The sequence below is a fragment of the Mycobacterium sp. E740 genome (assembly GCF_001672895.1).
Lineage (GTDB): Bacteria > Actinomycetota > Actinomycetes > Mycobacteriales > Mycobacteriaceae > Mycobacterium.
In genome coordinates this window covers 1-57,481 of record NZ_LZKP01000031.1, presented here as the reverse complement: position 1 = coordinate 57,481, position 57,481 = coordinate 1, and the positions used below count along the sequence as shown (strand labels likewise).

Genomic DNA, 57,481 nt, shown 5'->3' with positions numbered 1-57,481 from the left:
ACGGTCTCGTCGCTCGCGGCCGGGCATCTGACCCTGGTGCCCGCGCTACGCGAGGCGCTCGCCGAAGTCGGTCGGCCCGACATCATGATCGTGGTCGGCGGTGTCATCCCGCCGGGTGACTTCGACGAGCTCTACGCCGCGGGCGCGACGGCGATCTTCCCGCCCGGCACGGTGATCGCCGACGCCGCAATCGGTCTGCTGCACAAGCTGGCCGACCGACTTCGGCGAGCGCCTCGCGTAGCGCGGGCACCAGGGTCAGATGCCCGGCCGCGAGCGACGAGACCCCGACGACGTGCACATCGTTGTCGGCGGCCTGCCGGGCGACCTCTTCGGGGGTGGAGAACAGCGAACCGACGTCGACGTCGAAGCCGATGTCGGCGAACGCGGTCGCGATCACCTTCTGGCCGCGGTCGTGACCGTCCTGGCCCATCTTCGCGATGAGGATGCGGGGTTGGCGGCCGTCGGCCTCGGCGAACTTCTGCACGAGGTCGGTTGCTTGCGTGATGTTGCTGATCCCACTACCCCCCATCTCGTCGCGGTAGACGCCGGCGATCGTCCGGATCTCGGCGACGTGGCGCCCGTAGACCTTCTCCAGCGCATCGGAGATCTCGCCGACGGTGGCCTTGGCCCGCGCGGCGTCGATGGCCAGCGCCAGCAGGTTGTTGCCGAGCCCGTCGGCGCCGGCGGGCTCCTGGGTGCTCGCCGCACGGCTCAACTCGGCGAGCGCGGCGTCGACAGCGGCCTGATCACGTTCTGCCCGAAGCTGTTCGAGCTTGGCGATCTGCTCGGCACGCACGCGGCTGTTCTCGACCTTGAGCACCTCGACCTCGTGGTCCTCGTCGACCTGGTACTTGTTCACGCCGATCACGGTCTGCTGGCCGGAGTCGATGCGGGCCTGCGTGCGGGCCGCCGCCTCCTCGATGCGCAGTTTCGGGATGCCGTCGGAGATCGCCTGCGCCATCCCGCCGTGCTCGACGACCTCGCCGATGTGCATCCGCGCGGCGGTCGCCAACTGATGGGTCAGCCACTCGACGTAGTACGAGCCGCCCCACGGATCGATGGGCCTGGTGGTGCCGGACTCCTGCTGCAGCACCAGCTGGGTGTTGCGGGCGATGCGGGCCGAGAAGTCCGTCGGCAGCGCGAGCGCCTCGTCGAGCGCGTTGGTGTGCAGCGACTGGGTGTGCCCCTGCGTCGCGGCCATCGCCTCGATGCAGGTGCGTGCGACGTTGTTGAACGGGTCCTGCGCGGTCAACGACCAGCCCGAAGTCTGCGAATGAGTGCGCAGCGACCTGGATTTTGGGCTTTCGGGTTCAAATTCCGCGACCAACTCGCTCCACAGCAGCCGGCCCGCGCGCAGCTTGGCGACCTCCATGAAGAAGTTCATGCCGATGCCCCAGAAGAACGACAGCCGCGGCGCGAACTTGTCGACGTCCAACCCGGCTTCCAAACCGGCCTTGATGTACTCCACACCGTCGGCCAGCGTATAGGCCAACTCGAGATCGGCTGTGGCGCCCGCTTCCTGGATGTGGTAGCCCGAGATCGAGATGGAGTTGAACTTGGGCATCTTGGCGCTGGTGTAGCCGAAGATGTCGGAGATGATGCGCATCGACTCCCGTGGCGGGTAGATGTACGTGTTGCGCACCATGAACTCTTTGAGGATGTCGTTCTGGATGGTGCCGGCCAGCTTCTCCGGCGGCACACCCTGCTCCTCGGCGGCGACGACGTAGAGGGCCAGGATCGGCAGCACGGCGCCGTTCATCGTCATCGAGACCGAGACCGTGGAAAGGTCGATGCCGTCGAAGAGCTGGCGCATGTCGAGAATGGAATCGATTGCCACGCCGGCCATTCCGACGTCGCCCTGCACTCTCGGATGATCCGAGTCATAGCCGCGGTGGGTGGCCAGGTCGAACGCCACCGACAGGCCTTTCTGACCCGCCGCCAGATTGCGCCGGTAGAAGGCGTTGGACTCCGCGGCGGTGGAGAAGCCGGCGTACTGCCGGATGGTCCACGGCTGGTTCACATACATCGTCGGGTACGGGCCCCGCACGAAAGGCGGTTCGCCCGGGAACGAGTCGAGCGGATAGCCGCCGGCGACCGCCGCCTCGCGGTCGGCCCCGATGTAGACCGGCTTGACGTCGATGCCCTCCGGCGTCTCCCAGTTCACCTGGTCGGCGCTGTACCCGTGCGCCGTCGCGGCGGCCTCGACATGAGCGGTGACCGCGGCCTCCGTCGGCGCCTCGGCAGCGCCTTCTTCGTTCAGCGGGACGTCGGCGAAGCTGCCGATGTCCTTGCCGATCCCAGCTGTGGCAGTCATCTCAGGCCCCCAATCTGGTGAGCAGGTCCGACAATGTCTCGACCGCATCGATCTTCGCGGTGAGGTAGCCGTCTGGTTTCGAATGCGCCTCTGCGACAGCCTTTTCCGGTCCGGCAAGCAAGATGTAGGAAACGCCGGCCGCGCGGGCAGAGTCGACGGCGGCGGAGGCTTCCGTCGCGTAACGGGCGTCAGTACCGCAGATGACCGCGACCGCCGGAGGGCCGCCGTGCGCTTCGGTCACCGCCTCGATGCCGCCCGACGCGAGCAGGTTGGTGGCGAACGTGGTGCGGATGTTGTGCTCGGCGAGCGGGCCGAGCGGCAGCAGCAGCACCGCCGGCCTGGCGCCGGTCTTCTCGAAGACAGCGTCCGAGCGGTCCCGAAGGGCCTCGAACCCGGCCGCATAGCGCGCCACGCCCGACAGCGGATCCCCTTGTGGCAGAACCGGTTCGGCGAGGTTGGGAAACTCGTTCACGCCCGTCACCGCGGTGCGCCGGTGGGCGATGTCGTCGGCTCGCTTGGCGGCCACCTCGGCGATCTGGTCCGTCACATAGCCGACCGCCTCGGTGAAACCACCGCGGGACTCGATGTCCTGGAAGCGCTTCCACGCCTGCCCGGCGAGCTCCTCGGTGAGGTCTTCGACGTGCCAGGACCCCGCCGCCGGGTCGAGGACTCGACCCAGGTGCGACTCCTCGAGCAGTAACAGTTGGGTGTTTCTGGCCATCCGCCGGGCGAAGCTGGGCGCCGTGCCCGGGAAGCCGCCCTCGATCGCGACGTCGAACGGGTGGACATGGACGGTGTCAGCGCCGCCGATCCCCGCCGAGAACGCCGCCAACGTGGTGCGCAGCATGTTCACCCAGGGATCGCGCTTGGTCATCATCGGCAGTGACGTCACGGCGTGCACGGTCACCGCCCCGTGTTCCGGCGCACCGACCACCTCGGCGACCCGGGCCCACAGCCGCCGCAGAGCGCGCAGCTTGGCGATCGTCATGAACTGGTCGTCATCAGCGGTGACCCGGAAGCTGATCTGGCCCAGGGCATCCGAAAGGGCAATACCGCTTCGCCCGAGCAGCCGCAGATAGTCGACACCGGCGGCCACCACGCCCGCCAATTCCCAGGAAGCGCTGGCGCCGCGGTTGTGGAACGCGGGGCCGTCCACCGTGACGGCTCGCACGCGGCCGTTGTGCTCACCCAGCTTCGACGCAGTCCCGACGACATCATCGATCTCCGGTGCCTGCCGCTCGCTCAGCGGGGCGGTCAGCGGATCGGCCCCGAAGTCGATCGACAACCGGGACCGCTGATCGGCATCCAGGTCGTTCAGCAGGCCGAGCACCCGGTCAGCTGCGGAAACATAGTCCGGCCCGGCGACGTCGAAGACCACCGGAACGAGATCGAGGTAGACGCCCTCCAACAGCCGGTGCAGGTCGGCTGCCGCCACTCCCGAGGGTCCGCCGACGCGGAGTGCGAGCGCGCTGACCCCCTCGGTGAGGCCGAGCAGGATCGCGCCGTTGTGCTCGGCCACGCTTCCCGACCCGTTCGCCGGAAACGCCTCGGCGACTCTCCAACCCACCTTGACGTCGCGCAGTGCGTCGCCACCGCGGACGAACGGCCATCGGCCGGGCAGCGGCGGTTCGGGCAGGGCGTCCAAATCGGTGTACAGGGGCCGGATCGCGAAGCCGTCGTAAGTCGGCGAATCCAGCAGGCGCTCGGGTTCGGCGGGCAGATCGGCGGGATCCGTGCGGGTGCTCTTTGCCAGCACCCCGGCAACCGCTGAGCGCCAACGTTCTCGATCGGCCTCGACCGCAGTGGGTTTCTGCACGATCATCAGGCTAAATGATCGCGATCACACGGTCCTGCGCCGGGCAGCCGACTCGAGCACGCGCGGGCAGGTCTCTTCGGCGCTCGTTCCGTAGTCTGGTTAGACGTGAACACCGTCGTCAGCACCCTGCGCGCGGTCCGCAGCGCAGTGGGTGCGACGCTCGCCGGCGTCTCCCGGCTGCGGCTGGCCGCCTCGCTGGTGGTGATTGTGATTCTCGTCGCAGTGGCGGTACTGGTCCCGCTGCCGACGGCGGTGGAGTTGCGCGACTGGGCCACCTCGGTGGGTCCGTGGTTCCCGCTGGCGTTCCTGGGCGCGCACATCGTGGTGACGGTGTTCCCCTTCCCCCGCACCGCCTTCACCCTTGCCGCGGGCCTGTTGTTCGGTCCCGTGCTCGGCATCCCACTGGCCGTGACGGCCGCGACGATCAGCGCGGTGCTGGCGCTGCTGCTGGTGCGTGCGCTCGGCCTGCAATTCAACCGGGTGCTGCACCACCCGCGGATCGAGTCGCTGGATGCACGGTTGAGCCAACGCGGTTGGCCGACAGTCGTTTCCATGCGGCTGATCCCGGCCGTCCCGTTCTCGGTGCTCAACTACGCGGCGGGAGCCTCATCGGTGCGTGTGGTGCCGTACTCGCTGGCCACCGTCGCCGGGCTGCTGCCCGGCACCGCGGCAGTGGTCATCCTCGGCGACGCGCTCACCGGGAACGTCAGCCCGCTGCTCGTGCTGATCTCGCTGTGCACGGCGGCTGTCGGCGTGGCCGGCCTGAGCTACGAGATCCGGCTGCACCGGCGGCATCACCGGGAGTCTCAGGGCGCATCGAGCTGAGGTGGCGAGTAGCGCGGCCCTTCTACCGGGGTGCGCGCCTCCGCCTCCGCCTTCGCCACCGCCTGCGCGATCGCCGGGTCGGTGTCGGTGGAAAACCAGTCGGCGACTTCGGCTTCGTCGTCGCCCTTGGGCGGGGTGTCGTCGACCGGAGACGGCGTGTAGCGGTACACCCCGTCCTCGCCGGGAGCGCCGAGCAGCTTGGTGAAGCCCTGTAGCGCCGAACCGAAATCGCTGGGCACCAGCCACACCTTGTTCGCCTCGCCCTTGGCCATCTGCGGCAGCGTCTGCAGGTACTGGTAGGCCAGCATCTCCGGCGTCGGCCGGCCCGCCTTGATCGCGGCGAAGGTCTTCTCGATGGCCTTGGCTTGGCCTTGCGCCTGCAGGTAGGCGGCCGCGCGTTCACCCTGTGCGCGCAGCATGCGCGACTGCCGGTCGGCCTCGGCGGCCAGGATCGCGGCCTGCTTGGCGCCTTCGGCCGCCAGGATCTGCGCCTGCTTCTGGCCTTCGGCCTGCTTGATCGAGGCTTCCCGGTTGCCCTCGGCGGTCAGGATCATCGCGCGCTTCTCGCGGTCGGCGCGCATCTGCTTCTCCATCGAGTCCTGGATCGATGGCGGCGGATCGATGCTGCGCAGCTCGACGCGCGCCACCCGCAAACCCCACCGGCCCGTGGCCTCGTCGAGCACGCCGCGCAGCTGGCCGTTGATCGAGTCACGCGATGTCAGCGTCTGCTCGAGTGTCATGCCGCCGACCACGTTGCGCAGCGTCGTGGTGGTCAGCTGTTCGACGCCGACGATGTAGTTGCTGATCTGGTAGACGGCGGCCTGTGGGTTGGTGACCTGGAAGTAGACCACGGTGTCGATGTTGACGGTGAGGTTGTCCTCGGTGATCACCGGCTGGGGCGGGAACGACACCACCCGCTCGCGCAGGTCGACGCGCGCCCGGATCCGGTCGATGAAGGGCAGCAGCAGGGTCAGCTGGCCGGACACGGTCTTGCTGTAGCGACCGAGCCGCTCGATCACCGCCGCTTCGGCCTGCGGTATCAGCGCCACCGACTTGGCGACGATGATGACGGCGAACAGCACGAGCACGCCGAGGAGGACGAGGCCGGCAACGGCACCTTCCATGACGGTTCCTTCCTAGACGACTTTCTGGACGACGGCGGTGGCGCCGTCGATCTGGACGACGGTCACGTGGTCGCCTGGTTCGTAGACATCGTTCTCGTTGAGCGGGCGCGCCGTCCACACCTCGCCGTCGAGTTTGACCTGCCCCTCGTGCCGCGCCACCCGATCGAGCACCAGCGCGCTCTTGCCCTCGAGCGCCTTGGCCGGGTCGGGCAGGCCGGTGCCCGCGCGGAAATGCCTGCGCAGCGCTGGGCGCACCACAACCAGCAGCAGCAGCGAAACCACGGCGAACACCGCGCCGTGAATCCACAGCTCGTCGAACAGCAGGCTCGACCCGGCAGCCGCCAGCGCTCCGCCGCCGAGCATGAGCAAGAACAGGTCCCCGGTCAGGGCTTCGGCACCGGCGAGTGCCAGCGCGGCGACTAACCAGATCAGCGCGGCGGGCATGATTTCACCCTATCGCGTGACCGACCCCATGCGCGCCGAACAACTACACTGCGACCATCATGTGGTGCCCGAGTGTTTCGCTGTCGGTCTGGGCCAACGCCTGGTTGGCGGGCGCGGCCGCCCCTGACGATGTCCTTGACGCCCTATCCCCCTGGGCGCCAAGGCATTCCGTGACCGCCTATGACTCGGTCGCCGCCGCCGAGACCGGTCTGCCGTGGCCGGATCTCCTCGACTCAGCCGCGATGTCGCTGCTGCAGACAGTGCGCAGCGCGGCGGGTCCCGGCATGACGGCACCGGCGATCCGGTTGACCCTGCCGGTCCCCGGCGACGTCCGCGGCCTGCCCGCCGGCACGCAGTTCCAGCGCGACGCGGTGACCGCCGGCGAGGCGATGATCGTCTCCGGTGCCGGATCGATCGGCCTGGTGCCGGAATTCGAGTACGACGAACCCGACCTGATGTCGTGGACGGTGTACTCGGTTCCCACCGGCCTGCCGCCCGCCGAACATCTCGACCTCGGCGAAGCCGAGTACGCCCTGCGGTCAGCGGTCCGTTCCGCGGCCGATGCCCTGGGCGCCCTGCGGGCGGGCGCGGCCGACATCGACGTGGCGGATCCGCGCGCGCTCGTCGAGGAGACGCTGGAATCGACCCGCGCGCACCGGTTTCCCGATCACGCACCGAGCCGGGCGCTGCGGGTGCTGGAGAACGCCGCCCACGTCGATGCGATCATCTCGGTCAGCAGCGAGCTCATTCCGATCGGCCTGCACAGCTCCACCGAGGTGCAGCTCGCCAGCGATGCCCTGCGGCCCCTGTCGTCGGTGGTGCGTTCCGCGCGCCTCGCGGCAGTCGACGTGATCCTGCACTCGCCGTGGGGCGGTTAACGCTCGCAGGCCGGCGTGCATAACGCGCCGTCGACCGAGTAGCCCTGCAGCGGTGGCGCATCGGCTCCCGCCACTCGTTTCGGAGCGCGGCCCTCGCGTAACTCGGCGAGCAGGTCGGCGGCCACTCCCGCCAGGCCGGCGTTGGGTGTCGCAGCTCTGGCGAACGCCAGTCCGGCCTGTTCAGCTTGGCGGCGCAGCTCGTGATCGAGGTCCCAGACCACCTCGATGTGGTCGGCGACGAAACCGATCGGACAGACGATCACGCCCGCGGTCCCGCGTTCGGCGAGCCGCGACAAATGGTCGCCCACATCGGGTTCCAGCCAGGGCACCTGCGGTGGCCCCGAGCGCGACTGCCACACCTGGTCGTATTCTTCGAAGCCCGCCGCGGCCGCGACCAACTTCGAGGCGTACGCCACCTGGCGCTCGTACAGCTCTGTGCCACAACGTGATCGAGCAGAAAGCGGAATCGAGTGAGCGGTGAACACCAGGCGAGCGCCCGCCGGAACCGTCCGCGCGGCCTCGGTGACCGCATCGGCGAACATCTGCACGAACAGCGGATGGTCGAAATATTGGCGCAGTTTGATCAGCTCAGGGGCTGAGGCCCCCGCCGCCTGCCGTCCTCGCGCGATGTCCTCGACGTACTGGGTGCAGCTCGAGTACCCGCCCCACGCCGACGTGGTGAACACCGCTGCGCGGCGCACGCCGTCGTCGCGCATGGCGGCGACGGTGTCCTCGACGTACGGCGCCCAGTTGCGGTTGCCGAAGTACACCGGCAGGTCGACGAGCGTGCGCAACCGCTCGATGACCGCCCGGTTGATGTCGTTGATCGGCGACTTGCCGCCGAAGTGCAGATAGTGTTCGGCGACTGCGGCCAACCGCTCGCGCGGGATTCCGCGGCCCCGAGTCACGTTCTCCAAGAACGGGATCACGTCCTCGGGACGCTCGGGGCCGCCGAACGAGAGCAGCAGGACGGCCTGTATGTCCATGCCTACAGCAGCTGCGTGCTGGCGCCACCGTCGGCGTAGATTACGGTTCCCGTCGTGGCCGGCAGCCATTCCGAGACCAGGGCGAGCACGGTCTTGGCCACCGGGGTCGGATCCTTCATGTTCCAGCCCAGCGGTGCGCGTTGATCCCAGCCCTCTTCCAGCAGCTTGATCTGGTCGCCGGCGTCGTCACCCAGCGCGCCGCCGACGATCGCGCTCATCGCGAGCGTCCGGATCGGTCCGGCGGCAACAAGATTCGAGCGCACGCCGTACGGACCGGCCTCGCGCGCGACGAACCGGTTGACCGACTCCAGCGCGCTCTTGGCCACCGTCATCCAGTTGTAGGCGGGCATCGCCCTCGTCGGGTCGAAGTCCATACCGACGATGCCGCCGCCCCGATTCATGATCGGCAGCAACGCTTTTGCCAACGAGGCGTACGAGTACGCCGAGATGTGGATGCCCTTCGCCACGTCCTCGTAGGGTGCGTCGAAGAACGGGTTGATGCCCATGCCCGACTGCGGCATGTAGCCGATCGAGTGCACTACACCATCGAGCTTGTTGCCCTCGCCGATCACCTCGGTCACCCGGTCGGCCAGGGAGTCCAGGTGCTCGGAGTTCTGCACGTCGAGTTCCAGCAGTGGAGCCGGCTTCGGAAGCCGGTCGGCGATCCGCTGGATCAGCTTCAGCCGGTCGAACCCGGTGAGGACCAGCTCCGCGCCCTCCTCCTGTGCGACTCGCGCGATGTGGAACGCGATCGAGGAGTCGGTGATGATCCCCGTGACGAGGATGCGCTTGCCTTCGAGAAACCCTGCCATGTCTGTCCTATCGCTTGTTTGTCGCTAGTGGCCCATGCCCATGCCGCCGTCGACGGGGATGACGGCGCCGGCGATGTAGGTCGCATCTTCGGAGGCCAGGAAGCTGACCGCCCCGGCGACTTCTTCGGCGGTGCCGACCCGCTTCGCGGGGATGAATTCCAATGCTCCGGCCTGGATCCGCTCGTCGAGCGCGCGGGTCATCTCGGTGTCGATGTAGCCCGGAGCGACGACGTTGGCGGTGACGCCGGCTTTGGACAGTTCCCTTGAGATCGAGCGGGCCATGCCGATCAGCCCGGCCTTGGCGGCCGCGTAGTTCGCCTGGTTGCCGATGCCCCACATGCCGGAGACCGAACCGATGAAGATGATCCGGCCGAACCGCTTGCGCTGCATGCTGCGCGACGCGCGCTGTGCCACTCGGAACGCCCCGGTGAGGTTGGCGTTGATCACCTCGGTGAACCGCTCCTCCGTCATCCGCATGAGGAACGCGTCCTTCGAGATTCCGGCGTTGGACACCAGCACCTCGACCGGGCCCTGGTGTTCCTCGACCTCTGTGAAGGCGCGGTCGACGGCGTCGTTGTCGGTGACGTCGCATTCGACGCCGAACAGCCCCTCGGGTGCGCCGGAACCGCGGTGTGTGACGGCCACCTTGTGACCGTCGGCGGCGAGCCGCTGGGCGATGGCCAGACCGATGCCCCGGTTTCCTCCGGTGACCAGCACCGAGCGCGAGACGAATGGCGGACGAGTCATGCCCGCCAACTTAACGCCTGACATGCTTTCTTAAGAAATCGCCTTAGCCGCGCTCACAGCGGCAGCCGGCGGTTGATCAGCAGGCTCGCCACGGCCGCGACGGCCGCGACGAGAGCGCCGAGCCGCAGCCAGCCGGTCGTGGCCTCGCCGCGGACGGTCTCGTAGCCGATCTGGTCCTGCAGCGTGGTGTAGACCTTGTTCAACTCCTCGAGGTTGGAGGCGGTGTAGGAGTCGCCCCCGGAGAGCTGCGCGATCTTCTTCATGCCCGAGTCGTCGACGGGCACCGGGACGCGCTCGTTGTTGACCTCGACCGACCCGTTCGGAGTTCCGAAGGAGATCGTCGAGATCGGCACGCCTTGGTCTTTGGCGGCCCGCGCCGCGGTGAACGCGCCCTTCGGGTTGTCCGGGTTCGACGGCACCGTTTCCTTGCCGTCGGAGAACAGGACGATGCGCGCGGGCGGTGGCGAGTCGCCGCCGCCGATCACCGCACCGACGGTGGATATCGATGACAGCGCCGTGAAAATGGCCTCTCCCGTCGCGGTGCGGTCGGCCACCTGAAGGTTGTCGATGGCGCGCTTGCTCGCATCGCGGTTGGTGGTCGGAGAGACCAGCACCGTGGCGGTGCCGGCGTAGGCGATCACCCCGAGATTGATACCGGGCGTGAGCTCGTCGACGAACTTCTTCGATGCCTCCTGTGCCGCGGCCAGCCGGGTGGGCTCGATGTCGGTGGCGCGCATGGATTGCGACACATCCATGACGAGCATCACGACCGCGCGGTTTCTCGGCAGCCGTTTGTCGTGGGTCGGGCCGGCCAGCGCAATCGTGAACAGCAGCAACGCAATTGCCAGCAACGCGGCCGGAACGTGCCGCCACCGGCTCGGGCGCCTCGTGGCCACGCTGTCCAGCAGCTCGGTGTTGGCGAACTTCTGCAGTCGCCGGCGCCGGGCTGCTTGCGCAGCGAGGTAGAGCCCGACCAGCACCGCCAGCACGACGACGAACAGCAGGAACCACCAGAGGTGCTGAAATCCGGTCAGCGATACCGGCCCCAGCAGCGGAAGCGTCATCTCGTCATTCCTCGCGAGTCAGTTCGGCAGGCGGCGGTTGATGGCCAGCGCCGCGAGCGTCGCCAACGCCAGCGCCAGCGCCCCCAGCCGCAGCCAACCGACACTGGCGTCGCCCCTGATCGTCTCGTAGCCGATCTGCTGCTGCAGGTTGGCGTAGACCTCGCGCAGCTGTTCGAGGCTGGACGCGCTGAAGGATTCGCCGCCGGACAATTCGGCGATCTTCTTGAGCGTCTCGTCGTCGACGGGCACCGGCTGGCGCTGGTCGTTGATCTCGACGTAGCCGTACGGCGTACCGAACGAGATCGTCGAGATCGGCACACCCTGATCCTTGGCGGTGCGCGCCGCGGTGTAGGCGCCCTTCGGGTTGTCCGGGTTCGACGGCACCGTCTCCTTGCCGTCGGAGAACAACACGATGCGCGCCGGCGGCGGTTCGTCGCCGCCGCCGATCACCGCGCCGACGGTGGCGATCGCCTGCAGCGCGGTGAAAATCCCCTCCCCCGTGGCGGTTCGATCGGCGAACTGGAGTTTGTCGATCGCCGCCTTGGTCGCCTCACGGCCGGTGGTCGGCGAGACCAGCACGGTCGCGGTGCCGGCGTAGGAGATCAGGCCGAGGTTGATACCGGGAGTGAGCTCGTCGGCGAACTGCTTGGATGCCTCCTGCGCCGCCGTCATCCGGTTCGGCGGGACGTCGGTGGCCCGCATCGACTGCGACACGTCGATCACGAGCATCACCACCGCGCGGTTACGCGGGATGCGCACGTCGTGCGTCGGACCGGCCATTGCAACGGTGAAGAACACCAGCGCGAGCACGAGCAGGATCGCGGGCAGATGCCGCCAACGGGTAGGACGTTGCGGCGCAACGCTTTCCAACAACTCCATGTTGGCGAACCGCAGCATCCGCCGGTGCCGGGCCAGCTGGACGGCGACGTAGAGCCCGACGATGCCGAGCACGACGAGCAGGAACAGGAAGAACCAAGCGTTTTCGAAGCCCGACAGTGTGATCGGGCCGAGCAACGGCAATGTCACGCCCGGCCCGCCAGCGCGCCTCGTCTGCGGTTGGCGACGAACCGGACGACGTCGGCGATCCAGTCGCGGTCGGTGCGCAACGTCAGCAGTGGCGCATCGCATCGCCGCAGCGTCCTGGCCACCTCCGCGCGGTGGGCGCTGGCAGCCCGCTCGAAGTCGTCGCGCAACTGCTCGTCGATGGTGAACTCGCGCGTCGCCCCGGTCTCGGCGTCCTGCAGGACGACGTCGCCGACGGGCGGCAGCTCGACGTCGCGCGGGTCGAGAATCTCGATGCCGAGCACCTCGTGGCGGCCGGCGATCGCCCGCAGCGGACGCATCCAGTTGATCGGGCCGAGGAAGTCGCTGATGATCACCGCCATCCCGCGCCGGCGCTCCGGCCTGCGCAGGGCGTCGATGGCGGCGGACAGATCGCCGCGGACGCCGGCCGGCGCCTTGGGCATCGTCGCGATGGCGCGCAGCATCTCCTGCTCGTGCATCCGCCCCGAGAGCGCCGGCACCCGGCGCACGGTGTCGCCGTTGGCGATGATCGCGCCGATCCGGTTGCCGCCGCCGCTGTTGAGGAACGTGATCGCCGCCGCGGCGGCCACCGCGAGATCACGCTTCTCGCAACCGGTGGTGCCGAAATCGAGACTGGCCGACATGTCCACGACCAGCCAGGTCTCGAGCTCACGGTCGGCGATCATCTGCCGCACGTGCGGATGCGTGGTGCGGGCCGTCACCGACCAGTCCATCCTGCGCACGTCGTCGCCGGGCTGGTAGAGCCGCGACTCCCCCGGCTCGGAACCCGGGCCGGGCAGCAGCCCGAGATGGTCGCCGTGCAGCACGCCGTCGAGCTTGCGACGGACCGTCAGCTCGAGCTTGCGCAGCGCCGCGCTCAGCGCGGGATCGCGGATCTCGCCGCGCTTCAGCGACGGCAGATCGACCCTGCGTCGGGAACTGGTCACCGATTGCTGGCCGCACCAGCGGCGGCGGGCACGACGGGCGGCACCGAATGACCTTGCTGCGGAATGGCATTCACCTGCGGGAGGGCCACGGTCTGCAGGATGCGGTTGATCACGGTCTCGGCGGAGATCTCGTCGGCCAACGCGTCGTAGGTCAACACCAACCGGTGCCGCAGCACGTCGGGGATGACCTCGACGACGTCCTGCGGGATCACGTAGTCGCGTCCGCGCACCAGCGCCAGCGCACGCGCCGCCGCGATGATGCCGAGCGATGCGCGCGGTGACGCGCCGTAGGCGATCCAGGCCTTGGCGTCGGGCATCCCGAACTTCTCGGGATGCCGGGTCGCGGTCACCACCCGCACCACGTAGTCGACGAGCGCGTGGTGCACGAAGTTGTTGGCCGCGACGTCCTGCAGGCGCAGCAGGTCACCGGGGGCGAGGATCTGCTTGGGCTCCGGTGGCTTTACGCCCATCCGGTAGATGATCTCGCGCTCTTCTTCCGGCGATGGGTAGTCGATGTTGAGCTTGAACAGGAAGCGGTCGCGCTGGGCCTCGGGCAGCGCGTACACGCCTTCCTGCTCGATCGGGTTCTGGGTTGCCATGACCAGGAACGGCTGGGGCAGCGGGAAGGTCTTGCCGCCGATCGAGATCTTGCGTTCTGCCATGACCTCCAGCAGCGCCGACTGCACTTTGGCCGGGGCGCGGTTGATCTCGTCAGCCAATAGGAAGTTGACCACGACGGGGCCGAGTTCGATGTCGAACTCCTCCTTGCCCTGCCGGTAGATGCGGGTACCGATGATGTCGGTGGGCACCAGGTCGGGGGTGAACTGGATACGCGCGAACGTACCGCCCACGACTTTGGCGAACGTCTCGACCGCCAGCGTCTTGGCCACACCCGGCACGCCCTCGAGCAGCACGTGGCCTTTGGCGAGCAGTCCGACCAGCATGCGCTCGACCAGTTGGTCCTGGCCCACGATGATCCGCTTGACCTCGAAGACGGCCCGTTCGAGCGTGTGGACCTCCTGCTGCAGACCGCCGTTCTGGTACCCCTGTGCCGGTGCCTGGCCCGGATAGCCCGCACCCCCCTGCGGCGGCCCACTCGGTGACGTCATCAACGTTCCTTCCACATAACTCGCTGGTCATAGCGGCGCGGCCCGGTCCGGGCCGCACACACGCCGTCAACTATTCCAGGCACAGGGTGATCCGTCGACGTTGCCCGGAACCTTCAGGGTCGCCTCAGGTTGAGCTCAGGATTCGATGATTCGCGCCACGTAAGGCTGCAGGCCCGACTGCCGCACCGGGCTCGCCGTCACCTTGCCCGCGCTGCCCGAGGCCTCGAGCATCTGGCCGCCGCCGAGATAGAGCGCGACGTGCTGGCTGCCGCCGGGGCCCCAGAACAGGAGGTCGCCGCGCTTGGCCTGCGACGTCGGCACCTTGCGACCGGTGTTGTACTGGTCGCCGGAGTACTTGGGGATCAGCACCCCGACGCCCGCGAACGAGTACTGGGTGAGGCCCGAGCAGTCGAAGCCCACCGTGTTGGCGCCCGACTCTATGCCGCGGGTGGGCCCGGTGGGTTTGCCGCCACCCCACGAATACGGCACGCCCATCTGTGCGGCGCCGCGGCGGATCACGTACTCGATCGCCTGCGGACCGCGGACCCGGCCGGGGGCGACGCTGGCCGCCGCCTCGGGGGGCGGAGCCAGCCCCAGCGTGGCCAGGAACTTGCGGCCCAGGCCCATCGTCGCCTCGGTGGCCTGCGCGGTCGCCGCCAGCGATGCGTTGGCGATCGCGAGCGGGTCGCCCGGCGCGCCCGCGCTGAGCAGCTTCGGCAGCGTGGGGTCCCACTGGCCGTCCTCGGGCGCCGACGCAGCCGGCGTCGCCAGCCCGACCGTCAGCGCCAGGGCGGCGACCAGTAGCGCACAACCACGCAGGAAGCGAGTCAGCTTGGAGCGCAAGGTTTTCCTGTTCCTCCCGTTGATGTCCACCGTCACCATTCGATGAGACGGGTCGCGTACGGAGTCATGCCGCTGGTACGCACCGGGGACACCTTGACCGTCGATCCGGTGTAGGGCGCTTCGAGCATCTGCCCGTCACCGAGGTACAGGGCCACGTGCTGGCTGGCGTTGGGGCCCCAGAACAACATGTCGCCACGCCGCATCTGCGACGACGGGACCTTGCGGCCGGCGTTGTACTGCGAGCCCGAGTAGTGGTCGAGCTTGATTCCGACGCCGGCGAACGCGTAGAGCATCAGGCCGGAGCAGTCGAATCCGACTGTGCCCGCGCCGGAGTCGATGCCCAGACTGGGCCCGGCGGCGTTGCCGCCGCCCCACGAGTACGGCACGCCCATCTGCGACATCGCGCGCTTGATCACGTACTCGGTGGCCTGCCTGCCGTACACCCGGGGAATCGCACCGTTGTTGAAGCCTGTCGAGGCGGCCGCCGGCGGAGGCAGTATCCCCAGCGTCTGCAGGAACTTGCGGCCAAGGTCCTGGGTGACCTGCGTCGAGGTCGAGGCGATCCCGAGCACCGTGTTGATGATCGCGATCGGGTCGCCGCTGACGAACGCGCTGGGAATCGCCGGCAGCGTGGGATCCCAGCCCGTGGCCCAGTTGCCGGGGCCGGCGTCGCGGCCCTGGGGCGCCCGGTCCCAGTTGGGGTTCGCCGGTGTCGCTGCCGCCGCCGGTTGCGCAGGCGGACCTGCCGCCGGCGCGGCCGTCGTGCGCGCCGCGGCCAGCTTGGCCTGGGCGGCGGATCGCTCGGCGGTCAGCTTGTCGAGTTCGACCTGCTGCGTCCGGAACGTCTCCTGGGCGTCGGTGAGCGCCGAAACCGCCGACTTCTGGCTGGCTTCCGCGTCGGCGACGGCCTTGTCGGCGTTCTGCTTGGCCAACCTCGCCGCGGAGTCGCGGTTGACCTGCTCGGTGCGGGCGCGCTGCAGATCGGCGATCACCTTCTGCGAGCTGAGCGACAACGTCTGCCCGGCGGCGGCGGTCTTGACGATCTCCGCGGGATCGCTCGCGGTCAGATACGAGTCGGAGGGCCCGTTGACGTAGGTCGCGGCGGCGAAGGAGTCGAACCTCTTCTGGGCCTGCTCGATCGCGATGTTGGCGTCGGCGACACGCTGGCGGCTCGCGTCGACCTCGCGCTGCGCGGCATCGGCGTTGTCCCGCGCGGTTTGCACGCCCAGGATCGCCTTGTTGACGTTTTCCTGCTGTTGCTGAATCGCTGCGCCGAGGTCTTGCATCTTCTGGTCGGCGTTGGCCACCGCCGCGACCAGCGCGGCGAGGCTGTCCGGGCTGTCCGGTTCCGCCTCGGCCAGACCGGGGGCCGCCGCGACCAGCACTGCCGTTGTGAGCACAGCCGCGCAGAACCGCTCACACGGCCGCGCGGCGGATGCGCCAGGGGTGCGTCTCATCCGACTCAGTTCTCCTATGGCTATCAGGCGAACGTGCGGACACATTCGTCGGGTGACTGTGCGCAATTGTCACAACATGCACATCTACAACACAGTTACCGGTTGCACCGTACGTCACATCTGACGCCAAAGAAACTTATGTCACAAATTACAAGTTTGTAATTGAAAGTCGTGTTATCGCTTCGTGACTCGGCCACCTGCCGAGGGGTTGTGACATCGCGTCAAAACCCTTGTCGCGCTGCGGTTTCAGCCGTTCTGACGGGAAGCGACGCGTTTGCCTCGATTTTGTAAAAGTCGCGTACCGATAACGGCCGCAACCACTCCCAGCACGACGACAATCGTCAACACCGTCCATGGGAAATGCGGCGTGCTCAACTCGCCTAGGAAATTCTTCGAACCCTGCACCGGGCCGCGCCCTTTCGCTACGTCCTGGCCGGCCTCCAGCGTCATCCGGTCGTAGGTCGTGCTGAAGGTGCCCGCCTGACCGGGGCTGAGCACGAGCACCGTCGCCCCGGGGAATGCCTGCCCCACTTCGGTCGCGATGTCGCGCAGCGGCGTGTCGATCGGCGGGTCCTGGTCGACGACGACGATCTTCAGGTCGACGCCCTGCTGCTTGGCCTTGGCCACCACGTCGGTCAGTCCCGCGTTCGCCGGGTTCGGTGAGGCGCTCACGCCGTCGCCGCGCACGTCGTCGATGACCAGGCTCATGCAGGTGTCCACGGGAGTGGTCGCGGGGTCGCGGCCGACCGGCCCGCAGACGACGGGCGGGATATAGGCCGGCATCAACGGCAGCACGTGCGGTCCGATCACAGGAGAACCGTACCCAATTGGGTACTCAGCGGGGTGACACCCTTGGATGTTTGCAGGACAAGCGTACTGTTAGGATCGTCAACGCGGTCGACACAGCCCGTCGGCTGCGAGAACTAGCCGGGAGTTGATGTGAGCAAAGGTAATAACGACAAGACGGACAACTCTTCTTCTGTCAATTCTTTCGATGCGCGCGACTCCCTCCAGGTCGGGGACAAGAGCTACGAGATCTACCGCCTCGACGCGGTGAAGGGCATGGAGAAGCTGCCCTACAGCCTCAAGGTGCTGGCCGAGAACCTGCTGCGCACCGAGGACGGCAAGAACATCACCAAGGACCACATCGAGGCGCTCGCCAACTGGGACCCCGAGGCCGAGCCCAGCGTGGAGATCCAGTTCACCCCGGCCCGCGTGGTCATGCAGGACTTCACCGGTGTGCCGTGCATCGTCGACCTCGCCACCATGCGTGAGGCGATCGGCGATCTGGGCGGCGACCGCGAGAAGGTCAACCCGCTCGCCCCCGCGGACCTGGTGATCGACCACTCGGTCATCGCCGACCTGTTCGGCCGCGAGGACGCGTTCGAGCGCAACGTCGAGATCGAGTACGAGCGCAACGGCGAGCGCTACCAGTTCCTGCGCTGGGGCCAGGGCGCGTTCGACGACTTCAAGGTCGTGCCGCCGGGCACCGGGATCGTGCACCAGGTCAACATCGAGTACCTGGCCCGCGTGGTCTGGGAGCGCGACGGCGTGGCATATCCCGACACCTGCGTGGGCACCGACAGCCACACCACGATGGTCAACGGCCTGGGCGTGCTGGGCTGGGGCGTCGGCGGTATCGAGGCCGAGGCGGCGATGCTCGGCCAGCCGGTGTCGATGCTGATCCCCCGGGTGGTCGGATTCAAGCTGACCGGCGAGCGTCCGGCAGGGGTCACCGCCACGGACATCGTGCTCACCGCCACCGAGATGCTGCGTGAGCACGGCGTGGTCGGCAAGTTCGTCGAGTTCTACGGCGAAGGCGTCGCGGAGGTGCCGCTGGCCAACCGCGCCACGCTGGGCAACATGAGCCCCGAATTCGGTTCGACCGCAGCGATTTTCCCGATCGACGACGTCACGATCGACTACCTGCGGATGACCGGACGCAGCGACGAGCAGCTGGCGCTGGTCGAGGCCTACGCCAAGGAACAGGGCATGTGGCACGACCCGGAGCGGGAGCCCAAGTTCTCGGAGTACATCGAACTCGACCTGTCCGACGTGGTGCCCTCGATCGCGGGGCCGAAGCGCCCGCAGGACCGCATCGCGCTCAACGAGGCCAAGAGCGCCTTCCGCCGCGACATTGCCGACTACGTCGGCGACGACGCCAAGGAACCGGAGTACTCCAAGCTGGACGAGGCCGTCGACGAGACCTTCCCCGCCAGCGATGCCGTGCGCAACACCGAGTTCGCCACCAACGGCGCTTCGGAAGAGCGTGTCGAGACGGCGGCGACCGAGCCCGAGGGCCGCCCGAGCAAGCCGGTGAAGGTCGCCTCCGACGAGCTGGGCGAGTTCGTCCTCGACCATGGCGCGGTCGTGATCGCCGCGATCACGTCGTGCACCAACACGTCCAATCCGGAAGTGATGCTCGGCGCGGCGCTGCTCGCCAAGAACGCCGTCGAGAAGGGCCTGGCCTCCAAGCCATGGGTGAAGACCACGATGGCGCCGGGCTCGCAGGTCGTCACCGACTACTACGAGAACGCCGGGCTGTGGCCGTACCTGGAGAAGCTCGGTTTCTACCTCGTCGGCTACGGCTGCACGACGTGTATCGGCAACTCCGGTCCGCTGCCCGAGGAGATCTCCAAGGCGGTCAACGACGCCGACCTCGCCGTGACCGCGGTGCTGTCGGGTAACCGCAACTTCGAGGGCCGCATCAACCCCGACGTCAAGATGAACTATCTCGCGTCGCCGCCGCTGGTGATCGCCTACGCGCTGGCGGGCACGATGGACTTCGACTTCGAGTCCGACTGCCTGGGCACCGACGAGGACGGCAACGAGGTGTTCCTCAAGGACATCTGGCCGTCGCAGAAGGACATCGACGACACCATCGCCTCGGCGATCAACACCGAGATGTTCACCAAGAACTACGCCGACGTGTTCAAGGGCGACGAACGCTGGCGCAACCTGCCGACGCCGGAGGGCAACACCTTCGAGTGGGCCGAGGACTCGACCTACGTGCGCAAACCGCCGTACTTCGACGGTATGCCGGCCGAGCCGGAGCCGGTGAGCGACATCCAGGGCGCCAGAGTGCTTGCGCTGCTTGGTGATTCGGTCACCACCGACCACATCTCCCCGGCCGGCAGCATCAAGCCGGGCACGCCCGCCGCGCAGTACCTCGAGGAGAACGGCGTCGAGAAGAAGGACTACAACTCCTACGGGTCGCGCCGCGGCAACCACGAAGTGATGATCCGCGGCACGTTCGCGAACATCCGGTTGCGCAACCAGTTGCTCGACGACGTGTCCGGCGGCTACACGCGCGACTTCACCAACGACGGCGAGCAGGCTTTCATCTACGACGCCGCGCAAAACTATGCCGCGCAAGACATTCCGCTGGTTGTACTCGGTGGCAAGGAGTACGGGTCCGGCTCGTCGCGGGACTGGGCGGCCAAGGGCACCCGCCTGCTGGGGGTGCGCGCGGTGATCGCCGAGTCGTTCGAGCGAATCCACCGGTCGAACCTGATCGGCATGGGCGTGATCCCGTTGCAGTTCCCCGAGGGCGAGTCCTCGGAGTCGCTGAACCTCGACGGCAGTGAGACGTTCGACATCACCGGCATCGAGGAACTCAACGAGGGCAAGACGCCGAAGACGGTGAAGGTCAAAGCCACCAAGGAGGGTGGCGACCCGGTCGAGTTCGACGCGGTGGTGCGTATCGACACCCCCGGGGAGGCCGACTACTACCGCAACGGCGGCATCTTGCAGTACGTGCTGCGCAACATGTTGAAGACCCAGTAGAAGGTACGGACACCCCGTGCCCCGGGTCACCGACGACCACCTGGCGGCGCGTCGTCGGCAGATTCTCGACGGTGCCCGGCGGTGTTTCGCCGAGTACGGCTACGACAAGGCGACCGTGCGGCGGCTCGAGCAGACGATCGGGCTGTCGCGCGGCGCCATCTTCCATCACTTCCGCGACAAGGACACGCTGTTCTTCGAGCTGGCGCGTGAGGACGCGGAGCGGATGGCCGATGTCGCCGCGCGTGAGGGACTGGTCCAGGTGATGCGCGACGTGCTCGCCGCGCCGGACCAGTTCGACTGGCTGGCCACGCGCCTGGAGATCGCGCGAAAACTGCGTAACGACCCTGATTTTCACCGTGGCTGGTCGGAGCGGTCGGCTGAACTGTCAGCGGCGACCCATCAACGACTCCGAATGCAGAAGCAAGCGGGACGGTTGCGTGACGACGTACCCAGCGCCGTGCTGCAGACCTACCTCGACCTGGTTCTCGACGGCCTGGTCGCGCGGTTGGCTTCGGGAGACGATCCGCAGAAACTAGGCGCCGTGCTGGACCTCGTCGAGGCGTCCCTGCGCCAGCGGCCGGACTAGCCGGCGCGCCTGCTGCGGTGGTTCGGCCCGCCGCGGCTGCGCATCGTGGTGCCGGACTCGCGCAGCATGCTGTGGATCGAACCGTACGAGCGACCGGTGGATGCGACCAGTGTGCGAATGCTCGCGCCACCCTCGTAAGCACTCCGCAACTCGCTGAGCAACTGGTCTCTCGGCTTGTCCAGCTTCTTCATCAGCATCTCCCCACTTGATGCCCCGTCGCATACCCCGCGTGGGAAGCAGTTACACGCGCGCGGATCAAATTGGCCAGCCGGGTCGCAAACCGGGTCAGGCCAACTCGATCAGGTCGCGGTACTCCTCGGACCAGTAGTCCTCGGTGCCGTCGGGAAGCAGCACCACGCGCTGCGGTTCCAGCGCCTCGGCGGCGCCGGGGTCGTGCGTGACGAGCACGACGGCACCGACATAGCTGCGCAGCGCGTCGAGCACCTGCTCCCGCGAGGCCGGGTCGAGGTTGTTCGTCGGCTCGTCGAGCAGCAGCACATTTGCGGTGGACGCGACCAGGCCGGCGAGCGCCAGTCGGGTTTTCTCGCCGCCGGACAGCGTGCCCGCGGGCTGCTCCAGCTGCGCTCCGCTGAACATGAAGGCGCCCAACAGTCCTCGCAGGTCTTGCTCGCCGGTGTCGGGGGCCGCGTGCCGGATGTTCTCCCACACCGTCGCGGTGTCATCGAGCGTGTCGTGCTCCTGTGCGAAGTAGCCGAGCTTGAGTCCGTGGCCGGGTTCGAGTCCTCCGGCGTCGGGAATCTCCACCCCGGCCAGCAGCCGCAGCAGCGTCGTCTTGCCGGCACCGTTGAGGCCGAGCACGACTACGCGGGAGCCGCGGTCGATGGCGAGGTCGACTCCGGTGAAGACCTCCAGGGACCCGTAGTTCTTCGTCAGTCCCTTGGCGACCAGCGGGGTGCGCCCACACGGGGCCGGGGTGGGGAACTTGATGCGGGCCACCTTGTCGGCGACGCGTTCCTCGTCGAGGGCGGCCATCATCCGGTCCGCCCGGCGCAGCATGTTCTGCGCCGCAACGGCTTTGGTGGCCTTGGCGCCCATCTTGGCGGCCTGGGTGCGCAATGCGGAGGCCTTGCGCTCGGCGTTGGCGCGTTCACGGCGGCGCCGCTGTTCGTCGGTGGCGCGGGCGTCGAGGTACTTCTGCCAGCCCATGTTGTAGACGTCGACCTCGCCGCGCACCGCGTCGAGGAACCAGACGCGGTTCACCACGTCGGCGAGCAGGTCGACGTTATGGCTGATGACGATCAGGCCACCCGGGTGTTGCTGCAGGAAGTCGCGCAGCCAGCCGATGGAATCGGCGTCGAGGTGGTTGGTGGGCTCGTCGAGTAGCAGTGTCGTCCCGGAATTAGCTCCAGCGCCGGCTCCTTCGCTCGCGGCGAACAGGATGCGCGCCAGCTCCACCCGGCGACGCTGACCACCCGACAGCGTGCGCAACGATTGGGTCAGGACTCGTTCCGGCAGCCCGAGACTCGCGCAGATACGGCCCGCCTCGCTCTCGGCGGCATAGCCGCCCAGCGCCGCGAACCGCTCCTCGAGTTGACCGTACTTGCGGACGGCCTTGTCGCGGGCGGCGTCATCGGCGACCTCGGCCATCAGCACCTGCTGCTTCTCGAGGTCGGCCAGCAGGGTGTCGAGCCCACGGGCCGAAAGAACGCGGTCACGAGCCAACACGTCCAGGTCGCCTTCCCTGGGATCCTGTGGCAGATAACCGATTTCGCCGTTGCGGACGATGGTTCCCGCGTAGGGTTCGCCTTCTCCGGCGAGGATGCGCATCGTGGTCGTCTTGCCGGCGCCGTTTCGGCCGACCAGCCCGATCCGGTCGCCGGGCTGCACCCGAAGCGCGGTTCCGTCGGTGGACAGCAGCGTGCGTGCCCCGGCGCGGACCTCGAGGTCCGTTGCGGTGATCACGCTGTCATGTCCTTACTTGTCGTCGGTGAAGACCGGGGCGCGCTTCTCGGCGCGCGACGCCACCGCTTCTTCGAAGTTGGCGGTGAGCAACCGGACGAAGAGTTGTCCGAGGCCCTCGGCTTGCATATGCCCCTCCAGGCTACCGGCGTCCAGTCCACTCCACAGTGTGCGCTTGGTCAACTCGATTCCGGGCCGGGAGAACGTCGCGATCCGCTCCGCCAGCTGATAGCAGGCGTCGAGCAACTGATCGTCGGCGACCGCGCGCGACACCAGCCCGATGCGTTCGGCCTCGGCGGCGTCGACGTCACGGCCGGTCAGCATCAGCTCGAACGCGCGTGAGGTGCCGATCGCGCGCGGCAGCAGGTACGACAGTCCCAGTTCACTGGCCGTCAGGCCGTTGTTGATGCCGGCCGCGCGGAAGTAGGCGCCGTCGGCCGCCACCCGGATGTCGCAGGCCAGCGCCAGGCACAGTCCCCCGCCGATTGCCGCACCGTTGACCGCCGCGATCACCGGCTGGTGCATCTTGCGCAGCGCGAGGATGACGTCGTCGAGCACCTCCATCGACCGCAGCGCGAACGTGGGCCGGGTCAGCCCGTCGATGTGCGGCACCGAACCTGCCGACTTGTGGTCCGCGCCGGAGGAGAACCCGCGCCCGGCGCCGGTCAGCACGACCGCCCGCACGGCGTTGTCGAAGGTGAGCTCCTCGAGCACCTTCTTGAGCGGAACCATCACGTCGAACGCCATGGAGTTCATCCGCTCGGGCCGGTTCAGCGTCACCAGCGCGACGCCGGGTCGCGGCCGGTCGACCAGGACGAAGTTGTCTGTCTGCTCGCTCACGCACTGCACGCTATCGCGTGCGCGGCCTCACTCCGGCTGCCCGTTGTCCTGAGCTGCGATCGCGGCGTCGATGTCGAACTCCTTGACCCGTTGCACAAGTTCCTCGAGAGCGGCCGGGGGCAGAGCGCCGGCCTGGTTGAACACCAGCTTGCCCTTCTTGAAGGCCATCAACGTGGGGATCGACCGGATTTCCGCAGCCGCGGCCAACTCCTGCTCCGCCTCGGTGTCGACCTTGGCGTAGACCACGTCGGGGTGCTGCTCTGACGACGCTGCGAAAGTGGGGGCGAATGCTCTGCAGGGGCCACACCAGGACGCCCAGAAGTCCACCAGCACGATCTCGTTGCCGTTGATGGTGTCGTTGAATTGTTCGGCGGTGATGTCTTGGGTAGCCACGTTGCTTCCTAACGCTGGTGTTCAGCCGGGTGTTCCCAGCCTACGGGGCGGCGGCGGCGTGCGCGTTGGCCAGCAGACGGGCCTGCTGTCGGGGCCACCAGAACATCTCGGCCAGCAGTGCGGCGAGGTAGACGACCGAGACGACCGCGTTGCCCCAGGAACCGAACACGGCATCGGCGACGGCGGCGGCGACGGCGACGATCAGAACGAGCATCAGCAGCCACCGCAGGGGCCGGGCCTCCTCGGCTGCGGCTTTCATGCCTCGGGCGTAGTCGGCCGCCGCGCCGGACAGTCTCGCGTCGGCAAGTCGCTGCCCCCGCCGAGTCGCGCGCGCCACCGCGACGCGGTCGTCCGCGGACAACGTGTCGGCACCGGGCCAGTACCGGGCCATCCGGCGTGCCATCCACACCCCATAGAACGTGCCGACGACGACCGTGACGATGACACCGGTGATCACGAACCCCGAGTCGAGCCACGCCAGCGCACCCACGCAGAGCCCGACGGCGCCGCCCGTCATCAGTGCGCGACCGATGAAGCCCCCTCGCCACACCAAAGCCGGCACCGTGACCATCGCCCTATTGTGGGCACGCCCCGGGGCCGGAAAAGTCAGATTTCCTGTAATGGCGTCGGCCGCAACAGCGCTGTCGCCACCACGCTGATGGTGGCGGTCGCCACGAGGTACGTGCAGGCCAGCCACGGCGCGTTGTCCGCCGCGGCGATCAGCGCGGTGAGGATCAGCGGGGTCAGCCCCGACGAGTAAACGCCCGACAACTGGTAGACCGTGGACAGCCCGGTGTAGCGGATGCGCGCCGGATACAGCGACGCGTAGAGCGTGCCTTGCGCGCCGTAGAACCATGCGTGAATCACACCGAACACCAAAATCATTCCGAGTGTGAACGCGGTCAGGCTGCGGGTGTCGAAGAGTGTGAACACCGGGAACACGGCGACCGCGTACGCGGCGATCCCGGTGGCATACACCACGCGCGGGCTGAACCGGTCGGCCAGCAGCCCCGACACGGGCAGCAACACCGCCATCAGAAGTGCGGCGGCGGTGACCGCGACGAGCACCGGCACCCGCTCGAGCCCGAGGGTCCCCGTCGCGTACGCGATCGCGAACACGCCCCACGTGTTGAACGCCGCGCCCTCACCCCACCGCGACAGCAGTCCGAGCACCGTGCCGCGCAAGGCCGGACGGCGGAACACGTCGCGCAGCGGCACCCGTGAGCGGTCGTCGGAGTCGCGAACCTTCTCGAACGCCGGTGTCTCGGTGGCCTTCCATCGCACCACCAGCCCGAAGACCACCAGCACGATGCTGAACAGGAAGGCGATCCGCCAGCCGTAGGACTCGAAAGCCTCAACGGGAAGGGCTATTTGGAGTAGTGCGAACACGCCGGTGCCCAGCGCGAGGCCCAATGCGAGCCCGACTTGAGGGACACTGCCGGCCAAGCCGCGCCGGTGTGGTGGGCTGTGCTCGACGGCCAGCAGGATCGCGCCTGCCCACTCGCCACCGAGTGCGAAACCTTGCACGACGCGCAGGAGCAACAGCAGGATCGGTGCGAGCAGGCCGATCTGCGCGGCGGTGGGCAGCACACCCATCAGCGCCGTGGCGCCGCCCATTAGGATCATCGTCAGCGCCAACGTCTTCTTCCTGCCGATGCGGTCGCCGACGTGGCCGAACACGAAGCCGCCGATCGGGCGCACCACGAAGCCGACCGCGAAGGTGGCGAACGACAACAGCGTGCCGACGAGCGAGCTCTGGTTGGGAAAGAAAGCATGGTTGAAGACCAGGCTCGCCGCAGTCGCGTAGAGGAAGAAGTCGTACCACTCGATGGTGGTGCCGACGAGGCTGGCGATCAGGGCCGTGCGGACCCTCGACTTCTCCGCCGCCCCGCGCGGGACGGCTTCGTCTACGAGTAACGACACATCAGCCGACGATCCCGGAATCCGGTCGGCGTGAACACCTTTAGGCGCGTACTGATCGGAACGCCGCGCCTAAGCGGTCAGACGGTGAAGCCCAGCGCCCGGAGCTGCTCGCGGCCGTCCTCGGTGATCTTGTCCGGGCCCCACGGCGGATTCCACACCCAGTTGATCCTCAGTTCGTTGACCAGCCCAGCGCCCACCAGGGCGGTTCGCGACTGATCTTCGATCACATCGGTCAGCGGGCAGGCCGCCGACGTCAGTGTCATGTCGATCAGCGCGACCTTTCCCTGCTCCCCCTGCTCGACGTTGATCCCGTAGACGAGACCGAGGTCGACGACGTTGATCCCGAGCTCGGGATCGACGACGTCGCGCATCGCCTCCTCGAGATCGAACAAGAACTCCTCGTTCGGCACTGCGGTGTCACTCATCCTGCCTCCTGAAAATCCTCAGACGCTTGTGCGAGCGCGTCTTTGAAAGCCATCCAACCCAGCAACGCGCACTTCACCCGCGCCGGGTACTTCGCGACACCGGCGAATGCGATGCCGTCCCCGATCACCTCTTCGTCGCCTTCGACCGTTCCCCGCGACGAGATCATCTCGCTGAACGCGGCCACAGTCTTGAGGGCGTCGCCGACGCTTCGGCCGATCAGTTGATCGGTCAGCACCGACGTGGACGCCTGGCTGATAGAACAACCCTGGCCGTCATACGAGATGTCCTCGATCTGCTCACCGTCGCCGGACAGCGCCACCCGCAACGTCACCTCGTCGCCGCACGTGGGGTTGACGTGGCGGACTTCGGCGCCGAACGGCTCACGCAGCCCGCGGTGGTGTGGGTGCTTGTAGTGATCGAGGATCACTTCCTGGTACATCTGCTCGAGCCGCACGTCAGTCCCTGCCGAAGAACTCCACGGCGCGACGCACGCCGGCCACCAGGCGATCGACCTCGTCGAGCGTGTTGTAGACCGCGAACGACGCCCGCGCGGTGGCCGCGATCCCGAATCGGCGATGCAGCGGCCACGCGCAGTGATGTCCGACGCGCACTGCCACGCCGTCGTCGTCGAGCACCTGCCCCACATCGTGGGCGTGGACGCCGTCGACCACGAAACTCACTGGGGAGCCTCGGTTCTCCAGCGAGGTCGGGCCGATGATGCGTACACCGTCGATCGTTGCGAGACCCTCGAGCGCGGCAGCCACCAGTTCGGCCTCATGTGTTTCCACCGCGTCCATGCCGAGCGCGTTCAGATACCGCGCGGCCGCAGCCAAGCCGACGACTTGCGACGTCATCGGGGTGCCGGCCTCGAAACGCTGCGGTGCGGGTGCGTACGTCGTCTCCTGCATCGTGACGGTCTCGATCATCGACCCACCGGTGACGAACGGCGGCATCGCGTTCAGCAGCGCGGCGCGGCCGTACAACGCACCGATTCCGGTTGGTCCGAGCATCTTGTGGCCGGAGAACGCCGCATAGTCGACGTCGAGCGCGTGAAAGTCCACCGACCGGTGCGGCACGGACTGGCAGGCGTCGAGCACGGTCAGCGCACCGACCGCCTTCGCGCGTGCAACCAGTTCGGCGACCGGCGCGAGCGCACCGGTGACATTGGAATGATGGCTGAAAGCAATGACTTTGACGTTCTCGTCGAGCGCGAGCGAGTCCAGGTCGATGCGGCCGTCCTCGGTGACGGAATACCACTTCAGCGTTGCACCGGTACGACGCGCCAGCTCCTGCCACGGGACCAGATTGGCGTGGTGTTCGAGTTCGGTTGTGACGATCACGTCACCCGGACCGACGGCGTGCTCGAAACGCTTGTCGCCCAGCACATAGGACACCAGGTTGAGCGCCTCGGTCGCGTTCTTGGTGAACACCAGCTCGCCGGGGTCGGCGCCGACGAACGCCGCTATGTCCGCTCGCCCGTCCTCGTAGGCGTCGGTGGCCTCCTCCATCAGCTGGTGAGCCCCACGGTGCACCGCGCCGTTCGACGTGATCAGGAAATCGCGCTCAGCGTCGAGCACCTGCAGTGGCCGTTGCGAGGTCGCCCCCGAATCCAGGTACGCCAACGTGCTCCCGCCGCGCATCTGCTTCTTCAGGATCGGGAAGTCCGCGCGGATGGCGGCCAGATCGAGCGGGCGAACGGCGGCGGTCACGGGTTACGCCTCCGCGCCCGCCGTCTGGGTGAACCGGACGTAACCGTTCTCCTCGAGCTCGTCGGCGAGTTCCGGGCCGCCGGAGGTGACGATGCGGCCGTCGACGAACACGTGCACGAACTGCGGCTGGATGTAACGCAGGATGCGGGTGTAGTGGGTGATCAGCAGCACCCCACCGTGTTCGGTCTCGGCGTACCGGTTGACGCCCTCGCTGACCACGCGCAGCGCGTCGACGTCCAAGCCGGAGTCGGTCTCGTCGAGTATCGCGATCTTCGGTTTGAGCAGAGCCAGTTGCAGGATCTCGTGGCGTTTCTTCTCGCCGCCCGAAAACCCTTCGTTGACACTGCGTTCGGAGAACGACGCGTCGATACCGAGCTCGCCCATCGCGGACTTGACCTCTTTGACCCAGTGCCGCAGCTTCGGCGCCTCACCGCGCACGGCCGTCGCTGCGGTGCGCAGGAAGTTCGACATCGACACCCCCGGCACCTCGACCGGGTACTGCATCGCCAGGAACAGGCCCGCGCGCGCACGCTCGTCGATGCTCATCTCCAGTACGTCCTGGCCGTCCAACGTGATCGACCCCGATGTCACCGTGTACTTCGGGTGGCCGGCGATCGCGTACGACAACGTGGACTTGCCGGATCCGTTGGGGCCCATCACCGCGTGCGTCTCCCCCGACTTCACGGTCAGGTTCACACCTTTGAGGATCGGGATCTCGGTCTGCTCGGGAGTGTGGACCGAGACGTGCAGGTCTTTGATTTCCAGTGTGGTCATGGCTGAGCTGTTCTCGATTCCGTGATCGCTAGTTCTCGTTCGATTGCTTCGGTCAGGCGCTCGCGTACCTCGGGGACGGCGATCTTGGCGATGATCTCGTTGAAGAAGCCGCGTACCACCAGGCGCCGCGCTTGATCCTCGGGGATGCCGCGGGCGCGCAGATAGAACAGTTGCTCGTCGTCGAAACGTCCGGTCGCACTGGCGTGCCCGGCGCCGACGATCTCGCCCGTCTCGATCTCGAGGTTGGGCACCGAGTCCGCCCGCGCCCCGTCGGTGAGCAGCAGGTTGCGGTTCACCTCGAAGGTGTCCGTGCCGGTGGCTTCCGCGCGGATCAGCACGTCGCCCACCCACACGGTGTGCGCATCGGGCCGGCCCGAGGTCGGATCTCCTTGCAGCGCACCCTTGTACAGCACATCGGACTTGCAGTTCGGGTGGGCGTGATCGACCAGCAGCCGCGACTCGAAATGCTGACCGTCATCGGCGAAGTAGGTGCCGAGCATCTTGGCGTCGCCACCGGGGCCGGTGAACCGCACCGTCGCCGTGGTGCGCACGACGTCGCCGCCGAGCGTGACGTTGACGTGGCCGAGCACCGCGTCCTTGCCGAGGCGCGCGTGATGCGCGCTGACGTGCACCATGTCGTCGGCCCAGTCGGCAATCCAGATCACTCCGAGTCCGGCTGAATCGCCGACGACGATCTCGACGTTGTCGGCGTAGGTTCCGCTGCCCCGCAGGTCCACCACGACGATGGCACGCGACAGTTCCTCGACCCGGATCTGCAGATGCCCGTAGGCCACCGCCCCCTCGCCCGGGCCGCTGATGTCGATTTCGATCGGCTCGGCGAGCTCGGTGTCGCGGGCGACGGTGACGATCGTCGCGGTATCGAACGATGAGAACGCCTGGGCCGCAATGCGGTCCGAGGGCACGCCTCCGTCACCGAGCCGCTGGTCGTCGCGACGCACCGTCTCCACAGTGACACCGGGCGACTCCACCACGCGGATCTCCGCGGTACCCGTGGTGGTCGCCGACCCGTCGTGCAGACCGCGCAGACGCTTCAGCGGCGTGAAACGCCAGATCTCGTCGCGGCCACCGGGCACCTCGAAAGCGTCCACATCGAAGGAGGTGAAGATCTCGCCCTTGTTGAGTGCCGATCCGGCCGGTGTGCCCTCTACCGCCTCAGTCAGATTCTGTGCCGTCACTATCCGACCGCGCCTTCCATCTGCAGCTCGATCAGCCGGTTGAGCTCCAGCGCATACTCCATCGGAAGCTCCTTGGCGATCGGTTCGACGAAGCCGCGCACCACCATCGCCATGGCCTCGTCCTCGGTCAGGCCGCGGCTCATGAGGTAGAACAGCTGGTCCTCGCTGACCTTGGAGACGGTGGCCTCGTGGCCCATGGTGACGTCGTCCTCGCGGATGTCGACGTATGGGTAGGTGTCGGAGCGGCTGACGGTGTCGACAAGCAGCGCATCGCATTTCACGCTGGACCGCGATCCGTGAGCACCCTTGTTGACCTGGACGAGGCCGCGGTAGGACGCGCGGCCGCCACCGCGGGCGACGGACTTGGACACGATGTTGGACGACGTGTTCGGCGCCAGGTGCAGCATTTTCGCGCCGGTGTCCTGATGCTGACCCTCGCCGGCGAATGCGACCGAAAGCACCTCGCCACGCGCGTGCTCACCGGTCATCCACACGGCCGGGTATTTCATCGTGACCTTCGAGCCGATATTGCCGTCGACCCATTCCATCGTCGCCCCCGCCTCCGCGCGGGCGCGCTTGGTGACGAGGTTGTAGACGTTGTTCGACCAGTTCTGAATGGTCGTGTAACGGCACCGCCCACCGGGTTTCACGATGATCTCGACGACCGCGGAGTGCAGCGAATCCGACTTGTAGATGGGAGCAGTGCACCCCTCGACGTAATGCACGTACGCGCCCTCGTCGACGATGATCAGCGTCCGCTCGAACTGGCCCATGTTCTCGGTGTTGATCCGGAAATAAGCCTGCAATGGAATATCCACATGCACGCCCGGCGGCACATAGATGAACGAGCCCCCCGACCACACGGCAGTATTCAATGCAGAAAACTTATTATCCCCGGCGGGAATTACGGTTCCGAAGTATTGTTTGAATATATCTTCGTGTTCCCGCAAACCAGTATCAGTATCTAAGAATATGACTCCTTGAGCCTCTAAATCCTCTCTGATCTGGTGGTAAACAACTTCTGACTCATATTGAGCCGCTACGCCAGCAACCAATCTTTGCTTTTCAGCTTCGGGAATTCCGAGCCGGTCGTACGTATTTCGAATATCCTCCGGCAAATCCTCCCAAGACGCCGCCTGCTTCTCGGTGGAGCGCACGAAGTACTTGATGTTGTCGAAGTCGATGCCCTCGAGGTTCGATCCCCAGTTCGGCATCGGCTTCTTATCGAACGTGCGCAGGGCCTTGAGCCGTGTGTCGAGCATCCACTCGGGCTCGTTCTTCTTCCCCGAGATGTCGCGCACCACCGCCTCGGACAGTCCGCGCTGGGCGCTGGCGCCCGCAACGTCGGAGTCCACCCAGCCGTAGCCGTACCGGCTCAGCGAGGCGATCGCCTCGTCCTGGCTGAGCGGTTCGCCGACCTTGTGGACCTCGGGTGTCGTCGTCATCTCGACGCTCCTTGCTTGCTCGTGGGGGCTGTGAGGCTGGCTTTCTCTACCAGCGGTACGTGCGTGGTGCAGGCGCAGTCGCCGTTGACGATCGTGGCGAGCCTCTGCACGTGGGTGCCCAGAATCTCCGCGAAGGCTTCCCGCTCGGTCTCACACAGCTCGGGGAACTCCTCGGCGACGTGAGACACCGGACAGTGATGCTGGCACAGCTGGATGCAGTGGACGGAGCCGGGCGCCGGCGTCATCGGCGTGACCGTGGTCACGTAGCCGGCCTTGGTCAGCGCGGTCGCCACCCGGTGGGCCTTCGACTCGACGTCATCGGGACCCTCGGTCACTCCCGCCAGGATCCCGTCGATACGGCGGCGCGCGAACGTGCGCACCGCGTCATCCCCGCCCATCTCGCGCAACTGCCGGATAGCCGCAACGGCGAGGTCGTCGTAGGCGTGGCTCAGTTTGGCCCGGCCCGCCGCGGTGAGCCGGTAACGCTTCGCGGGTCGGCCACGCCCAGTGTGCTGCCACGCGGCGGCGGCGCTGGCCTGGGCGTCGCCCGCGTCCATCAGCGCGTCGAGGTGCCGGCGCACGCCGGCGGCGGAGATGCCGAGCCGATCGCCGATCTCACCGGCCGTGATCGACCCGGATTCCAGGAGCAGCTGCACGATCGCACCACGCGTGTGGCGATCGGCACCCACTTCCGGACTTATTTTCACAACACCATTGTGTCGGAATTCCGAAAGCCGTGTAAAGCAAGGGCACCCTTAGCGTGACCGGAGCCACGGATGTCGGCGGTTACGCTGCTGAGGTGGCAGCCCGCCTCCCGTCGTTCAGCTCGTCGATCGCCCGTTGGCATGCCGACGAACGTCCGGTGGGCTCACCGCTCAACGACGCCGAGGTCATCGCGCTGCGCCGCACCCGGCTGTTCGGCGCGGCCGGCACAGTCCTGATGGCGATCGGCGCGCTCGGTGTCGGGGCCCGGCCGGTGGTGCAGGACCCGACGTTCGGGGTGCGGTTGCTCAACCTGCCGTCGCGGATCCAGACGGTGTCGCTGACCATGACGACCACCGGCGCGGTGATGATGGCGCTCGCCTGGCTGATGCTCGGCCGGTTCACGCTCGGCGACCGGCGCATGTCGCGAAGCCAGTTGGACCGCCTGCTGTGGCTGTGGGTGCTGCCGCTGCTGCTCGCCCCGCCGATGTACAGCCGCGACGTGTACTCCTATCTGGCACAGAGCGAGATCGGCATCAAGGGACTCGACCCGTACCGGGTGGGCCCGGCCACCGGCCTCGGCCTGGACCACGTGTTCACGTTGTCCGTACCGAACATGTGGCGCGAGACCCCAGCTCCGTACGGCCCGCTGTTCCTCTGGATCGGCCAGGGTATCTCCGCGTTGACGGGCGAGAACATCGTGGCGGCGGTGCTGTGCCACCGCTTGGTCGTGCTCGTCGGCGTGGGTCTGATCGTGTGGGCGACCCCCCGACTGGCCCGGCGGTGCGGCGTCGCCGAGGTGAGCGCGCTGTGGCTCGGCGCCGCCAACCCGCTGCTGATCATGCATCTGGTCGCCGGTATCCACAACGAGGCATTGATGCTCGGGCTGATGCTCGCCGGCACCGAGTTCGCCCTGCGCGGCGTCGACGCGGCCACACCACTTCTTCCGCGACCTCTCACCTGGCCGCAGAACAGCGACGAGTGGGAACGGTGGTGGCCGCTGGCCATGCTGCTCGTGGGCGTTGTGCTGATCACCATGTCCTCACAGGTGAAGCTGCCGTCGCTACTGGCGCTGGGTTTCGTGGCGATGGCGTTGGCCTGCCGCTGGGGCGGCACCGTCAAGGCGTTCTTTCTGGCCGGCGGATCGTTGACGGCCGTGTCGGTCGTGGTGATGGCGCTCATCGGGTGGGCCAGCGGCTTGGGTTTCGGCTGGCTGTTCACCCTGGGCACCGCCAACGTGGTGCGCTCGTGGATGTCACTGCCCACGCTGCTGGCCCTGGGCACCGGACAAGTCGGGATCCTGCTGGGGCTCGGCGACCACACCACCGCCGTGCTGGGCCTGACCCGTGCGATCGGCGTGTTGATCATCGCGGTGCTGGTCACCTGGCTGCTGCTGGCGGTGCTTCGCGGGCGGCTGCATCCGGTGGGCGGGCTGGGTGTCGCGCTCGGCATGACCGTGCTGCTGTTCCCCGTGGTCCAGCCCTGGTACGTGCTGTGGGCCGTGCTGCCGCTGGCGGCCTGGGCCACCCGCCCGGCGTTCCGCAGCACGACGATCGTGGTGACACTCGCCGTCGGCATCTTCGGTCCCACCGCCAACGGCGACCGGTTCACCGTCTTCCAGATCCTGCTCGCGACCGCGGCGAGCACCGTGATCGTGATTGCGCTGATCCTGCTCACCTACAAGCGGCTGCCGTGGCGCAGCGCGGCAACCCGGCCTGCCGACGAAGAGTCGCCACCGCCGCCGCAGCCCGTCAGGCCGGACGCCTACGCTGAATCCCCGTGACGCACCTAGGCCCGGGGAACGCTGCTGCCCCTGTGCGCTTGAGCGGGGTCACCAAGCGCTACGGATCGACCACCGCGGTGTCAGGACTCGACCTGCAGGTGCAGACCGCCGAGGTGTTCGCGCTGTTGGGTCCGAACGGCGCAGGCAAGACCACGACGGTGGAGATGTGCGAGGGGTTCATCAAGCCAGACTCCGGCACCATCGAAATACTGGGCCTCGACCCGTCCGCCGACAACGCCCGGCTGCGTTCGCGCATCGGGGTGATGTTGCAGGGCGGTGGTGGCTATCCGGCCGCTCGCGCCGGTGAAATGCTCGACCTCGTCGCGTCCTACGCGGCGAATCCGCTGGACCCCGCGTGGCTGATGGACACCCTCGGGCTGACCGAATCGGCGCGAACCACCTATCGGCGGTTGTCCGGCGGCCAGCAGCAGCGGCTGGCGCTTGCCTGCGCTGTGGTCGGCCGACCCGAGCTCGTCTTCCTCGACGAACCGACCGCCGGCATGGACGCGCATGCCCGGATCGTGGTGTGGGAGTTGATCGATGGCCTCCGCCGCGACGGCGTCACAGTGGTGCTGACGACTCATCAACTGACCGAGGCGGAGGAACTCGCCGACCGGATCATGATCATCGATCACGGTGTGCCCGTGGCCACCGGCACGCCCGAGGAGCTGATGCGCAGCGGCGCCGAGAACCAGTTACGATTCCGCGCCCCGCGCAAGCTGGATCTGTCGTTGCTCGTCTCGGCGTTGCCCGAGAGCTACCGGGCGCTCGAGACGGCGCCGGGCGAATACCTGGTGGAGGGCGCGATCAACCCGCAGGTGCTCGCCACGGTGACGGCGTGGTGCGCGCGGCTCGACGTACTGGCCACCGACATGCGGGTCGAACAGCGCAGTCTCGAGGACGTGTTCTTGGAGTTGACCGGGCGGGAGTTGCGGCCATGACGACGAATCGTTTTGCGCCGGGCACGTTTTCGCCCGACCCGCGACCGGCCACCGTGCAGCGGATGCTCGCCGCGCAGTTCGGCCTGGAGCTCCGGTTGTTGCTGCGCAACGGCGAACAGCTGTTGCTGACGATGTTCATTCCGATCACGCTGCTCATCGGGTTGACGCTGTTGCCGCTCGGCTCGTTCGGCCCGAATCGCGCGGCGACCTTCGTGCCGGCGATCATGGCGCTCGCGGTGATCTCGACGGCGTTCACCGGGCAAGCGATCGCCGTCGCGTTCGACCGACGCTACGGCGCACTGAAGCGTTTGGGCGCGACGGCGCTTCCGGTGTGGGGCATCATCGCGGGCAAGTCGCTGGCCGTGGTCGCCGTCGTATTTTTGCAGTCAATTGTGTTGGGCTCCATTGGTTTTGCGCTGGGCTGGCGCCCGCAGCTGGCCGGTCTGGCACTCGGCGCCGCGATCATCGCATTGGGCACCGCCGGTTTCGCCGCGCTGGGCCTGCTGCTCGGCGGGACGCTTCGTGCCGAGATCGTGCTGGCCCTGGCGAACCTGCTGTGGTTCGTCTTCGCCGGGCTCGGAGCGCTGACACTGGAGGGCGGCATGGTGCCGACCGGCGCGCAGTGGGTGGCGCGGTTGACTCCGTCGGGCGCGCTCACCGAGGCGCTGTCTCAGGCGATGACGATGTCGGTGGACTGGTTCGGCGTGGCGGTGCTCGCGGTGTGGGGCGCCGTCGCCGCGTTGTGCGCCCTGCGCTGGTTCCGGTTCACGTGAGCCGCGTCTTCCTGCGGCTGGTCGACCTGCTGCCGCTGCCGAGCCTGCGGGCGCAGCGCGTCATCGCCCTGCTCGTCATCCTGACCCAGGGCGGTATCGCGGTGACCGGCGCGATCGTCCGCGTCACCGCGTCCGGGCTGGGCTGCCCGACGTGGCCGCAGTGCTTTCCGGGCAGCTTCACACCGGTCCCCCACCCGGAGGTCGCGGGAATCCACCAAGCTGTCGAATTCGGCAATCGGATGATCACCTTCCTCGTGGTGCTCACCGCCGCGGCCGCCGTGCTGGCGGTCACGCGTGCGCGTCGCCGCCGGGAGGTGCTGGTCTATGCGTGGCTGATGCCCGCGTCGACGGTCGTGCAGGCGGTGATCGGCGGGATCACGGTGCTGACGGGCCTGTTGTGGTGGACGGTGGCCATCCACCTGCTGGCGTCGATGACGATGGTCTGGCTGGCGGTGCTGTTGTTCGTAAAGATCGGCGAGCCCGACGATGGTGTGCTCACTCGTCGAGCCCCAAAGCCGTTGCGCCAGTTGACTCTTCTCAGCGGGGTGACGCTGGCTGCCGTATTGATCACCGGCACGTCGGTGACCGGCGCTGGTCCGCACGCCGGCGACAAGAGTCTCGATCGCACGATCCCGCGGCTCGAGGTGCCGATCACGACGCTGGTGCACATGCACTCGTCGCTGCTGGTGGCCTACCTGTCGCTGGTCATCGGCTTGAGCTTCGGTCTGCTGGCGGTCCGCGCGGCCCGGCCGGTGATGCTACGGGTGGGTGTGCTGTTGGCGTTGGTGGTGGCGCAGGGGCTCGTCGGGGTCGTGCAGTTCTACACCGGTGTGCCGGCCGCTCTCGTCGCGGTCCACGTGGCCGGTGCGGCAGCCTGCACGGCGGCCACCTCGGCGCTATGGGCGTCGATGCGGGAGCGGGCCGAGCCCGAGCCGCTCCAGAGCTGACTCCACCTCGACGACGAACGCTCGCTGCTGGCGATCACGGGTGTCCGCGTCCAGTTGGGCCCAGCCCAGCGACGGCTCCACCAATTGCAGCTCGAGTACCCGCGGGTCGGAGCGGTCGCCGACGACGTCGACACGCGCGTACAGCAATTCCTCTGGCGCCATGTCGAGATGCGCCGCGGCGGCAGCCAAAGCGGCGTGGCCGACGTCCCAGAGTTCGAAGTCGGGCTCGGCGGGCGCGAGGATCGGTGCCGTGGTGAACGCGTGAGACTGCTGGCCGCCGAAGAACACCAGCGCGGTCTGGTCGGCCCCGGATCTCCTCGACACGGTCGGGACACCGCGGTCGGCGAGGTCGGCGAGGCAGCGCTTGTCGGTGTTCCACGCCACGACGTTCGGCCCGTTGAGCAGGTTGCGGACCCGCCGCGCCCACTGCAGGAACTCGTCGAGCCGGTCGGCGTAGTCCGATGTCGCCCGCAGGATCACCAGGTCGGCGTCGAGTGTCGCCGGGTCGTCCCAGGACAGCCAGCGGGCGTGCAACCCGTGGCGGCCCAGTGCCGCGACCAAGCCCGCGTCGTCGCCGTCACCCTTCGGCAACGCCGGGCAACCCGCCAGCACGATGCGCGGATGGAACACGTTGGGCCTCGCGAGCTTCACAACCGCAAGGATATTGGCAGGATGTGAACATGTACGCGATCGAAGTCGCCCGGACCGGCGGACCTGAAGTCCTGACCTACGTCGAGAAGCCGCACCCGACGCCCGGCCCCTGTGAGGTGCTGATCAAGGCCGAGGCGATCGGCGTGAACTTCCTCGACACCTACTTCCGGTCCGGGCAGTATCCGCGCGAGACCCCGTTCATTGTCGGCAACGAGGTGTGCGGCACCGTCGAGGCGGTTGGTGACGACGTCGCCGCACTCAAGGTCGGCGACCGCGTCGTCACCGCGCAGGCCTACGGTGCCTACGCCGAATACAGCCTCGCCCCGGCCGATTTCGTCGCCTATGTGCCGGACGCCGTCAGCCCGGAAGCGGCCGCGGCCTCGTTGCTCAAGGGCATGACCGCGCATTACCTGATCAAGTCGCTGTACCCGGTGCAGCAGGGCGACGCCGTGCTGGTGCACGCCGGCGCCGGCGGCGTGGGCCTGATCCTGACCCAATGGGCGACCAGCATGGCGGTCCGTGTCATCACCACGGTGTCGACGGCGGAGAAGGCCGAGCTGTCACGTCAGGCGGGCGCCGTCGAGGTGCTGGAGTATCCGGACGACCCGGCCGAGTTCGGCGCGAGGATCAAGGACATGACCGACGGCGGCGTCGCCGCGGTGTACGACGGCGTCGGTGCCGCCACGTTCGACGCCAGCCTCGCGAGCCTGCGGGTGCGGGGGACGCTCGCGCTGTTCGGCGCGGCCAGCGGGCCCGTGCCCCCGTTGGACCCGCAGCGGCTCAATGCCGCCGGCTCACTGTTCCTGACCCGCCCGACGCTCGTGCACTACACCCGAACGGCCGACGAATTCTCCTGGCGCGCGGGCGAAGTCCTCAACGCGATCGCTTCCGGCACGCTCACGATCACGGTCAGTGAGCGCTATCGGCTCGAAGACGCCGAACAGGCCCATCGCGACCTGCAGGGCCGCATGACCACCGGATCGGTGGTGCTGATTCCCTGACCGACGTCAGAACAGCGTCGGCAGCCCGAGCACCGAGTCGATCGCCAGGGCCAGAAAGACAACTGCAAGGTAGTTGTTCGACTGCAGGAACAGCCGAAGCGGCTTCACCGGCTCGCCGCGACGCACGCCGTTGTAGAGCTGGTGGGCCATCACCACGAACCACGTGCCGGCCAGCACCGCGACCGCCGCGTACAGCCAGCCCGTCGCGGGCACGAGCGCCAGCGTCGCGGCGACCGTCAGCCACGTGTAGATCACGATCTGTCTGGTGACCTGACGCTCGGTGGCCACCACCGGCAGCATCGGCACGCCCGCCGCGCGGTAGTCGTCCTTGTACTTCATGGCCAGCGCCCAGGTATGCGGCGGCGTCCAGAAGAAGATGATCGCGAACATGACCAGCGCGGGCCAGGCGATCGTTCCCGTGACCGCGGACCAGCCGATCATCACCGGCATGCAGCCCGCGGCGCCGCCCCACACCACGTTCTGGGAGGTGCGGCGCTTGAGCAACAGCGTGTAGACCAGCACGTAGAACGCGATCGTCGCGCCCGCGAGATGGGCCGACAGCATGTTGGTCGTCCACCACAGCCAGAAGAACGAACCGACGGACAGGGCCAGGCCGAAGACCAACGCATGGCTGCGTGGCACGGTGGCGCGAGCCAACGGCCGGCGCTCGGTGCGCTTCATGACCTTGTCGATGTCCGCGTCGGCCACGCAGTTCAACGCGTTAGCGCCCGCCGCCGCCAGCAGCCCGCCGAACAGCGTGTTCAGTATCAGCAGCGGGTCGACGCTGCCGCGATGGGCCAACAGCATCGCCGGGATGGTGGTGACGAGAAGCAGCTCGATGACCCGCGGCTTGGTCAGCGACACGTAGCCAAGAAGTCTGTCGCGGATTCGGTTGGTCGCCCCGCCGACGAGGTGGCCTTCGCGAACGCTCACGCAGATAACTCCTGTCGAAAGGTCGAAAACGGGCCGCAGCGCGGGGCTTCTACTACAGACGATGGTAGACCGCGCGCCAACGGCCGCCTAATCCTCCCCGGCATCCTCCCCCAGCAGCCTGCATCGCGTGAGCATCCGGCACTAGGGTGGGTAAACGAGCAGTTGAGAAAAGCTCAACGCCGACCAGGAGTGCGCCTGTGACCACGCTCGAAGAAATCTCCGCGCTGACCCGCCCGAACCACCCCGAGGACTGGACCGACGTGGACACGCTGGCAGTCGACACCGTCCGGGTACTGGCGGCGGATGCGGTACAGAAGGTGGGCAACGGCCACCCCGGCACCGCGATGAGCCTGGCGCCGCTGGCCTACACGCTGTTCCAGCGCCAGATGCGCCACGACCCCAGCGACGTGCACTGGCTGGGCCGCGACCGCTTCATCCTCTCCTGCGGGCACTCGAGTTTGACGCTCTACATCCAGCTCTACCTCGGCGGCTTCGGTCTCGAGCTCTCCGACATCGAGTCCCTGCGCACATGGAAGTCCAAGACGCCCGGCCATCCGGAGTTCCGGCACACCAAGGGCGTGGAAATCACCACCGGCCCGCTCGGCCAGGGGCTGGCCTCCGCGGTGGGCATGGCGATGGCCTCGCGCTACGAGCGCGGCCTGTTCGACCCCGACACCCCCGCCGGCGAGAGCCCGTTCGACCACTACATCTACGTGATCGCCTCCGACGGCGACATCGAGGAAGGCGTCACCAGCGAGGCGTCGTCCCTGGCGGGTACCCAGCAGCTCGGCAACCTGATCGTCTTCTACGACAAGAACCAGATCTCGATCGAGCACGACACCAACATCGCGCTGTCCGAGGACGTCGCTGCCCGCTACCGCGCCTACGGCTGGCACGTGCAGGAGGTCGAGGGCGGGGAGAACGTCGTCGGAATCGAAGAGGCGATCGAAGCCGCTCGCAAGGTCACCGACAAACCGTCGTTCATCGCGCTTCGCACGATCATCGGCTATCCGGCGCCCAACAAGATGAACACCGGCGGCGTGCACGGCTCAGCGCTCGGCGACGACGAGGTGGCCGCCACCAAGAAGATCCTCGGCTTCGATCCGGACAAGACGTTCGAGGTGCGCCCCGAGGTCATCGAGCACACACGCAAGCTGGTCGACCGCGGTCAGGAAGCACATGCCAAGTGGCAGAGCACATTCGACGCCTGGGCCGAGCGTGAGCCGGAACGCAAGGAGCTGCTGGACCGGCTGACCGCAGAGGAACTGCCCGACGGCTGGGACAGCGACATCACCTATTGGGAGCCGGGTTCCAAACCACTGGCGACCCGTGCCGCGTTCGGCCAGGTGCTCAATGACGTCGCTCCGAAACTGCCGGAGCTGTGGGGCGGTTCGGCCGACCTGGCGGGCAGCAACAACACCACCATCAAGGGCGTCAAATCCTTTGGACCGCCGTCGATTTCAACAGACGACTTCACCGCCGACTGGTACGGCCGGGTGCTGCACTTCGGTGTTCGCGAGCACGCGATGGGGTCGATCCTGTCCGGCATCGTGCTGCACGGGCCCACTCGGGCATTCGGCGGCACGTTCCTGCAGTTCTCCGACTACATGCGGCCGGCGGTGCGACTGGCGTCGCTGATGGACATCGACACGATCTACATCTGGACCCACGACTCGATCGGGCTGGGCGAGGACGGGCCGACCCACCAGCCGATCGAGCACCTCGCGGCACTGCGGGCCATCCCGAACCTGTCGGTGGTGCGGCCGGGCGACCCCAACGAGACCGCGTACGCCTGGCGCAGCATCCTGGCCCGCGGCAACGGCAGTGGGCCGGTCGGTTTCATCCTGACGCGCCAAGGCGTGCCGGTGCTGGAGGGCACGGACGCCGACGGGGTGGCTCGCGGCGGCTATGTGCTCGGCGGCGGTAAGCCCGCCGATGACGCCGACGTGATCATCATCGCGACCGGCTCGGAGCTACAGCTCGCGGTCGAGGCCCGAAAGCTGTTGGCGGAGAAGGACATCGCCGCATACGTGGTCTCGATGCCCTGTGTCGAGTGGTTCGAGTCGCAACCGCGGGAGTACCGGGATTCGGTACTGCCCCCGACGGTTTCGGCGCGCGTCGCGGTCGAGGCGGCCGTCGCTCAGAGCTGGTACAAGCTCGTCGGCGACACCGGGGAGATCATCTCGATCGAGCACTACGGCGAGTCCGCCGACGACAAGACGTTGTTCCGCGAGTTCGGGTTCACCCCGGAGGCAGTGGTGGCCGCCGCGGAGCGATCGATAGACAACTAGCGATCGAAAGGCACAGCAATGGCTCAGAATCCGAATCTCGCGGCGCTGTCCGAGGCGGGCGTTTCGGTGTGGCTCGACGACCTGTCGCGCGACCGGCTGCAGACGGGCAATCTGCAGGAGCTCATCGACACCAAGAGCGTGGTCGGGGTGACGACGAACCCGTCGATCTTCCAGGCCGCGCTGTCGAAGGGGCACGCCTACGACGACCAGGTGCGCGAACTGGCCGAGCGCGGTGCGGACGTCGACGCGACGATCCGCACGGTCACGACGGACGACGTCCGTAATGCCTGCGACGTGCTGGCCAAGCAGTACGAGCTGTCCGACGGCGTCGACGGGCGGGTATCGATCGAAGTCGACCCACGCCTCGCGCACGACACCGACAAGACCATCCTGCAGGCGATCGAGCTGTGGAAGATCGTCGACCGGCCCAACCTGCTGATCAAGATTCCGGCGACGATGGCGGGCCTGCCCGCGATCACGGCCGTCATCGCCGAGGGCATTTCGGTCAACGTCACGCTCATCTTCTCGGTCGAGCGGCACCGGCTGGTGATGGACGCGTATCTGGCGGGCTTGGAGAAGGCCAAGGAGGCCGGCCACGACCTGTCCCAGATCCATTCGGTCGCTTCGTTCTTCGTCTCCCGGGTGGACACCGAGATCGACAAGCGGCTGGAAAAGATCGGGTCGGAGGAAGCTTTGAAGCTGCGCGGCAAGGCCGGCGTCGCCAATGCCCGGCTCGCGTACGCCGCCTATGAAGAGGTGTTCGTCGGCGGCCAGCGGTACGGGGCGCTCATAGCTGACGGCGCCCGCGTCCAGCGCCCGCTGTGGGCGTCGACCGGCGTGAAGAACCCGGACTACTCGGACACCTTGTACGTCACCGAGCTGGTTGCGCCGAACACGGTGAACACCATGCCGGAGAAGACGATTGACGCGGTCGCCGAGCACGGAGTCATCACCGGCGACACCGTGACCGGCACGGGCGACGAATCGCAGGCATTGTTCGACAAGCTGTCGTCCGTCGGGATCGACCTGCCCGACGTGTTCCGGCTGCTCGAGGACGAGGGTGTGGAGAAGTTCGAGAAGTCGTGGCTCGAGTTGCTCGAGGCCACCCAGGGCCAGCTCGACGCCGCTGCGAAATGACGGACTGGGTCAATCCGCTGCGCGACAAGCGCGACAAGCGGATGCCCCGTATCGCGGGGCCGTGCGGGATGGTCATCTTCGGCGTCACCGGTGACCTGGCGCGCAAGAAGCTGATGCCCGCGATCTATGACCTCGCCAACCGGGGTCTGTTGCCGGCCTCCTTCTCCCTCGTCGGATTCGCCCGAAGAGACTGGGCCGACGAAGATTTCGGTCAGGTCGTGTACGAAGCGGTCCAGCAGCACGCTCGCACGCAGTTCCGCCAGGAGGTGTGGGACCGCCTCGCCGAGGGATTCCGGTTCGTGCAGGGCACATTCGACGACGATGCGGCGTTCGAACGTCTCGCCGAGACGCTGGAAAAGCTCGACGCCGAACGCGCGACCGGCGGCAACCATGCGTTCTATCTGTCCATTCCGCCCAAGGCATTTCAGCAAGTCTGTGAGCAGCTGCAGAAGTCCGGGCTGGCCCGGGCGCAGGAAGGCCGCTGGAGCCGGGTGGTCATCGAGAAGCCCTTCGGCCACGATCTGCAGAGCGCTCGCGACCTCAACGCCGTCGTCAACAGCGTCTTCCCCGAGGAGTCGGTGTTCCGCATCGACCACTACCTCGGCAAGGAGACCGTCCAGAACATCCTCGCGCTGCGGTTCGCCAACGAACTCTACGAGCCGATCTGGAACAACCACTACGTCGACAGCGTGCAGATCACCATGGCCGAAGACATCGGACTGGGCGGTCGCGCAGGCTATTACGACGGTGTGGGTGCGGCCCGCGACGTCATCCAGAACCATCTGCTGCAGTTGCTGGCCCTGACCGCGATGGAGGATCCGGTCAACTTCGGGCCGCACGAACTGCAGGCCGAGAAGATCAAGGTGCTGTCCGCCACCCGGCTCATGGAGCCGCTCGACCAGACCACCGCGCGCGGCCAGTACGCAGCAGGCTGGCAGGGCAGTCAGAAGGTCGTCGGGCTGCTCGAGGAGGAGGGGTTCTCGAAGGACTCCACGACGGAGACCTACGCCGCGATCACGCTCGAGATCAACACCCGGCGCTGGGCCGGTGTGCCGTTCTTCCTGCGCACCGGAAAACGCCTGGGCCGCAGGGTCACCGAGATCGCGCTGATCTTCAAGCGCGCCCCGCATCTGCCGTTCGACAAGACCATGACCGAGGAGTTGGGGCAGAACGCTCTGGTGATCAGGGTGCAGCCGGACGAAGGCATCACCACCCGGTTCGGGTCCAAGGTGCCCGGCACCGCGATGGAGGTTCGTGATGTCAACATGGACTTCTCCTACGGTTCGGCGTTCGCCGAGGACTCCCCCGAGGCCTACGAACGGCTCATCCTCGACATGCTGCTCGGTGAACCGTCGCTGTTCCCGGTGAACAAAGAGGTCGAATTGTCCTGGGAGATCCTGGATCCGGTGCTCGACTACTGGGCGTCGCACGGGAAGCCGGAGGCATATGAGTCGGGGACGTGGGGTCCGGCCTCGGCCGACGAGATGATGCACCGCCTGGGACGGGAATGGAGGCGGCCATGATTGTCGATCTGCCGGACACCACCACCAACGACATCAACAAGAAGATCACCGGCCTGCGGGAAGAGGGCGGCGCGATCACGTTGAGCCGGGTGCTGACCCTGGTGATCTCGCTGGAATCGGCGGAGCTGCTGGAAGATTCGATCGAGGCGGCCAACTTCGCGAGCCGTGAGCACCCCTGCCGGGTCATCGTCGTCGTGCCCGACGACCGCAGCGCCGCCGAGTCGCGGCTCGATGCGCAGTTGCGGGTCGGCGCGGATGCCGGCGCGGGTGAAATCGTCGCGCTGCGACTGCACGGCGAGCTCGCCGACCACGCGAACAGCGTGGTGCTGCCGTTCCTCCTTCCGGACACCCCGGTGGTCGCCTGGTGGCCCGCCGGCGGGCCGGCGGTTCCCGCGCAAGATCCGCTGGGCCGGTTGGCGCTTCGACGGATCACCAATGCGACGCAGTGTTCGGATCCGCTGGCGGCCATCAAGGGACGCCTAAAGGGCTACAGCGCCGGCGACACCGACCTGGCCTGGGCGCGCATCACCTATTGGCGGGCTCTGCTGACGGCGGCGGTCGATCAGCCGCCGCACGAGCCAATCAGCTCTGCGTTGGTGTCGGGCCTGCGCGACGAACCGTCTCTGGACGTCCTCGCGGGCTGGCTGGCCGCACGGATCGACGGCCCGGTGCACCGTGAGGTCGGTGAGCTGAAAGTGGAATTGGTGCGCGGCGGTGAAACGATCGTCCTGCGGCGGCCCCAGACCGGCATCACCGCGACGTTGAGCCGCACCAGCCGCCCTGAAGCACGAATACCGTTGGCGCGCAGGGAAACCAAGGAGTGTCTCGCCGAGGATTTGCGCAGGCTCGACGCTGACGAGATCTATCACGAAGCCCTGCAGGGAATCGAAAGGGTGCAATACGCGTGAGCCCGATCATCGAACGGTATCCGGACACTGCCGCGTTGGTGGCGGCCGCAGGTGATCGACTTGTCGCCGCGATCCGCGCCGCCGTCGAAAACCGGGACGCGGCCCACATCGCGCTGACGGGCGGCAGCACCGGGATCGGACTTCTCAAGCGGGTCGCCGAGCACAGCGACGGCATCGACTGGTCGAAGGTTCACATCTACTGGGGTGATGAGCGCTTCGTCCCGGCTGACGACGACGAGCGCAACGACAAGCAGGCCCGTGAGGCGCTGCTGGACCACGTGGACATTCCGGCCGGCAACGTCCACCCGATGGCGGCCAGCGGCGCGCAGTTCGGCGACGACCTGGACGCCGCGGCGGCAGACTATGAGCGGGTGCTCGCCACCAACGCCGACGACGGCGAGCCCTCGCCGGACTTCGACGTGCACCTACTCGGGATGGGGCCTGAAGGGCATATCAATTCGCTTTTCCCTCACACCCCCGCGGTACGGGAGACGGAGCGGCTGGTCGTCGGAGTCGAGGACTCCCCCAAGCCGCCGCCGCGCCGAATCACGCTGACGTTGCCCGCGGTTCGACGGTCGCAAGAAGTGTGGCTGGTCGTCTCCGGAGAGGGAAAGGCCGATGCTGTGGCCGCCGCGGTCGGCGGCGCGGACGCCGACGATTGGCCTGCGGCGGGCGCCAAGGGCCGCGAGGCGACCGTCTGGCTGCTCGACGAGGCCGCCGCAAGCAAGCTCTGAACACCTGTCGGTCGGAGCGGGTAGTATCGAACACGTGTTCGAGACTGTCGCGGATGCTGAGGTGGTCGAGGCCATCACCAGTGCTTGGCGGGATCAGAACGCCGCGTGCGGCCGGGAGATGCTGGCGATCGGTGAGTTGTATGCCCGGCACATCCCCGACGACGGCGATGAGCGCGACACCTGGGCCATCGACGGGCACGCCAACGTCGTCGCCGAGATTTCGGCGGCGCTGAACATCAGCCGCGGCCGCGCTGCCGGTCGGCTCAACTACGCCATCGACCTCCGAGAACGGCTGCCCCGGGTGGGTGCGGCCTTCGCCGCCGGCGACATCGACTTCCGGATGATGGCCGCGCTGGTCAGTCGCAGTCAGAACGTCGAAGATCCCGACCGCCTGGCCCGCCTCGACGAGGCGTTCGCGAAATGGGCGCCGACGTGGATGAAGATGTCCGGACCGAAACTCACCGATCGCGTCGACATGTGGGTGGAGAAAATCGACCCGGCCGGAGTGCGCGAACCCACTCCGTCCCGTGACGACCGCTACGTGGATGTCGGCCCACTCGGAGCGGGCATGGCCGGCATCTGGGCCAAAGTGTCCTTCGCCGAGGGCATCACCTTCGACACCCGAGTGGACGAAATCGCAGCCACGGTGTGCTCAGACGATCCGCGAACCATTCGACAGCGTCGCGTTGATGCCTTGATGGCCATGGCCGACGGGCAGCGCGCGCTGGTGTGCGGTTGCGCCGATGAGCACTGCCCTGCCCAATCCGGACAGCCCGTCATGCCCGGGCAGGTGGTGATCTCGGTGGTGGCCGACGAAGCAACCCTCGACGGGCGCGCTGACAATCCGGGGTACGCCCCCGGCTTCGGTCCTGTTCCGGCGCCGCTGCTGCGCGACCTGGTCGCCACCGCCACGCTGCGCCCCGTCCGGCTACCGATGCCTTGCGCGGAAGCCGCCTACCGGCCCTCGGCCGCGTTAGCGCGGTTCGTGCGGTGCAGAGACCTCACCTGTCGCTTCCCCGGCTGCGAGGCTCCCGCAGCGGTGTGCCAGATCGACCACACGATCCCCTATCCCGTTGGCCCGACCCACCCGTCAAACCTCAAGTTGCTGTGCGTGTTTCACCACCTTCTCAAAACTTTCTGGAGCGGTGGTGGGGGCTGGTCGGATCGCCAACTGCCCGACGGCACTGTGATCTGGACCTCGCCCAGCACGCAGACCTACGAAACGAAACCCGCGGGCGCGCAGTTCTTCCCGCAATTGGCTACACCCACCGGCGAGATCATTCTCCCGTCGGCCGGCGCAGCGATGAGCACTCGACGCGAAGCGAAGATGCCAAAGCGCCGGTGCACCCGCGCGCAGGACAAGGCCTACCGCATCGGTCAGGAGCGAGAACACAACACTGCACGGCTGGCTCGCAAAGAGTTCCTGCTCTGCGAACGCATCGCCAGAAACAACGATCCACCACCGTTCTGATCGACGTTCAGTCGGGCCGCCGCTGGAGGACGAAGGCCTCGATCTGCCGGTCGCCCGCCCACTCCCGTTCTTTGACGAGACCTGGGTAGAGTTCGACGCCGTCAGCCCATATCTCTTCGCGTTCACTGGTTGTGGCGAGACGGGCCGTAGCGTCCCACGTATCGCCATCGATCGTCACCCTGGCGGCCGGATTCGCCTTGAGGTTGTGATACCAGCCCGGGTGCCTGGCGCCGCCGTAGTTGGCCGCGACAACGGCCACTCCGTCGACATGCGGAATGCCCAGCAGCGCCACAGTCCGTGGTTCCCCCGATTTGGCGCCGGTGGTCGTGAGAATCACCGTCGGCAGCCCGGCCGCGATCCCCGCGAAACTGCGCTTGCCGCTGGTCAGCTTGCTGACCAGCTGGTCAAGCCTGTGCGCTGTCGGCCGGAAGAACACGCGACCCGTCTTCGTGGCGGCCAGACGACGCATCGCTCGATGAAGAGGATTCGCATCGTCGAAAGAAGTGGCTTCCATAGCGGCATTCTTTCGAGGTTGCGGCCAATCAGCGAGGTATTCGCAACTTCACCTCAGCCAGACGGTGCCGTGAGATCGTCGCTCTGGCCAGCACGAAACCCTGCGTCGTAATCCGCAAGTCCGCTCACTGCATCCGGTGCCAGCGTGACGTTGCGCGGGTCCGCCGTGCACTGCCGGGAGGTGATCTCTCGTTGGCTCACACCTAGTCAGACGACCGGTTCCGCTCAGCGGTTCCACGCCTGCGGTCATAATTGCCGCATGGCAGACAAGGGCGGCAAGCCGGTACGCACCGGGCCGGAACGAATCAGGAAGCTCGCGCAGGCGGCACTCAACGCCGACGTCACGGTCGAACAGGTCGACACGATCCTGGAGGGGCTGAGCGAGACTCTCGAAGACCTGAACAGTTCTACCGCCAATCTGGATGCCACGCTGGAGCGGTTCAACGAGACGATCAGCCAGATCAACGAGCTCGCCCCACGCCTACACGGGGTGGTGGACCGCATGGAGGGCATCGTCGAGCGCGTGGAGCGCATCGTCGGTCTCGGTGAATCGGTGATCTTGCCGCTGGCCGCGACCGAACAGGCGGTACGCGGCGCGGTGAACAAGGTGCGCCGAAGCACCGGCCTCTAGCCCGATCAACCGCTGTTGCGCAACGCGGTGGCCAAACCGCTCATCGTCAGCAGGATGCCGCGCTGGACGAGTTCGTCGTCGTCACCGGAGCGGTACCGGCGCAACAGTTCGACCTGAAGGTGGTTCAGCGGTTCCAGGTACGGAAAGCGGTTGAACACGGAACGGGCCAGCGATGGATTGTCGGCCAGCAGATCTTCCTGGCCGGTGATGAGCGCATGCATGCGGATGGTGCGCGCATGCTCGTCGACGATCTTGTCGAATACCCGCCGCCGCAACTCCTCGTCGTCGACCAACTCCGAATATCGGGCCGCCAGCCCCAGGTCCGATTTCGCCAGCACCTGCGCCATGTTCGACAGCACGGTGCGGAAGAACGGCCACCGCCGGTACAGATCTCGGAGTACCTCGACGCGCGCGTCCTCGGACTCGGGTCCCTGGCTGATCCACTCCTCGAACGCCGTTCCCGTGCCGTACCAACCCGGCAGCATGACCCGCGACTGGCTCCATGCGAGCACCCACGGAATCGCGCGCAGGTCCGCGATCGAGGTGGTGGGCTTGCGCGACGACGGTCGGCTGCCGATGTTGAGGGCGCCGATCTCGCTGACCGGTGTCGACGCTTTGAAGTAGTCGACGAAACCCGGTGTGTCGTGGACCAATTCGGCGTACGCACGTTGGGCGCGCGCGGCCAGGTCGTCGAGCACCTCGTAGGCGGGTTCCGCGGCCTCGCCGAGACCTTCGACGTCGAGCAGCGTCGCCTCCAACGTCGCGGCCACCAGAGTTTCCAGATTCCGGTGCGCTAGTTGCGGTTCGGCATATTTGGCGGCGATGACCTCGCCCTGCTCGGTGATCCGCAGCGAGCCGTTCACCGCACCCGGCGGCTGCGCCAAGATCGCGTCGTAGCTGGGACCGCCGCCACGACCGACCGTGCCGCCGCGGCCGTGGAAGAGCCGCAACCGGATTCCGGTCTTGCGTGCCGACTCGACCAGGTCCAGTTCGGCGCGGTACAGCGCCCAGTTCGCCGCCAGGTATCCGCCGTCCTTGTTGGAGTCGGAGTAGCCGAGCATCACTTCCTGACTCTCGCTGCGCGCCGACACGATCGATCGATACACCGGCAGGTCCAGCAGTGCCTCGAGGATCGATGCGCCACGTTGCAGGTCGTCGATCGTTTCGAACAGCGGCACGATTCCCACGGGGGCGTACGGCTCCTCAGCCGACACGTCCAACAGGCCGGCCTCCTTGAGCAGGATCGCGGCCTCCAGCATGTCCGACACCGACTCGCACATCGAGATGATGTAGTTCGGCACCGCCTGCGGTCCGAACACCCGCACCGCCCGCGCGGCCGCGACGACGATGTCGAGTTCCTTACGCGCCAGTTCGGACAGTTCGGCGCCCTCCCTGACCAGTGGCCGTCGCGTCGCCAGCTCAGCCGCCAGCAGCTCCACACGCTCCGGCTCGGTCAGCGAGCCATAGTCCGAATGCACACCGGCCCAGGCCAGCAACTCGGCGATGACCTCCTCGTGCACGTCGGAGTTCTGCCGCATGTCGAGACCGCTGAGATGAAAGCCGAAGGTGCGCACCGCCTCTCGCAGCCGTGCCAGCCGGTCGTCGGCCAGCACCGCGCTGCCGTGGTCGCGCAACGACGCATCGACCACGTCGAGGTCAGCGAGTAACTCGGCGGCCGTCTCATAGCGCTCGAGGCCGAGGTCGAGCTCGTGTTCGGGCTGGCGGTCGAGGATCTGCTTCGCTGTCGTCGTGAGGCGGGCGTGGATCACGCGCAGCGCCCGCCGATACGGTTCGTCGGCCCGCGCCGGCTCCTCGCACCGTGTGGCCAGCGCCTCAAGTGCGGCACTGATCCGGACCAGCCGCGCCGACATGGACAGCTCCTGCTCCAGCGCGGTGATCTCGGCGAAGTAGTGGTCCAGCGCGGTGTACGCGGCCCGACCGGTGGCGGTCCGGACCACCTCGGCGTTGACATTCGGATTGCCGTCTCGGTCGCCGCCGATCCATGACCCCGGCCGCACGATCGGCTCGTCGAGCAGCCCGGCGTCCGGCCACCGAGCCTGCAGTTCGGCGCGCACGTCGGCATTCACCTGAGGGATCACCTCGAAGAACGCTGCCGGGTAGTACCGCAGGCCGGTTTCGATCTCATCCTGAATCTTCAACCGCGACAAACGAACCAGCGCGGTCTGCCACAACGTCAGGATGTGGCGGCGCAGTTCCTGCTCGATGTCCCGACCGTCATCGGTGCTGCTGTGCCCGTGCAGCCGCAGCCGCATCAGCTCGGTGATGCGATGCTGCGTGTCGAAGATCGTGCGGCGTCTGGTCTCGGTGGGATGAGCCGTGATCACCGGTGACACCAACGCCCCGGCAAGCGCTTCCGCGACGGCCCCGGGATCCAGGTCGACCGAGTCGAGCTTGGCGTAGGTGGCGGCCAGGCTGCTGTCCTGCGGCGGCTCTCCCGCCTCGATGTGCACGGCCCGGCGCCGCTCGCGGTGGATGTCCTCGGCGACATTGGCCAGCAGCGCGAAATGGGTGAAGGCGCGGATGACCGGGATCGCCTGGTGGATGTCGATGCCGTCGAACATGCTCGCCAGTTCCGCACGGTCGATCTCGGAGCGACGCACCCGGAACGACTCCACGCGGGCACGCTCGACGAGGTCGAACACCTCGTCGCCGTTCTGCTCACGCACCGTGTCGCCGAGTATCGCGCCGAGCAACCGGATGTCCTCGCGCATCGGCTCGGTGGCATCGCGGCCCACCCGCGTGCGCAGCACCGCACCGATCGGTTCGAGTTCGGCGGGTTCAGCCATTGCTCAAGTATCGATGCCCCGGGCCGGGGCCGCACCCGGGCGTCAGCTGTACTTGATGATCAGCGCGACGCCGACGATGGAGACCAGCCAGATGCCGGTGACGAACAGCGTCAACCGGTCCAGGTTCTTCTCCACGACTGTCGAGCCCGACAGGCTGGACTGGACGCCGCCGCCGAACAGCGTCGACAAGCCGCCGCCCTTGGCGCGGTGCAGCAGCACCAGCAGCACGATCAGGACGCTGGTCACGACCAGGGTGATCTGCAGGGCCAATTCCATGGCGGCCAGACTACCGGACTGCTCAGGGAAGGGGTCCGCCGGCCGCGATGGCCGCCAGCGTCGCGAACTGCTCACCGTCCAGCGACGCCCCGCCGACGAGCGCGCCGTCCACGTCGTCCTGCGCGACGATCTCGCCGACGTTCTTCGCGTTCACCGAGCCGCCGTAGAGCACGCGCACACCGCCCGCGAGCTGCGGCGTCGCCAAACTGCCCAGCTCGTCGCGGATCGCCTTGCAGACCTCCTGCGCATCGGCGGCGCTGGCCACCCGTCCGGTGCCGATGGCCCACACCGGCTCGTAAGCGATCACGGCCTGGCCGATCTGCTCGTCCGACAGGCCGGCCAACGACCCGCGAAGCGACTCGACGTTGTGCTCGACGTGGTTGCCGGCCTCGCGGACCTCGAGTTGCTCGCCGATGCAGATGATCGGCACCAAGCCGTGCCGGAAGGCAGCCGCCGCCTTGGCGGCCACCACGGCGTCGTCCTCGTGGTGGTAGGTGCGACGCTCCGAATGGCCGACGACGACGAAGGTGCAGCCCAGCTTGGCCAGGAACGCGCCGCTGATGTCGCCGGTGTAAGCACCGGAATCGTGCTCGGAGAGATCCTGGGCGCCGTAGGTCAGCAGCAGCTTGTCGCCGTCGACCAGCGTCTGCACACTGCGCAGATCGGTGAACGGCGGGATCACCGTGACGTCCACCTTGTCGAAGTACTTCGCCGGCAACGCGAATGCGATCTTCTGGACCAGCGCGATCGCCTCGAAGTGATTCAGGTTCATCTTCCAGTTGCCGGCGATCAGCGGCTTGCGGCTCACGATTCCAGTACCTCTCACTCTTCTAAAACAGCGATGCCGGGCAGTTTCTTGCCCTCAAGGTATTCCAGCGACGCCCCGCCCCCGGTGGAAATGTGCGAGAAGCCCTGTTCGTCGAGGCCGAGCTGACGCACGGCCGCCGCCGAATCGCCTCCGCCGACGACGCTGAACGCGCCTTTGCCGGTCGCGGTGATGATCGCCTCGGCGACTCCCTTTGTGCCCGCCGAGAACGCTAAAAACTCGAAGACGCCCATCGGGCCGTTCCAGAAGATGGTCCTCGCGTTGGACAGCAGCGTGGTGAAGCGCTCGACCGAACCGGGGCCGATGTCGAGACCCATCTGGCCGTCGGGAATCTGGTCGGCGGGCACAACCTCGGGCGTCGCATCCGCGGCGAACTTGTCGGCCACCACGATGTCGACCGGCACGTGTATCACGTCGGCGTAGGTGTCCAGCAGCTTGCGGCAGGTGTCGAGCATGCTCTCCTCGAGCAACGACGTGCCTACCGAAACACCTTGCGAGGCAAGGAAGGTGAAGCACATTCCGCCGCCGATGAGCAGGCTGTCGGCCTTCTCGGCGAGCGACTCGATGACGGCCAGCTTGTCCGACACCTTCGACCCGCCGAGCACCACAGCGAACGGCCGGTCGGTGGAACTGGTCAGCTGCTCGAGCACCTTCACCTCGGCGGCGACCAGCGTGCCCGCGTAGTGCGGCAGCAACGTCGCGACGTCGTACACCGAGGCCTGCTTGCGGTGCACCACGCCGAAACCGTCGGAGACGAAAGCGCCGTCCTCGCCGACGAGTTCGACGAGCTGCTTGGCCAGCGCCAGCCGTTCGGCGTCGTCCTTGCTGGTCTCCCGGGTGTCGAACCGGATGTTCTCCAGCAGCAGGATGTCGCCGTCGGTCAGCCCTTCGGAGCGGGCCAGCGCGTCGGTGCCGACGACGTCGCCGGCCAGCTGCACATGGCGACCGAGCTGCTCTCCCAACGCTTTCGCGACCGGTGCAAGCGAGTACTTCGGGACCGGGCCGCCCTTGGGGCGACCGAGATGCGCGGTGACGACGACCTTGGCGCCCGCATCCGACAGCGCCTTGAGCGTCGGCACCGACGCGGTGATCCGCCCGGGGTCGGTGATGTTGCCGTCGTCGTCGAGCGGGACGTTGAGGTCTGACCGAACCAGCACGCCTCTATCTGAAACACCTTCGGCAAGAAGGTCTTCCAGAGTTTTGATCGTCACGGCGCTACAGCGACTTGCCGACCAGCGCGACGAGGTCGACGAGGCGGTTCGAGTAACCCCACTCGTTGTCGTACCACGACACCGTCTTGGCCTGGTTGTCGATCACCTTGGTCAGGCCGGCGTCGAAGATCGAGCTGTGCGGGTCGGTGACGATGTCGCTGGACACGATTGGTGCGTCGTAGTACTTGAGGATGCCCTTGAGCGGACCGTCCGCGGCGGCCTTGAACGCCGCGTTGATCTCGTCGGCGGTGGCCGACTTCGACAGCTCAGCGGTCAGGTCGGTGCACGAACCGGTGGGGATCGGCACCCGCAGCGCATAGCCGTCGAGCTTGCCCTTGAGCTCGGGCAGCACCAGGCCGATCGCCTTGGCCGCACCGGTCGAGGTCGGCACGATGTTCAGCGCGGCGGCGCGTGCGCGGCGCAAGTCCTTGTGCGGGCCGTCCTGCAGGTTCTGATCCTGCGTGTAAGCGTGAACCGTAGTCATCAGGCCCTTGACGATGCCGAACTCGTCGTTGAGCACCTTGGCCAGCGGGCCGAGGCAGTTCGTGGTGCACGACGCGTTGGAGATGATGTTCTGGCTGCCGTCGTACTTGTCGTCGTTGACGCCGAGGACGATCGTGATGTCTTCGTCGGTGGCAGGCGCGGAGATGATGACCTTCTTGGCGCCGGCGTCGAGGTGGCCCTGGGCCTTGTCGCGCTTGGTGAAGATGCCGGTGGACTCGACGACCACGTCGACCCCGAGGTCGCCCCAGGGCAGCGCGGAGGGGCCTTCCTTGATCGACAGCCCCTTGAGGGGATTGCCACCGACGATGATCTCCTCGCCCTCGACGACGACCTCGAACGGCAACCGGCCCAGGATGGAGTCGAACTTGAGGAGGTGAGCGAGGGTCTCGTTGTCGGTGAGGTCATTGACGGCCACCACCTCGATGTCGCTGCTCTTGCCCTCGGCTTTCTGCGCCGCGAGCGCGCGGAAGAAGTTTCGTCCGATGCGGCCGAAGCCGTTTACGCCTACCCGGATGGTCACTGGTCACTCCCTATGTCGCCGCTGGTGTGGTGCTCGCACGCCAGCCTAGTGGTGTGACAGCGGCCACGTGCCACCTGGTCAGTGCGCGGCCAGGCTCTGGTCTGCGTACGGGTTGCCCAGCCATTTACGGCGAATTTCTTGCAGTGTGCCGTCGGCTTCCAGCTCGGCCTGGGCGACGGTGAGCCGGCCGACGAGCGCCTGGTCGCCGGGGCTGACCGCGATCGCGATCTCTTCCACGGTGAGGCCGCGCTGGACGACCTCGACCGGTCTTTCCAGTGCGGCGAGGACGGGTTCCAGGGCTATGAGGGCATCGCAGGTTTCGGAGGTGAGGGCGGTGCCGATGCCGTCGTGGTCGTAGAGGCGGACGGCGCCGGCTTTCCCGTCGGCAACGAGTCGCTCGGCGAACTGCTGACTGGTGCCGCCCCGCAGCACTCCGATGGTCAGTCCGGCCAGATCCTCGACGGAGCGGACGTGAGGCAGGCGTCGTGTGTCGACGGCCAGCGCCTGACCGGAGATGACGTACGGCGGAAGCAACAGCGCCTGCTTCTCCTGCTCAGACGTGCCGGGCGTGCCGGTGGCGCAGTCATGTTCGGCCTCAGCCGCGACGAATTCGACTGCAACGCCGAGCTTCTCGGCGAGCGCCTGCACCAGGTCGACGTCAAGGCCGCCATGCTCGCCGGCGAAGGGCGCAGCGGGAATGCCCAGTCGGACCCTCAGCATCTCCATGACTTCACGGTAATCGCCGAATGCCGGCATGGACCGCTTGTTGGCCCTGTGGACAAGTGCAGTCAGATCGTTCTGCAGCCATTACGCTGACGAGATGGCCACGATGGAAGATCTGGAGGCTCGTGTCGCGGCGCTGGAAGCCTCCCATGCCGACTATCGCGCAGTATTGGCCGCGGTCAACGCGTTGGGCGCCACTCAGCGCGAGCACGGGCTGGGTCTGGCGGAAGTCAAATCAGAGCTCACTACTGTCAAGACGGACGTGGCGGCGCTCAAGACGGACATGGCGGCGGTCAAGACGGACGTGGCTGCCCTCAAGATCGAGTTCGTCGACTTCCGCCAGGAGACGCGTGCCACCTTCCGCTCGGTCGACGAGCAACTCGCTGAGATCAAAGATCTGATCATTGACCGCACCTAGCTTTGTTCGAGTTGTGCTCGGACCTGGTCGATTTGGTCGTACGCGTAGGCGACCATCGCTGCGGGTGACATCGTTTCACCTCGCCGAGAGAGCGCGTCGTAGGTCTGTGCGCCGAGGTTCTCCCGGACATGGTCGATGACGGCCGCAATTTGCGGATTCGCAACAACCGCCATGGGGCTGAGCGTCGCGAAGCCCGTGATGATCGCCGCCGCGTCGAAGTGCCCTACCTTGTCGACCATCACTGCGAGGTAGATCAGGACCGAATGCAGGAAGGCGACACTCCCAGACTCATGGTAATTCCGGATCGCCACCGCCGTGTGGTCCAGTGCAGCTGCTGGGTCGCCGTATTCGAACTCCAGCGAGGACAAGATCGCCGCCATGTGCGACTCGTTGAAGCGGTTGCCGCTCTCACGCGTTGTCGCTAGCCCCCGGCGCGCAGCATGAAGCGCACGTAGCGGATCCACGTCGCGATATGCGAACGCGGTAGAGAGCAGAGCGTATGAGATGGCCCACGGGTTTTCGGTAGCCTCGGCGACTTCGACAAGACCATCCGCAGCGATCACGGCCTCCTCCGCTGAACCGGCGAACACCAACGCGTTCACCAGAGCCGACCTTGTCAAGCCGTGGGTATCACGACCGCACTCGAGATAACTGCGACACCAGTCGGCGTACCGTTCGGGTTGGCCGATCATCAGGTAAGCGCCGCCGGCCAATCCCTCGAGGCCAAATGGCACCTCGACGCGGCCGTCGCGTTTCACCTTCGGGATGGCTTCCGCGTAGGCAAGCCCCTGTTCGCTGCGTCCGCTCAGATAGCAGACGGACGCGACCTGATACAGATATACGAGGCGGGGATGATCAACCCCACGGGCGTACTCGATCAACTCCTCGGCCCAGGTGAAGGGTTCGTTGTTCTCGGCGAAGTAGCCGATGAGCCCGACGAACGTGGCGATGGTCGCGGCGGTATCGAGGTCGTTCTTCGCCGCCGCCCACCGGAATGCCGTACGCAGGTTGGCGAGTTCGGTTGCGACCCACGTGTAGGCCTCGCGCTGGCGCGGCCCGTCCCAAAGGGTCATGACATCGGCTTCTCGTCCGGCGAAGTAACGGGCGTGTGCAGACCGAACTTGTTCTGCTGCACCAGAAGCCGCTAGTTGTTCTTCTGCGAACTGACGAATCGTCTCCAACATCGAGTATCGGGTCCGTTGACCCGTCCGATCAGCCACCAACAGCGACTTGCGCACCAGCGCATCCAACCGGTCGAGAATCGTGAACTCGTCATCTGATTCCGTTGCGACCGCGCAGGCACTCTTGAGGTCAAATCCACCGGCGAAGACCGAGCAGCGATCGAGTAGCGACCTCTCCTCATCGTCGAGAAGGTCGTAGGACCAGGACACCGCATGGTGCAACGTTTGATGGCGTTCCAGTCCGCGACGGGCACCGACAAGTAGCTTGAATCGATGATCGAGCCGATCGCGCACTTCGCTTGCGGTCATGGAAGCCATGCGGGATGCCGCCAACTCGATGGCCAAGGGAATCCCGTCGAGACGCCGGCAGATCTCCAGGACAGCATCCGACTCATCGGCCGTAAAACTTGGCGCGACACTGTGAGCGCGTTCGGCAAACAAGTCCGTGGCCGAGTCGACGGCAAGCGATCGCAACGGCCACACCTGCTCATCGGTGATGCCCAGTCCCTCACGGCTCGTCGCCAGAATCCGCACAGTGGCAGACGCCTCGACGATCACCTGAACGAGATCGGCCGTCGCATCAAGTAGGTGCTCACAGTTGTCGAATACCAGGAGTCGGACCCTGCCATCGAGCGCCGCAGCTATCGACTCGGCAACGCTTCTTCCCGGCTGTTGCGTGATGCCCAATA

The 57,481-nt window shown here is 67.1% G+C and carries 53 protein-coding genes and 2 pseudogenes; 18 read left to right on the top strand and 37 right to left on the bottom strand.

Features of this window, described 5'->3' with window-relative positions; translation table 11 throughout:
* Nucleotides 1-36: 36 nt before the first annotated feature.
* Nucleotides 37-159, top strand: a pseudogene (locus A5663_RS23770) (hypothetical protein); the annotation flags it as partial.
* A gap of 49 nt (nucleotides 160-208) precedes the next feature.
* Here the strand turns inward: A5663_RS23770 and scpA are convergent.
* Nucleotides 209-2,314 (bottom strand): annotated as a pseudogene (gene scpA / locus A5663_RS03080) (methylmalonyl-CoA mutase); the annotation flags it as partial.
* 1 nt (nucleotide 2,315) lies between these two features.
* Nucleotides 2,316-4,136 (bottom strand): methylmalonyl-CoA mutase small subunit, encoded by a 1,821-nt coding sequence (gene mutA / locus A5663_RS03075; RefSeq protein WP_068143749.1) that lies wholly within the window; start codon nucleotides 4,134-4,136, stop codon nucleotides 2,316-2,318.
* A gap of 99 nt (nucleotides 4,137-4,235) precedes the next feature.
* Between mutA and A5663_RS03070 the strand changes: the two genes are divergently transcribed.
* Nucleotides 4,236-4,955: a TVP38/TMEM64 family protein gene (locus A5663_RS03070; protein WP_068143747.1), complete on the top strand. Its 720-nt coding sequence runs from the start codon at nucleotides 4,236-4,238 to the stop codon at nucleotides 4,953-4,955.
* Here A5663_RS03070 and A5663_RS03065 read toward each other — a convergent pair.
* Together A5663_RS03065 and A5663_RS03060 are read right to left on the bottom strand one after the other, a co-directional pair.
* Nucleotides 4,937-6,079: an SPFH domain-containing protein gene (locus A5663_RS03065; RefSeq protein ID WP_068143745.1), complete on the bottom strand. Its 1,143-nt coding sequence runs from the start codon at nucleotides 6,077-6,079 to the stop codon at nucleotides 4,937-4,939. The genes A5663_RS03070 and A5663_RS03065 overlap by 19 nt on opposite strands.
* Nucleotides 6,080-6,091: 12 nt before the next feature.
* Nucleotides 6,092-6,523 (bottom strand): NfeD family protein, encoded by a 432-nt coding sequence (locus tag A5663_RS03060; protein ID WP_068143743.1) that lies wholly within the window; start codon nucleotides 6,521-6,523, stop codon nucleotides 6,092-6,094.
* A gap of 59 nt (nucleotides 6,524-6,582) precedes the next feature.
* On the opposite strand from A5663_RS03060, the gene A5663_RS03055 reads away from it, so the two are divergent.
* The gene (locus A5663_RS03055; protein WP_068143741.1) at nucleotides 6,583-7,401 is read left to right on the top strand and encodes a hypothetical protein; all 819 of its coding nucleotides are present in this window, start codon (nucleotides 6,583-6,585) and stop codon (nucleotides 7,399-7,401) included.
* Here A5663_RS03055 and A5663_RS03050 read toward each other — a convergent pair.
* The 10 genes from A5663_RS03050 to A5663_RS03005 form a co-directional block, all read right to left on the bottom strand.
* The gene (locus A5663_RS03050; protein WP_068143739.1) at nucleotides 7,398-8,387 is read right to left on the bottom strand and encodes a ferrochelatase; all 990 of its coding nucleotides are present in this window, start codon (nucleotides 8,385-8,387) and stop codon (nucleotides 7,398-7,400) included. The genes A5663_RS03055 and A5663_RS03050 overlap by 4 nt on opposite strands.
* Nucleotides 8,388-8,389: 2 nt before the next feature.
* Nucleotides 8,390-9,199 (bottom strand): NADH-dependent enoyl-ACP reductase InhA, encoded by an 810-nt coding sequence (gene inhA / locus A5663_RS03045; protein ID WP_068143737.1) that lies wholly within the window; start codon nucleotides 9,197-9,199, stop codon nucleotides 8,390-8,392.
* 24 nt (nucleotides 9,200-9,223) lie between these two features.
* Entirely contained in the window at nucleotides 9,224-9,946 is a 723-nt protein-coding gene (gene fabG1 / locus A5663_RS03040) for a 3-oxoacyl-ACP reductase FabG1 (protein ID WP_197503271.1), read from the bottom strand.
* 53 nt (nucleotides 9,947-9,999) lie between these two features.
* Nucleotides 10,000-11,010, bottom strand: coding sequence for a VWA domain-containing protein (locus tag A5663_RS03035; protein WP_068143734.1), 1,011 nt, complete (start codon nucleotides 11,008-11,010; stop codon nucleotides 10,000-10,002).
* 18 nt (nucleotides 11,011-11,028) lie between these two features.
* The gene (locus A5663_RS03030; protein WP_068143732.1) at nucleotides 11,029-12,036 is read right to left on the bottom strand and encodes a VWA domain-containing protein; all 1,008 of its coding nucleotides are present in this window, start codon (nucleotides 12,034-12,036) and stop codon (nucleotides 11,029-11,031) included.
* Nucleotides 12,033-12,980, bottom strand: coding sequence for a DUF58 domain-containing protein (locus A5663_RS03025; RefSeq protein WP_068143731.1), 948 nt, complete (start codon nucleotides 12,978-12,980; stop codon nucleotides 12,033-12,035). Before A5663_RS03025 ends, A5663_RS03030 begins: the two co-directional genes overlap by 4 nt.
* On the bottom strand, nucleotides 12,977-14,089 hold the full coding sequence (locus A5663_RS03020) for a MoxR family ATPase (protein ID WP_068143771.1): 1,113 nt from the start codon (nucleotides 14,087-14,089) through the stop codon (nucleotides 12,977-12,979). Before A5663_RS03020 ends, A5663_RS03025 begins: the two co-directional genes overlap by 4 nt.
* Nucleotides 14,090-14,224: 135 nt before the next feature.
* The gene (ripB, locus tag A5663_RS03015; RefSeq protein ID WP_369816581.1) at nucleotides 14,225-14,920 is read right to left on the bottom strand and encodes an NlpC/P60 family peptidoglycan endopeptidase RipB; all 696 of its coding nucleotides are present in this window, start codon (nucleotides 14,918-14,920) and stop codon (nucleotides 14,225-14,227) included.
* 44 nt (nucleotides 14,921-14,964) lie between these two features.
* Nucleotides 14,965-16,389 carry an NlpC/P60 family peptidoglycan endopeptidase RipA gene (gene ripA / locus A5663_RS03010; protein ID WP_068143729.1) on the bottom strand — a complete coding sequence of 475 codons (1,425 nt, stop codon included), beginning with the start codon at nucleotides 16,387-16,389 and terminating at the stop codon, nucleotides 14,965-14,967.
* A gap of 246 nt (nucleotides 16,390-16,635) precedes the next feature.
* Entirely contained in the window at nucleotides 16,636-17,199 is a 564-nt protein-coding gene (locus A5663_RS03005; RefSeq protein WP_197503270.1) for a DUF6676 family protein, read from the bottom strand.
* A gap of 129 nt (nucleotides 17,200-17,328) precedes the next feature.
* On the opposite strand from A5663_RS03005, the gene A5663_RS03000 reads away from it, so the two are divergent.
* Nucleotides 17,329-20,175, top strand: a complete 2,847-nt coding sequence (locus A5663_RS03000; protein ID WP_068143726.1) for an aconitate hydratase — start codon at nucleotides 17,329-17,331, stop codon at nucleotides 20,173-20,175.
* Nucleotides 20,176-20,191: 16 nt separating this feature from the next.
* Nucleotides 20,192-20,761, top strand: a complete 570-nt coding sequence (locus tag A5663_RS02995; protein WP_068143725.1) for a TetR/AcrR family transcriptional regulator — start codon at nucleotides 20,192-20,194, stop codon at nucleotides 20,759-20,761.
* Here A5663_RS02995 and A5663_RS02990 read toward each other — a convergent pair.
* The 13 genes from A5663_RS02990 to A5663_RS02930 all read right to left on the bottom strand — a co-directional run bounded on the left by A5663_RS02990 (nucleotide 20,758) and on the right by A5663_RS02930 (nucleotide 32,094).
* The gene (locus A5663_RS02990) at nucleotides 20,758-20,952 is read right to left on the bottom strand and encodes a helix-turn-helix domain-containing protein (protein WP_068143765.1); all 195 of its coding nucleotides are present in this window, start codon (nucleotides 20,950-20,952) and stop codon (nucleotides 20,758-20,760) included. The genes A5663_RS02995 and A5663_RS02990 overlap by 4 nt on opposite strands.
* A 94-nt stretch (nucleotides 20,953-21,046) precedes the next feature.
* Nucleotides 21,047-22,684: an ABC-F family ATP-binding cassette domain-containing protein gene (locus A5663_RS02985; RefSeq protein WP_068143723.1), complete on the bottom strand. Its 1,638-nt coding sequence runs from the start codon at nucleotides 22,682-22,684 to the stop codon at nucleotides 21,047-21,049.
* Between the two features lie 12 nt (nucleotides 22,685-22,696).
* Nucleotides 22,697-23,530, bottom strand: coding sequence for an enoyl-CoA hydratase (locus A5663_RS02980; RefSeq protein ID WP_068143721.1), 834 nt, complete (start codon nucleotides 23,528-23,530; stop codon nucleotides 22,697-22,699).
* An 18-nt stretch (nucleotides 23,531-23,548) separates the two neighbouring features.
* Nucleotides 23,549-23,914: a thioredoxin gene (trxA, locus tag A5663_RS02975; protein WP_068143719.1), complete on the bottom strand. Its 366-nt coding sequence runs from the start codon at nucleotides 23,912-23,914 to the stop codon at nucleotides 23,549-23,551.
* A 40-nt stretch (nucleotides 23,915-23,954) separates the two neighbouring features.
* Entirely contained in the window at nucleotides 23,955-24,485 is a 531-nt protein-coding gene (locus A5663_RS02970; RefSeq protein ID WP_068143717.1) for a hypothetical protein, read from the bottom strand.
* A gap of 35 nt (nucleotides 24,486-24,520) precedes the next feature.
* Nucleotides 24,521-25,837 (bottom strand): MFS transporter, encoded by a 1,317-nt coding sequence (locus A5663_RS02965; protein WP_068143715.1) that lies wholly within the window; start codon nucleotides 25,835-25,837, stop codon nucleotides 24,521-24,523.
* A gap of 77 nt (nucleotides 25,838-25,914) precedes the next feature.
* The gene (locus A5663_RS02960; protein ID WP_068143714.1) at nucleotides 25,915-26,262 is read right to left on the bottom strand and encodes a metal-sulfur cluster assembly factor; all 348 of its coding nucleotides are present in this window, start codon (nucleotides 26,260-26,262) and stop codon (nucleotides 25,915-25,917) included.
* Nucleotides 26,259-26,702: a Fe-S cluster assembly sulfur transfer protein SufU gene (gene sufU, locus A5663_RS02955; protein WP_197503273.1), complete on the bottom strand. Its 444-nt coding sequence runs from the start codon at nucleotides 26,700-26,702 to the stop codon at nucleotides 26,259-26,261. The genes A5663_RS02960 and sufU overlap by 4 nt, the downstream gene beginning before the upstream one ends.
* A gap of 16 nt (nucleotides 26,703-26,718) precedes the next feature.
* Nucleotides 26,719-27,972: a cysteine desulfurase gene (locus tag A5663_RS02950; RefSeq protein WP_068143709.1), complete on the bottom strand. Its 1,254-nt coding sequence runs from the start codon at nucleotides 27,970-27,972 to the stop codon at nucleotides 26,719-26,721.
* A 3-nt stretch (nucleotides 27,973-27,975) separates the two neighbouring features.
* Nucleotides 27,976-28,746, bottom strand: coding sequence for a Fe-S cluster assembly ATPase SufC (sufC, locus tag A5663_RS02945; protein WP_068143707.1), 771 nt, complete (start codon nucleotides 28,744-28,746; stop codon nucleotides 27,976-27,978).
* Nucleotides 28,743-29,942 (bottom strand): Fe-S cluster assembly protein SufD, encoded by a 1,200-nt coding sequence (gene sufD, locus A5663_RS02940; RefSeq protein WP_068143705.1) that lies wholly within the window; start codon nucleotides 29,940-29,942, stop codon nucleotides 28,743-28,745. Before sufD ends, sufC begins: the two co-directional genes overlap by 4 nt.
* Nucleotides 29,942-31,387 (bottom strand): Fe-S cluster assembly protein SufB, encoded by a 1,446-nt coding sequence (gene sufB, locus A5663_RS02935; RefSeq protein WP_068143703.1) that lies wholly within the window; start codon nucleotides 31,385-31,387, stop codon nucleotides 29,942-29,944. Before sufB ends, sufD begins: the two co-directional genes overlap by 1 nt.
* Entirely contained in the window at nucleotides 31,384-32,094 is a 711-nt protein-coding gene (locus A5663_RS02930; protein WP_068143701.1) for a metalloregulator ArsR/SmtB family transcription factor, read from the bottom strand. Before A5663_RS02930 ends, sufB begins: the two co-directional genes overlap by 4 nt.
* A 92-nt stretch (nucleotides 32,095-32,186) precedes the next feature.
* Here A5663_RS02930 and mptB point away from each other — a divergent pair, with 92 nt between their 5' ends.
* From mptB to A5663_RS02910, 4 genes are read left to right on the top strand one after another with little or no spacing between them, the layout of a single operon-like run.
* Complete coding sequence (gene mptB, locus A5663_RS02925) at nucleotides 32,187-33,872, top strand: polyprenol phosphomannose-dependent alpha 1,6 mannosyltransferase MptB (protein WP_068143763.1); 1,686 nt, start codon at nucleotides 32,187-32,189, stop codon at nucleotides 33,870-33,872.
* 32 nt (nucleotides 33,873-33,904) lie between these two features.
* Complete coding sequence (locus tag A5663_RS02920; RefSeq protein WP_068143700.1) at nucleotides 33,905-34,813, top strand: ABC transporter ATP-binding protein; 909 nt, start codon at nucleotides 33,905-33,907, stop codon at nucleotides 34,811-34,813.
* Complete coding sequence (locus A5663_RS02915; protein WP_068143698.1) at nucleotides 34,810-35,586, top strand: ABC transporter permease; 777 nt, start codon at nucleotides 34,810-34,812, stop codon at nucleotides 35,584-35,586. Before A5663_RS02920 ends, A5663_RS02915 begins: the two co-directional genes overlap by 4 nt.
* 17 nt (nucleotides 35,587-35,603) lie before the next feature.
* Nucleotides 35,604-36,533: a heme A synthase gene (locus A5663_RS02910; RefSeq protein ID WP_197503272.1), complete on the top strand. Its 930-nt coding sequence runs from the start codon at nucleotides 35,604-35,606 to the stop codon at nucleotides 36,531-36,533.
* Here A5663_RS02910 and A5663_RS02905 read toward each other — a convergent pair.
* A complete protein-coding gene (locus tag A5663_RS02905; RefSeq protein WP_068143696.1) occupies nucleotides 36,483-37,184 on the bottom strand; it encodes a hypothetical protein in 702 nt (233 codons plus the stop codon). The genes A5663_RS02910 and A5663_RS02905 overlap by 51 nt on opposite strands.
* Nucleotides 37,185-37,213: 29 nt before the next feature.
* On the opposite strand from A5663_RS02905, the gene A5663_RS02900 reads away from it, so the two are divergent.
* Nucleotides 37,214-38,185: a quinone oxidoreductase gene (locus A5663_RS02900; RefSeq protein ID WP_068143694.1), complete on the top strand. Its 972-nt coding sequence runs from the start codon at nucleotides 37,214-37,216 to the stop codon at nucleotides 38,183-38,185.
* 6 nt (nucleotides 38,186-38,191) lie between these two features.
* On the opposite strand, the gene A5663_RS02895 is transcribed toward A5663_RS02900, so the two are convergent.
* Entirely contained in the window at nucleotides 38,192-39,118 is a 927-nt protein-coding gene (locus A5663_RS02895) for a heme o synthase (RefSeq protein ID WP_068143692.1), read from the bottom strand.
* Nucleotides 39,119-39,315: 197 nt separating this feature from the next.
* Here A5663_RS02895 and tkt point away from each other — a divergent pair, with 197 nt between their 5' ends.
* From tkt to A5663_RS02865, 6 genes are read left to right on the top strand one after another with little or no spacing between them, the layout of a single operon-like run.
* A complete protein-coding gene (gene tkt, locus A5663_RS02890) occupies nucleotides 39,316-41,409 on the top strand; it encodes a transketolase (RefSeq protein WP_068143688.1) in 2,094 nt (697 codons plus the stop codon).
* Between the two features lie 18 nt (nucleotides 41,410-41,427).
* Nucleotides 41,428-42,546 (top strand): transaldolase, encoded by a 1,119-nt coding sequence (tal, locus tag A5663_RS02885; RefSeq protein ID WP_068143687.1) that lies wholly within the window; start codon nucleotides 41,428-41,430, stop codon nucleotides 42,544-42,546.
* Entirely contained in the window at nucleotides 42,543-44,069 is a 1,527-nt protein-coding gene (gene zwf / locus A5663_RS02880) for a glucose-6-phosphate dehydrogenase (protein WP_068143686.1), read from the top strand. The genes tal and zwf overlap by 4 nt, the downstream gene beginning before the upstream one ends.
* A complete protein-coding gene (opcA, locus tag A5663_RS02875; protein WP_068143758.1) occupies nucleotides 44,066-44,977 on the top strand; it encodes a glucose-6-phosphate dehydrogenase assembly protein OpcA in 912 nt (303 codons plus the stop codon). The genes zwf and opcA overlap by 4 nt, the downstream gene beginning before the upstream one ends.
* On the top strand, nucleotides 44,974-45,711 hold the full coding sequence (gene pgl, locus A5663_RS02870) for a 6-phosphogluconolactonase (RefSeq protein ID WP_068143683.1): 738 nt from the start codon (nucleotides 44,974-44,976) through the stop codon (nucleotides 45,709-45,711). The genes opcA and pgl overlap by 4 nt, the downstream gene beginning before the upstream one ends.
* 34 nt (nucleotides 45,712-45,745) lie before the next feature.
* Nucleotides 45,746-47,182, top strand: a complete 1,437-nt coding sequence (locus A5663_RS02865; protein ID WP_231976661.1) for an HNH endonuclease signature motif containing protein — start codon at nucleotides 45,746-45,748, stop codon at nucleotides 47,180-47,182.
* A gap of 7 nt (nucleotides 47,183-47,189) precedes the next feature.
* Here A5663_RS02865 and A5663_RS02860 read toward each other — a convergent pair whose 3' ends face one another.
* The gene (locus A5663_RS02860; protein WP_068143682.1) at nucleotides 47,190-47,696 is read right to left on the bottom strand and encodes a nitroreductase family deazaflavin-dependent oxidoreductase; all 507 of its coding nucleotides are present in this window, start codon (nucleotides 47,694-47,696) and stop codon (nucleotides 47,190-47,192) included.
* Nucleotides 47,697-47,954: 258 nt separating this feature from the next.
* Between A5663_RS02860 and A5663_RS02855 the strand changes: the two genes are divergently transcribed.
* A complete protein-coding gene (locus A5663_RS02855) occupies nucleotides 47,955-48,326 on the top strand; it encodes an ATPase (RefSeq protein ID WP_068143681.1) in 372 nt (123 codons plus the stop codon).
* Nucleotides 48,327-48,331: 5 nt separating this feature from the next.
* Here A5663_RS02855 and ppc read toward each other — a convergent pair whose 3' ends face one another.
* From ppc to A5663_RS02825, 6 genes are all read right to left on the bottom strand, one after another.
* Complete coding sequence (gene ppc, locus A5663_RS02850; RefSeq protein WP_068143680.1) at nucleotides 48,332-51,133, bottom strand: phosphoenolpyruvate carboxylase; 2,802 nt, start codon at nucleotides 51,131-51,133, stop codon at nucleotides 48,332-48,334.
* Between the two features lie 42 nt (nucleotides 51,134-51,175).
* Nucleotides 51,176-51,409 (bottom strand): preprotein translocase subunit SecG, encoded by a 234-nt coding sequence (secG, locus tag A5663_RS02845; RefSeq protein ID WP_068143679.1) that lies wholly within the window; start codon nucleotides 51,407-51,409, stop codon nucleotides 51,176-51,178.
* A 22-nt stretch (nucleotides 51,410-51,431) separates the two neighbouring features.
* Nucleotides 51,432-52,217: a triose-phosphate isomerase gene (tpiA, locus tag A5663_RS02840; RefSeq protein WP_068143676.1), complete on the bottom strand. Its 786-nt coding sequence runs from the start codon at nucleotides 52,215-52,217 to the stop codon at nucleotides 51,432-51,434.
* A gap of 14 nt (nucleotides 52,218-52,231) precedes the next feature.
* Nucleotides 52,232-53,446, bottom strand: a complete 1,215-nt coding sequence (gene pgk, locus A5663_RS02835; protein ID WP_068143674.1) for a phosphoglycerate kinase — start codon at nucleotides 53,444-53,446, stop codon at nucleotides 52,232-52,234.
* A 4-nt stretch (nucleotides 53,447-53,450) separates the two neighbouring features.
* A complete protein-coding gene (gap, locus tag A5663_RS02830) occupies nucleotides 53,451-54,470 on the bottom strand; it encodes a type I glyceraldehyde-3-phosphate dehydrogenase (RefSeq protein WP_068143673.1) in 1,020 nt (339 codons plus the stop codon).
* Between the two features lie 78 nt (nucleotides 54,471-54,548).
* A complete protein-coding gene (locus A5663_RS02825) occupies nucleotides 54,549-55,196 on the bottom strand; it encodes an ABC transporter substrate-binding protein (protein ID WP_068143754.1) in 648 nt (215 codons plus the stop codon).
* Nucleotides 55,197-55,290: 94 nt separating this feature from the next.
* On the opposite strand from A5663_RS02825, the gene A5663_RS02820 reads away from it, so the two are divergent.
* Complete coding sequence (locus A5663_RS02820; RefSeq protein ID WP_068143752.1) at nucleotides 55,291-55,611, top strand: hypothetical protein; 321 nt, start codon at nucleotides 55,291-55,293, stop codon at nucleotides 55,609-55,611.
* Here A5663_RS02820 and A5663_RS02815 read toward each other — a convergent pair.
* The coding region (locus tag A5663_RS02815; RefSeq protein ID WP_068143671.1) for a cyclase at nucleotides 55,608-57,481 on the bottom strand (1,874 nt) is incomplete at its 5' end. The genes A5663_RS02820 and A5663_RS02815 overlap by 4 nt on opposite strands.

Bases quoted from the DNA above. Each gene is read 5' to 3' on its own strand.
- mutA (WP_068143749.1), bottom strand. From the start codon at position 4,136: ATGATCGTGCAGAAACCCACTGCGGTCGAGGCCGATCGAGAACGTTGG.
- A5663_RS03065 (WP_068143745.1), bottom strand. From the start codon at position 6,079: ATGGAAGGTGCCGTTGCCGGCCTCGTCCTCCTCGGCGTGCTCGTGCTG.
- A5663_RS03060 (WP_068143743.1), bottom strand. From the start codon at position 6,523: ATGCCCGCCGCGCTGATCTGGTTAGTCGCCGCGCTGGCACTCGCCGGT.
- A5663_RS03055 (WP_068143741.1), top strand. From the start codon at position 6,583: ATGTGGTGCCCGAGTGTTTCGCTGTCGGTCTGGGCCAACGCCTGGTTG.
- A5663_RS03050 (WP_068143739.1), bottom strand. From the start codon at position 8,387: ATGGACATACAGGCCGTCCTGCTGCTCTCGTTCGGCGGCCCCGAGCGT.
- inhA (WP_068143737.1), bottom strand. From the start codon at position 9,199: ATGGCAGGGTTTCTCGAAGGCAAGCGCATCCTCGTCACGGGGATCATC.
- fabG1 (WP_197503271.1), bottom strand. From the start codon at position 9,946: ATGACTCGTCCGCCATTCGTCTCGCGCTCGGTGCTGGTCACCGGAGGA.
- A5663_RS03035 (WP_068143734.1), bottom strand. From the start codon at position 11,010: ATGACGCTTCCGCTGCTGGGGCCGGTATCGCTGACCGGATTTCAGCAC.
- A5663_RS03020 (WP_068143771.1), bottom strand. From the start codon at position 14,089: ATGACGTCACCGAGTGGGCCGCCGCAGGGGGGTGCGGGCTATCCGGGC.
- ripA (WP_068143729.1), bottom strand. From the start codon at position 16,389: ATGAGACGCACCCCTGGCGCATCCGCCGCGCGGCCGTGTGAGCGGTTC.
- A5663_RS02990 (WP_068143765.1), bottom strand. From the start codon at position 20,952: ATGAAGAAGCTGGACAAGCCGAGAGACCAGTTGCTCAGCGAGTTGCGG.
- A5663_RS02970 (WP_068143717.1), bottom strand. From the start codon at position 24,485: ATGGTCACGGTGCCGGCTTTGGTGTGGCGAGGGGGCTTCATCGGTCGC.
- A5663_RS02960 (WP_068143714.1), bottom strand. From the start codon at position 26,262: ATGAGTGACACCGCAGTGCCGAACGAGGAGTTCTTGTTCGATCTCGAG.
- sufU (WP_197503273.1), bottom strand. From the start codon at position 26,702: ATGTACCAGGAAGTGATCCTCGATCACTACAAGCACCCACACCACCGC.
- sufC (WP_068143707.1), bottom strand. From the start codon at position 28,746: ATGACCACACTGGAAATCAAAGACCTGCACGTCTCGGTCCACACTCCC.
- sufB (WP_068143703.1), bottom strand. From the start codon at position 31,387: ATGACGACGACACCCGAGGTCCACAAGGTCGGCGAACCGCTCAGCCAG.
- A5663_RS02915 (WP_068143698.1), top strand. From the start codon at position 34,810: ATGACGACGAATCGTTTTGCGCCGGGCACGTTTTCGCCCGACCCGCGA.
- A5663_RS02900 (WP_068143694.1), top strand. From the start codon at position 37,214: ATGTACGCGATCGAAGTCGCCCGGACCGGCGGACCTGAAGTCCTGACC.
- tal (WP_068143687.1), top strand. From the start codon at position 41,428: ATGGCTCAGAATCCGAATCTCGCGGCGCTGTCCGAGGCGGGCGTTTCG.
- zwf (WP_068143686.1), top strand. From the start codon at position 42,543: ATGACGGACTGGGTCAATCCGCTGCGCGACAAGCGCGACAAGCGGATG.
- opcA (WP_068143758.1), top strand. From the start codon at position 44,066: ATGATTGTCGATCTGCCGGACACCACCACCAACGACATCAACAAGAAG.
- A5663_RS02860 (WP_068143682.1), bottom strand. From the start codon at position 47,696: ATGGAAGCCACTTCTTTCGACGATGCGAATCCTCTTCATCGAGCGATG.
- A5663_RS02855 (WP_068143681.1), top strand. From the start codon at position 47,955: ATGGCAGACAAGGGCGGCAAGCCGGTACGCACCGGGCCGGAACGAATC.
- ppc (WP_068143680.1), bottom strand. From the start codon at position 51,133: ATGGCTGAACCCGCCGAACTCGAACCGATCGGTGCGGTGCTGCGCACG.
- secG (WP_068143679.1), bottom strand. From the start codon at position 51,409: ATGGAATTGGCCCTGCAGATCACCCTGGTCGTGACCAGCGTCCTGATC.
- A5663_RS02825 (WP_068143754.1), bottom strand. From the start codon at position 55,196: ATGGAGATGCTGAGGGTCCGACTGGGCATTCCCGCTGCGCCCTTCGCC.
- A5663_RS02820 (WP_068143752.1), top strand. From the start codon at position 55,291: ATGGCCACGATGGAAGATCTGGAGGCTCGTGTCGCGGCGCTGGAAGCC.